The organism is Gordonia bronchialis DSM 43247, from assembly GCF_000024785.1.
GTDB lineage: Bacteria > Actinomycetota > Actinomycetes > Mycobacteriales > Mycobacteriaceae > Gordonia > Gordonia bronchialis.
On record NC_013441.1, the window covers coordinates 3,493,775 to 3,550,153 of the forward strand.

General features: G+C 67.5%; 57 protein-coding genes (2 of these 57 only partly in view). 23 read left to right on the plus strand and 34 right to left on the minus strand.

Annotated features, from left to right (window positions below):
- Positions 1–701: the 5' portion of an acyltransferase gene (locus GBRO_RS16240; RefSeq protein ID WP_012834985.1), read on the minus strand. It extends 49 nt beyond the left edge of the window; only the first 701 of its 750 coding nucleotides appear in the window; the start codon lies at positions 699–701; its stop codon lies beyond the left edge, outside the window.
- A gap of 132 nt (positions 702–833) precedes the next feature.
- Between GBRO_RS16240 and GBRO_RS16245 the strand changes: the two genes are divergently transcribed.
- Entirely contained in the window at positions 834–2,177 is a 1,344-nt protein-coding gene (locus GBRO_RS16245; protein WP_012834986.1) for an outer membrane protein assembly factor BamB family protein, read from the plus strand.
- Positions 2,178–2,181: 4 nt separating this feature from the next.
- Here the strand turns inward: GBRO_RS16245 and GBRO_RS16250 are convergent, their stop codons facing one another.
- Positions 2,182–3,381: a class I SAM-dependent methyltransferase gene (locus tag GBRO_RS16250; protein WP_012834987.1), complete on the minus strand. Its 1,200-nt coding sequence runs from the start codon at positions 3,379–3,381 to the stop codon at positions 2,182–2,184.
- 546 nt (positions 3,382–3,927) lie between these two features.
- Here GBRO_RS16250 and GBRO_RS16260 point away from each other — a divergent pair.
- From GBRO_RS16260 to GBRO_RS16270, 3 genes are all read left to right on the plus strand, one after another.
- Positions 3,928–4,233 (plus strand): hypothetical protein, encoded by a 306-nt coding sequence (locus tag GBRO_RS16260; protein ID WP_012834988.1) that lies wholly within the window; start codon positions 3,928–3,930, stop codon positions 4,231–4,233.
- Positions 4,226–4,480, plus strand: a complete 255-nt coding sequence (locus tag GBRO_RS16265) for a ribbon-helix-helix domain-containing protein (RefSeq protein ID WP_012834989.1) — start codon at positions 4,226–4,228, stop codon at positions 4,478–4,480. The genes GBRO_RS16260 and GBRO_RS16265 overlap by 8 nt, the downstream gene beginning before the upstream one ends.
- Before the next feature lie 180 nt (positions 4,481–4,660).
- Complete coding sequence (locus tag GBRO_RS16270; RefSeq protein ID WP_041919943.1) at positions 4,661–4,918, plus strand: site-specific integrase; 258 nt, start codon at positions 4,661–4,663, stop codon at positions 4,916–4,918.
- On the opposite strand, the gene GBRO_RS16275 is transcribed toward GBRO_RS16270, so the two are convergent.
- A complete protein-coding gene (locus GBRO_RS16275; RefSeq protein ID WP_012834990.1) occupies positions 4,915–5,889 on the minus strand; it encodes a class I SAM-dependent methyltransferase in 975 nt (324 codons plus the stop codon). The genes GBRO_RS16270 and GBRO_RS16275 overlap by 4 nt on opposite strands.
- A 28-nt stretch (positions 5,890–5,917) precedes the next feature.
- A complete protein-coding gene (locus tag GBRO_RS16280) occupies positions 5,918–6,706 on the minus strand; it encodes an enoyl-CoA hydratase/isomerase family protein (RefSeq protein ID WP_012834991.1) in 789 nt (262 codons plus the stop codon).
- Between the two features lie 187 nt (positions 6,707–6,893).
- Here GBRO_RS16280 and ligD point away from each other — a divergent pair, with 187 nt between their 5' ends.
- Positions 6,894–7,880 carry a non-homologous end-joining DNA ligase gene (ligD, locus tag GBRO_RS16285; protein WP_012834992.1) on the plus strand — a complete coding sequence of 329 codons (987 nt, stop codon included), beginning with the start codon at positions 6,894–6,896 and terminating at the stop codon, positions 7,878–7,880.
- Here ligD and GBRO_RS16290 read toward each other — a convergent pair.
- A complete protein-coding gene (locus GBRO_RS16290; RefSeq protein ID WP_012834993.1) occupies positions 7,877–8,518 on the minus strand; it encodes a TetR/AcrR family transcriptional regulator C-terminal domain-containing protein in 642 nt (213 codons plus the stop codon). The genes ligD and GBRO_RS16290 overlap by 4 nt on opposite strands.
- 77 nt (positions 8,519–8,595) lie before the next feature.
- Between GBRO_RS16290 and GBRO_RS16295 the strand changes: the two genes are divergently transcribed.
- Complete coding sequence (locus GBRO_RS16295; RefSeq protein ID WP_041919944.1) at positions 8,596–9,546, plus strand: quinone oxidoreductase family protein; 951 nt, start codon at positions 8,596–8,598, stop codon at positions 9,544–9,546.
- Here GBRO_RS16295 and GBRO_RS16300 read toward each other — a convergent pair.
- The gene (locus GBRO_RS16300; protein ID WP_012834995.1) at positions 9,536–10,360 is read right to left on the minus strand and encodes an NUDIX hydrolase; all 825 of its coding nucleotides are present in this window, start codon (positions 10,358–10,360) and stop codon (positions 9,536–9,538) included. The genes GBRO_RS16295 and GBRO_RS16300 overlap by 11 nt on opposite strands.
- 108 nt (positions 10,361–10,468) lie before the next feature.
- Positions 10,469–11,302 carry an ABC transporter ATP-binding protein gene (locus tag GBRO_RS16305; protein WP_012834996.1) on the minus strand — a complete coding sequence of 278 codons (834 nt, stop codon included), beginning with the start codon at positions 11,300–11,302 and terminating at the stop codon, positions 10,469–10,471.
- Between the two features lie 114 nt (positions 11,303–11,416).
- On the opposite strand from GBRO_RS16305, the gene GBRO_RS16310 reads away from it, so the two are divergent.
- A complete protein-coding gene (locus tag GBRO_RS16310; RefSeq protein ID WP_012834997.1) occupies positions 11,417–12,439 on the plus strand; it encodes an LLM class flavin-dependent oxidoreductase in 1,023 nt (340 codons plus the stop codon).
- 127 nt (positions 12,440–12,566) lie between these two features.
- On the opposite strand, the gene GBRO_RS16315 is transcribed toward GBRO_RS16310, so the two are convergent.
- From GBRO_RS16315 to ctaD, 4 genes are read right to left on the minus strand one after another with little or no spacing between them, the layout of a single operon-like run.
- A complete protein-coding gene (locus tag GBRO_RS16315; protein WP_012834998.1) occupies positions 12,567–13,016 on the minus strand; it encodes a cupin domain-containing protein in 450 nt (149 codons plus the stop codon).
- Positions 13,013–13,759, minus strand: coding sequence for a peptidyl-tRNA hydrolase (locus GBRO_RS16320; protein WP_012834999.1), 747 nt, complete (start codon positions 13,757–13,759; stop codon positions 13,013–13,015). The genes GBRO_RS16315 and GBRO_RS16320 overlap by 4 nt, the downstream gene beginning before the upstream one ends.
- Position 13,760: 1 nt before the next feature.
- The gene (gene serB / locus GBRO_RS16325; protein ID WP_012835000.1) at positions 13,761–15,005 is read right to left on the minus strand and encodes a phosphoserine phosphatase SerB; all 1,245 of its coding nucleotides are present in this window, start codon (positions 15,003–15,005) and stop codon (positions 13,761–13,763) included.
- A 4-nt stretch (positions 15,006–15,009) separates the two neighbouring features.
- Positions 15,010–16,791 carry an aa3-type cytochrome oxidase subunit I gene (gene ctaD / locus GBRO_RS16330; protein ID WP_012835001.1) on the minus strand — a complete coding sequence of 594 codons (1,782 nt, stop codon included), beginning with the start codon at positions 16,789–16,791 and terminating at the stop codon, positions 15,010–15,012.
- Positions 16,792–17,129: 338 nt separating this feature from the next.
- Here ctaD and GBRO_RS16335 point away from each other — a divergent pair, with 338 nt between their 5' ends.
- The 6 genes from GBRO_RS16335 (at position 17,130) to GBRO_RS16360 (ending at position 23,647) form a co-directional block, all read left to right on the plus strand.
- Positions 17,130–18,119: an ABC transporter substrate-binding protein gene (locus GBRO_RS16335; protein WP_012835002.1), complete on the plus strand. Its 990-nt coding sequence runs from the start codon at positions 17,130–17,132 to the stop codon at positions 18,117–18,119.
- On the plus strand, positions 18,097–18,864 hold the full coding sequence (locus tag GBRO_RS16340; RefSeq protein ID WP_012835003.1) for an isocitrate lyase/PEP mutase family protein: 768 nt from the start codon (positions 18,097–18,099) through the stop codon (positions 18,862–18,864). Before GBRO_RS16335 ends, GBRO_RS16340 begins: the two co-directional genes overlap by 23 nt.
- 103 nt (positions 18,865–18,967) lie before the next feature.
- The gene (locus GBRO_RS16345; protein ID WP_012835004.1) at positions 18,968–19,459 is read left to right on the plus strand and encodes a beta-class carbonic anhydrase; all 492 of its coding nucleotides are present in this window, start codon (positions 18,968–18,970) and stop codon (positions 19,457–19,459) included.
- Positions 19,460–19,540: 81 nt separating this feature from the next.
- A complete protein-coding gene (locus GBRO_RS16350) occupies positions 19,541–19,933 on the plus strand; it encodes a PPOX class F420-dependent oxidoreductase (protein WP_012835005.1) in 393 nt (130 codons plus the stop codon).
- Positions 19,908–22,874 (plus strand): DEAD/DEAH box helicase, encoded by a 2,967-nt coding sequence (locus GBRO_RS16355; protein WP_012835006.1) that lies wholly within the window; start codon positions 19,908–19,910, stop codon positions 22,872–22,874. The genes GBRO_RS16350 and GBRO_RS16355 overlap by 26 nt, the downstream gene beginning before the upstream one ends.
- A complete protein-coding gene (locus GBRO_RS16360; protein ID WP_012835007.1) occupies positions 22,871–23,647 on the plus strand; it encodes an SWIM zinc finger family protein in 777 nt (258 codons plus the stop codon). Before GBRO_RS16355 ends, GBRO_RS16360 begins: the two co-directional genes overlap by 4 nt.
- 221 nt (positions 23,648–23,868) lie before the next feature.
- On the opposite strand, the gene nrdF is transcribed toward GBRO_RS16360, so the two are convergent.
- The 5 genes from nrdF to GBRO_RS16390 all read right to left on the minus strand — a co-directional run bounded on the left by nrdF (position 23,869) and on the right by GBRO_RS16390 (position 29,119).
- Positions 23,869–24,873: a class 1b ribonucleoside-diphosphate reductase subunit beta gene (nrdF, locus tag GBRO_RS16365; protein ID WP_012835008.1), complete on the minus strand. Its 1,005-nt coding sequence runs from the start codon at positions 24,871–24,873 to the stop codon at positions 23,869–23,871.
- Positions 24,874–24,928: 55 nt separating this feature from the next.
- Complete coding sequence (gene nrdE, locus GBRO_RS16370; protein WP_370452955.1) at positions 24,929–27,079, minus strand: class 1b ribonucleoside-diphosphate reductase subunit alpha; 2,151 nt, start codon at positions 27,077–27,079, stop codon at positions 24,929–24,931.
- A gap of 105 nt (positions 27,080–27,184) precedes the next feature.
- Positions 27,185–27,655, minus strand: a complete 471-nt coding sequence (gene nrdI / locus GBRO_RS16375; protein ID WP_012835010.1) for a class Ib ribonucleoside-diphosphate reductase assembly flavoprotein NrdI — start codon at positions 27,653–27,655, stop codon at positions 27,185–27,187.
- Positions 27,656–27,847: 192 nt separating this feature from the next.
- On the minus strand, positions 27,848–28,081 hold the full coding sequence (locus GBRO_RS16380) for a redoxin NrdH (RefSeq protein ID WP_012835011.1): 234 nt from the start codon (positions 28,079–28,081) through the stop codon (positions 27,848–27,850).
- Positions 28,082–28,552: 471 nt separating this feature from the next.
- The gene (locus tag GBRO_RS16390) at positions 28,553–29,119 is read right to left on the minus strand and encodes an NAD(P)H-dependent oxidoreductase (RefSeq protein WP_012835012.1); all 567 of its coding nucleotides are present in this window, start codon (positions 29,117–29,119) and stop codon (positions 28,553–28,555) included.
- Positions 29,120–29,234: 115 nt separating this feature from the next.
- On the opposite strand from GBRO_RS16390, the gene GBRO_RS16395 reads away from it, so the two are divergent.
- Complete coding sequence (locus GBRO_RS16395; RefSeq protein ID WP_012835013.1) at positions 29,235–29,861, plus strand: TetR/AcrR family transcriptional regulator; 627 nt, start codon at positions 29,235–29,237, stop codon at positions 29,859–29,861.
- Between the two features lie 104 nt (positions 29,862–29,965).
- Positions 29,966–31,123: an FAD-dependent urate hydroxylase HpxO gene (hpxO, locus tag GBRO_RS16400; RefSeq protein WP_041919946.1), complete on the plus strand. Its 1,158-nt coding sequence runs from the start codon at positions 29,966–29,968 to the stop codon at positions 31,121–31,123.
- 9 nt (positions 31,124–31,132) lie between these two features.
- On the opposite strand, the gene eccB is transcribed toward hpxO, so the two are convergent.
- Positions 31,133–32,623 carry a type VII secretion protein EccB gene (eccB, locus tag GBRO_RS16405; protein ID WP_012835015.1) on the minus strand — a complete coding sequence of 497 codons (1,491 nt, stop codon included), beginning with the start codon at positions 32,621–32,623 and terminating at the stop codon, positions 31,133–31,135.
- 213 nt (positions 32,624–32,836) lie between these two features.
- On the opposite strand from eccB, the gene eccE reads away from it, so the two are divergent.
- Positions 32,837–34,597, plus strand: coding sequence for a type VII secretion protein EccE (eccE, locus tag GBRO_RS16410; protein ID WP_012835016.1), 1,761 nt, complete (start codon positions 32,837–32,839; stop codon positions 34,595–34,597).
- A gap of 9 nt (positions 34,598–34,606) precedes the next feature.
- Here eccE and manA read toward each other — a convergent pair whose 3' ends face one another.
- The 3 genes from manA to GBRO_RS16425 all read right to left on the minus strand — a co-directional run bounded on the left by manA (position 34,607) and on the right by GBRO_RS16425 (position 37,611).
- Complete coding sequence (manA, locus tag GBRO_RS16415; RefSeq protein ID WP_012835017.1) at positions 34,607–35,857, minus strand: mannose-6-phosphate isomerase, class I; 1,251 nt, start codon at positions 35,855–35,857, stop codon at positions 34,607–34,609.
- On the minus strand, positions 35,857–36,993 hold the full coding sequence (locus tag GBRO_RS16420; protein WP_012835018.1) for a hypothetical protein: 1,137 nt from the start codon (positions 36,991–36,993) through the stop codon (positions 35,857–35,859). Before GBRO_RS16420 ends, manA begins: the two co-directional genes overlap by 1 nt.
- Before the next feature lie 108 nt (positions 36,994–37,101).
- Complete coding sequence (locus GBRO_RS16425; protein WP_083775613.1) at positions 37,102–37,611, minus strand: DUF3499 domain-containing protein; 510 nt, start codon at positions 37,609–37,611, stop codon at positions 37,102–37,104.
- A gap of 84 nt (positions 37,612–37,695) precedes the next feature.
- On the opposite strand from GBRO_RS16425, the gene GBRO_RS16430 reads away from it, so the two are divergent.
- Entirely contained in the window at positions 37,696–38,211 is a 516-nt protein-coding gene (locus tag GBRO_RS16430) for a metallopeptidase family protein (RefSeq protein WP_041919947.1), read from the plus strand.
- Between the two features lie 55 nt (positions 38,212–38,266).
- On the opposite strand, the gene GBRO_RS16435 is transcribed toward GBRO_RS16430, so the two are convergent.
- A complete protein-coding gene (locus GBRO_RS16435) occupies positions 38,267–38,524 on the minus strand; it encodes a WhiB family transcriptional regulator (protein WP_223375339.1) in 258 nt (85 codons plus the stop codon).
- Positions 38,525–39,129: 605 nt separating this feature from the next.
- Here GBRO_RS16435 and GBRO_RS27090 point away from each other — a divergent pair.
- The 3 genes from GBRO_RS27090 to GBRO_RS16450 are packed head-to-tail and all read left to right on the plus strand — an operon-like array spanning position 39,130 to position 42,151.
- Positions 39,130–40,218, plus strand: a complete 1,089-nt coding sequence (locus GBRO_RS27090) for a 2-phospho-L-lactate transferase CofD family protein (RefSeq protein ID WP_012835022.1) — start codon at positions 39,130–39,132, stop codon at positions 40,216–40,218.
- On the plus strand, positions 40,215–41,591 hold the full coding sequence (locus tag GBRO_RS16445) for a coenzyme F420-0:L-glutamate ligase (RefSeq protein ID WP_012835023.1): 1,377 nt from the start codon (positions 40,215–40,217) through the stop codon (positions 41,589–41,591). The genes GBRO_RS27090 and GBRO_RS16445 overlap by 4 nt, the downstream gene beginning before the upstream one ends.
- Positions 41,588–42,151, plus strand: a complete 564-nt coding sequence (locus GBRO_RS16450) for an NUDIX hydrolase (protein WP_012835024.1) — start codon at positions 41,588–41,590, stop codon at positions 42,149–42,151. Before GBRO_RS16445 ends, GBRO_RS16450 begins: the two co-directional genes overlap by 4 nt.
- A 48-nt stretch (positions 42,152–42,199) precedes the next feature.
- Here the strand turns inward: GBRO_RS16450 and glgC are convergent, their stop codons facing one another.
- Entirely contained in the window at positions 42,200–43,414 is a 1,215-nt protein-coding gene (gene glgC, locus GBRO_RS16455) for a glucose-1-phosphate adenylyltransferase (protein ID WP_012835025.1), read from the minus strand.
- A 121-nt stretch (positions 43,415–43,535) separates the two neighbouring features.
- Between glgC and glgA the strand changes: the two genes are divergently transcribed.
- Positions 43,536–44,702, plus strand: a complete 1,167-nt coding sequence (gene glgA / locus GBRO_RS16460; protein ID WP_196775874.1) for a glycogen synthase — start codon at positions 43,536–43,538, stop codon at positions 44,700–44,702.
- A gap of 41 nt (positions 44,703–44,743) precedes the next feature.
- On the opposite strand, the gene GBRO_RS16465 is transcribed toward glgA, so the two are convergent.
- The 10 genes from GBRO_RS16465 to GBRO_RS16505 all read right to left on the minus strand — a co-directional run bounded on the left by GBRO_RS16465 (position 44,744) and on the right by GBRO_RS16505 (position 53,375).
- Positions 44,744–45,646 carry a putative RNA methyltransferase gene (locus tag GBRO_RS16465; protein WP_012835027.1) on the minus strand — a complete coding sequence of 301 codons (903 nt, stop codon included), beginning with the start codon at positions 45,644–45,646 and terminating at the stop codon, positions 44,744–44,746.
- Between the two features lie 39 nt (positions 45,647–45,685).
- A complete protein-coding gene (locus GBRO_RS25380; RefSeq protein ID WP_004019232.1) occupies positions 45,686–45,853 on the minus strand; it encodes a DUF3117 domain-containing protein in 168 nt (55 codons plus the stop codon).
- 64 nt (positions 45,854–45,917) lie between these two features.
- Complete coding sequence (locus GBRO_RS25385) at positions 45,918–46,364, minus strand: DivIVA domain-containing protein (protein WP_012835028.1); 447 nt, start codon at positions 46,362–46,364, stop codon at positions 45,918–45,920.
- A 54-nt stretch (positions 46,365–46,418) separates the two neighbouring features.
- Positions 46,419–47,498, minus strand: coding sequence for a glucosyl-3-phosphoglycerate synthase (locus GBRO_RS16475; protein ID WP_012835029.1), 1,080 nt, complete (start codon positions 47,496–47,498; stop codon positions 46,419–46,421).
- Entirely contained in the window at positions 47,495–48,376 is an 882-nt protein-coding gene (folP, locus tag GBRO_RS16480; RefSeq protein WP_012835030.1) for a dihydropteroate synthase, read from the minus strand. The genes GBRO_RS16475 and folP overlap by 4 nt, the downstream gene beginning before the upstream one ends.
- Positions 48,377–48,413: 37 nt before the next feature.
- Positions 48,414–50,192 carry a long-chain-acyl-CoA synthetase gene (locus GBRO_RS16485; protein ID WP_012835031.1) on the minus strand — a complete coding sequence of 593 codons (1,779 nt, stop codon included), beginning with the start codon at positions 50,190–50,192 and terminating at the stop codon, positions 48,414–48,416.
- Positions 50,193–50,252: 60 nt separating this feature from the next.
- Complete coding sequence (locus GBRO_RS16490; RefSeq protein ID WP_012835032.1) at positions 50,253–50,816, minus strand: LOG family protein; 564 nt, start codon at positions 50,814–50,816, stop codon at positions 50,253–50,255.
- The gene (locus GBRO_RS16495) at positions 50,813–51,625 is read right to left on the minus strand and encodes an LOG family protein (protein WP_012835033.1); all 813 of its coding nucleotides are present in this window, start codon (positions 51,623–51,625) and stop codon (positions 50,813–50,815) included. Before GBRO_RS16495 ends, GBRO_RS16490 begins: the two co-directional genes overlap by 4 nt.
- Before the next feature lie 85 nt (positions 51,626–51,710).
- Positions 51,711–52,805, minus strand: coding sequence for a succinyl-diaminopimelate desuccinylase (dapE, locus tag GBRO_RS16500; RefSeq protein ID WP_012835034.1), 1,095 nt, complete (start codon positions 52,803–52,805; stop codon positions 51,711–51,713).
- A 57-nt stretch (positions 52,806–52,862) separates the two neighbouring features.
- Positions 52,863–53,375 carry a DM13 domain-containing protein gene (locus GBRO_RS16505; RefSeq protein ID WP_041920612.1) on the minus strand — a complete coding sequence of 171 codons (513 nt, stop codon included), beginning with the start codon at positions 53,373–53,375 and terminating at the stop codon, positions 52,863–52,865.
- A 193-nt stretch (positions 53,376–53,568) separates the two neighbouring features.
- Between GBRO_RS16505 and GBRO_RS16510 the strand changes: the two genes are divergently transcribed.
- Complete coding sequence (locus GBRO_RS16510) at positions 53,569–53,982, plus strand: VOC family protein (protein ID WP_012835036.1); 414 nt, start codon at positions 53,569–53,571, stop codon at positions 53,980–53,982.
- Here GBRO_RS16510 and GBRO_RS16515 read toward each other — a convergent pair.
- Complete coding sequence (locus GBRO_RS16515) at positions 53,969–54,688, minus strand: helix-turn-helix domain-containing protein (protein WP_012835037.1); 720 nt, start codon at positions 54,686–54,688, stop codon at positions 53,969–53,971. The two genes, GBRO_RS16510 and GBRO_RS16515, sit on opposite strands and share 14 nt — an antisense overlap.
- Before the next feature lie 36 nt (positions 54,689–54,724).
- Between GBRO_RS16515 and dapD the strand changes: the two genes are divergently transcribed.
- A complete protein-coding gene (gene dapD / locus GBRO_RS16520) occupies positions 54,725–55,693 on the plus strand; it encodes a 2,3,4,5-tetrahydropyridine-2,6-dicarboxylate N-succinyltransferase (RefSeq protein ID WP_012835038.1) in 969 nt (322 codons plus the stop codon).
- Between the two features lie 80 nt (positions 55,694–55,773).
- On the opposite strand, the gene dapC is transcribed toward dapD, so the two are convergent.
- Positions 55,774–56,379 carry the 3' portion of a succinyldiaminopimelate transaminase gene (gene dapC / locus GBRO_RS16525; protein WP_012835039.1) on the minus strand. Its footprint extends 525 nt past the window's final position, so the window shows 606 of its 1,131 coding nt (coding positions 526–1,131); its start codon lies off the right edge, out of view — the gene reads right to left on this strand; its stop codon occupies positions 55,774–55,776.

Below are 56,379 nucleotides of genomic sequence, written 5' to 3' on the forward strand. Positions count from 1 at the left end.
GCGCGTTCGAGCTCAGCGCGTTCCTCGGCGTTGCGCGCCCAGTCGTCCATCCGGTTCTTCACCACGCGCGCCGGAGCGCCGACGGCGATCGAGTAATCCGGGATGATCCCTCTGACCACCGCATGCGATCCGAGGACACATCCGCGTCCGACGATCGTGTTGCGCAACACCGACACCTTGGCCGCCACCCAGGTGTCCGGGCCGATCCGTACCGGGCCCTTGACGATGCCCTGATCCTTGATGGGCAGCGTGATGTCGTCCATCCTGTGGTCGAAGTCGCAGATGTAACACCAGTCCGCGATGAGCGTGGACCCGCCGACCTCGAGGTCCAGATACGAGTTGACGACGTTGTTGCAGCCGAAGACGGTCTTGTCGCCGATCTTGAGGCTGCCCTCGTGGCATCGAATGGAGTTTCCGTCACCAATGTGGACCCAGCGCCCGATCTCCATCCGAGACAGCTCCGGCGTGGCGTGCAGCTCGACGTTGCGCCCGAGGAACACCATCCCGCGCAGCACCACATGCGGATTGGCCAACCGAAAGCGCGCGAGCCGGAAGTAGCGGACCAGGTACCACGGCGTGTAGGCCCGGTTACGCAGCACCCAGCGCAGCGAGTCCAGGGTGAGGAAACGCGCCTGCGCAGGGTCGCGGCGGCGTCCGGCCCGCCATCGGCTCCGGTAGGAGGCATTCCACATCGTCGTCATGACGACAAACCCTAATCGACGCGATTTCGGCGCACGATAGGCTCTGAGGCTGGTGCGTTCGCCGGCCGGAACCGGCGGACGCTCGCTGTGATCGTCCCGACCCCGGGGCCAGGCGTTATGACAGGAGCACCGATGGCGGAGCAGAACCGGCACAGGCAATCATCGTCGCCACGTTCCGGGTCCGCCCGCTTGCTCATGATCGTGGTGGCGGTCTGTGCGGTCGTCCTGTCGGCCTGCTCCGACGGTCACATCGACGTCCGGTCGCTACCCGGTCTCGGCTGGCCGAGCTACGGCGGCGACGCGAACAACGCCAACTTCACCACCGCGACGGTCCCCGATGATCTGGCGCTGTCCTGGAGCCGGCCGACCGGCGGACCGATCACCGCGCCGCTCACCGTCTCGACGCGTTCCAATGTCGCGGTGACCTCGCGAACCGAGAACGGCTGCAACACATTCGTCTTCGACCCGACCTCGGGGCGCAAGAACTTCTGCAAGCGGATGCGTGAGGGCGTCGAGGTGTCCGCTCTGCTCATCGACCAGTACGACCAGCCCTACATCGGCGAGCAGACCACCTTCCTCGCGTTCAATGCCGGCGGTGCCATTCGTTGGCGGGCACCGGTTCTGGGTGTTCCGCTGTCGGCGAAGTTCGCCGCCCCCAACATCGCGCTGGTCGTGACGACCCAGGGTCAGATCCAGTTGTTCGACACCCAGACCGCGGCACTCGTTGCGCCGGAACTGCTTCTGCGCCCCGACGCCGATCCCGCCGATCCGCTGTTCGGTTTCGGCGAATGCGTGGACAACGGTCCACGGTGTGTGGTGCCCGCTCCCCCCGCAGTCGATGCGGCGCATGAACGGTTCTTCCTCAACGTGTGGCCGCCCGGTGCGATCGCCTCGCAGGTGCGCGCTTTTACCTATCACCAGGTCGACGGGAAACGCACCGTCGCCGAGGCCTGGCACGCCGACGTCCCCGGCGGTGTCGTGGGGCCGGCGACCGTGTCGGCCGATGGGGCCACGGTGTACGCTTTCTCGCGGCTCGGACAGATCGTCGCGCTCGACGCGGCGACCGGGAAAACCCGGTGGACCTTCGACAACGGCGGCTATGGGTTTGCCACGATGGCGGTCTCGCCGGACGGGCTGATCATGCCGACGGGTGTCCCCGGCGCACCACTCACGCTGCTGCGCGACAAGGGTGACCGGGCCGAACTGGTGTGGAAGCGGGACGATCTCGCGTCGGTGAGCCTCTCGACGCTGACATCGTCGGGCACAGCGTGGACCGTTGTGCGCGATCCGGGTGCCCAGACGCTGTCGCTGGTGGAGGTGTCCACCGCCGACGGTGCGCCCAAACGCACTCTACCGCTTCCGGAGTCGGTCGGTTTCGCCACCGGCGTCGCCGTCTCGCCCAGCGGACAGATAGCCGTCGCCACGCATATCGGCGAGGTCTACTTCTTCGACTCCAAGAGCAACATCGAGGGCTGAGGGGTCAGAACCGGATTCCCGGCTCACAGAGGAATCCGACGCCCTTGCGACCCAGGCGCGTCAGAATGAGCGTCAGCGGCCGTGAACCCTTGAGTTTCAACCGCTTCCGCAACTGATCGGGGTCGACGTCGAGTCCGCGCACCAGGATCTCCAGCGTTCCGCAGTCCTGTGCGCCGAGCGCCTTGCGTAACGCCTTCTCGGCCACGCCGACCTGCTCGATGATCCGGAATCCACGCTCCCCCAAGGGAACGGAATCGCCGGTGAGGTAGGCGATGCGCGGATCGAGTAGCCCCAACCCATGCCGGTGCGCGTAGTTGCGGACCAGCCCGGCCCGCACGATCGCGCCGTCGGGATCGATGATCCACTCGCCGAGTTCACCGATCGGGACGTCGTCGGGTTCGGCGTCGGTCAACTCGGTGCGTTCGACGGTTCCATCCGGTCCGGTACGCAGAACGGTGGCCCGTCGGAACGGAATGGCGTGCGGACCTGTCCAGAGCACCGCCTCGCGAACCCCGCCGTCCAACGAGGTGATCTGCACTTCGCCGTCGAACCCGAATCGGTTGCGCAGCATCGAATAGTCCAGTCCGGGAGCGCATTTCACAATGAGGGACCGCCCCGCGTAGGTGGTCATCAGATTCAGCAGGGGCGGGGTGAGCTGATCGAGCCGGAAGACCCGCCCGGCGCCGGAGCGTCGCGCCGGGTCGGCCAGGATCACGTCGGCGGTGGATGTCGGCGTCAGGGCATCCGCCCGCAGCAGCGTCGCCGACGGCACGTTGTGGCGCGCCATAGCGAGCCGAACCGGGTCGATGTCGCTACCGATGACGCCGGCGACGCCCGAGGAGTGTGTCAGTTCGGCGAGTTCGGCACCGACAGAGCAGGTGACATCGTGGATCACCGCGCCGGGCACGCGGTCGGCGATGTCGGCGGCTCGCTGCTGCGCGACAACGCTGTTGGTGGCCTGTTGCAGCGCCTCGTCGGACAGCAGGAGATCATCGGCGCCACGCAGCTTCCCACGCGCACGGCGACGGCAGGTGACCGTCTCGATCAGGGCAGCGTCGTGCCCGTCGTATCGTGCGCGGAGCTCGGCGATGTCGGCGATCATCGACGGTGCCGTCAGCGCCAGCGACGACGCCGTCTCGAGTGCTTTGATCCCGTGCCGCGAACGGAGGAACGCGACATCCCCGACCGAAAACGTGTAGCTCATCACCGACAACTGTAAGTGGTGGCCGCGAGTGTCCGGTTTGACCGATTAGGTAACCACCCACAACCTGTGCATCCAGACCCGGTACGGCAGCTCCATGGACGAAAAATCCGCAGAATACCGCGTGGTGGCAATTCGCTCATCGGACCCAACGGGACGCCGCTGACGCTCGTCGACACGCACAGTGGCGGCTACGCCGACATCCCGCCGCTGAGCCGTATCACCTTCATCAAGACGGCCGGGGGCTAACAAGGCCATCAACTCCGTCGTCGGCATCTTGGCGGCGACGGCCACGTTCAATCCGGTGTCGAACTGACCTCACAACGTGGCTCTGCGCGTGGCCTTGGCCGGGTCGATACAGAGGTCGGTGTGGACGCCCGCGTCCCACGTCGCCTTATCCGACTATCTCTGCGACTGACACCGCCACAGTGATGGATCGGGCCGACGAAAGCGCCCTGTCCTCGGGGTGAGGACGGGGCGCCAGGGCGTGTAGGACGGTCCGCCAGAAACAGTATTGCACTTTCACGGAAAGTGCAATACACTTTTGGTATGCGGGTCGAGATCAAGCCAAGCGCCCTCAAGTGGGGGGTCAGCGAAAGCGAGATCGCGGCCGTCGTCGCCTATCCGATGCTGCGAGTGACCCTCGCAGCACGCATGGCCGGTGCGCTGCCCGTCCTGCACATCGGACCGGCCAGCGAGAATGAGCCGTATCTGGAAGTCATCGTCGACCTCGCCCCCACTGTTCCGGTCGCATTCCACGCGATGGTTCTGCGTCGGCGCCTTGCTACCAGCCTCGGCCTCGACCAACTGATCGACATCAACTACGGACCACAGAAAGGTGCCCACAATGCCTGACTACGACGCAATGGCTGACGACTACGCCGAGCATCCACCCACTGCTGATGAGGTGCTTGCGGTGGAGGTGAGCCCGTCTGCTTTGAAGACTGGCCGTCCACGCAAGGGTGCAGCGAAGGGGCGCACGCCCACCATGTCAGTGCGTCTGCCCGCCCCGTTGCGCGCCAAAGTTGCCCGTGTGGCCAAGCGTGAACACATCGCCGAGTCGGAGGTCATCCGGCGGGCGGTCGAGCAGTTCACAGATTGACCGATCGTGACATGCACCGCGATGACGGTGGCGGGGTAGTTCGTTCGACCGACTCACGAAATCGGCGATCCAGGGTCTAGGGCTTCGCGTACCTATCTTTCTCTCAGAAGGGCAACGCCGCCCAGGTCCACGCCCAACCCCGACCCGTACCAACCGCCGCCCCTGGGCCAAACCCCATTCGTGCCGCCGAAGAAGAAGCGGAAGAAGTGGCCATGGGTCCTGGGAGCGATCGCCGTCCTGGTCATCGTCATCGCGGCCGGCTGTGACGTCGTGACGGTGCAGCGGGCGATGGGCCACAAGGGCGCCACCACCACCACGCTGAACACGTACTCGCATCTGTGGCCGAAGGCCGAGGACCGGACCCGCGCGGCGGTGGCGAAGCTGCTGACTGAGCAGCTGCGGGCGGACAGTAGCGACAGCGGCTCTGACCTGGACTAACTGGGCTTGAAACCGCTGACCACCACGTTGTAGAAGAACTTCGGCGGCACCACCTTGCGCAGCACGTTCTCGTCGAGCCAGGTCATCCGCTTCCAGCCACCGAAGGCGAATCCGGCCCAGCCCCAACCGAGTTTGTCGGCGGGGACCGCAGCTTCGAAGGTACGCACCGGCCAACCGAGCATCGCGGCGGCAAGCTCTTCGGTGGCGGTCTGCACGCGTTGCGCACCAGCGGATTTCGCGATGCCGGCCAGCTCATCGGGGTCGAAGGTGTGGATGTCGACGACGGCCTCGAGCGCGGCGGCCCGGGAAGACTCGTCGAGCTCTTCCTGTGGTCGCCGCCAGCCCTTGAGCGGACCGAACTTGGTGATATTGGTTGTCGCCCACCACGTTGCGCGGCTCATCCAGCGTGCGTAGAAGTCACCGATGGTCGACGGCTCGCCCGCGAAGATGAAACGCCCACCGGGCTTGAGCACGCGGAGCACTTCGCGCAGCGCCTGTTCCACATCCGGGATGTGGTGCAGCACAGCATGTCCGACGACGAGGTCGAAGGTGTTGTCGTCGTAGGGGATCTTCTCCGCGTCGGCCACCCGGCCGTCGACGTCGAGGCCCAGGTTCTGCGCGTTGCGCAGCGCCACCTTCACCATGCCGGGTGAGAGGTCGGTGACCGACCCCTTCTCGGCGACGCCGGACTGCATCAGGTTGAGCAGGAAAAATCCGGTGCCACAACCGAGTTCCATGGCCCGCCCGTAGGGCAGCGCGTCGTCGGAGGCGACGGCGTCGAAGCGTCCGCGCGCGTAGTCGATGCACCGCTCGTCGAAGCTGATCGACCACTTCTCGTCGTAGGTCTCGGCCTCCCAGTCGTGGTAGAGCACCTGGGCGAGCTTGGTGTCCGCGAGCGCGGCCTTGACCTGCTCTTCGGTGGCGTGCGGATTGGGTTCCGGATCGGTTTCCGGGGTCACATTGGTCGTCATCGCGTCGTCCCTCCCTTGATGTCGCGAATCACTTTCCGAGGAATTTCGCCTTGCCGGGTCCGTTCTCCACGAAGGATTTCATCCCGATGGCGCGGTCTTCGGTGGCGAACAGCGCGGCGAAGAGCTGTTCCTCGATCTTCAGTCCGGTGGCAAGGTCCACACCGAGGCCCTGATCGACGGCCTTCTTGCCGGCCGCGATCGCCACCGACGCGGCATTGCGGAACTGCCCAGCCCACTTCAGCGCGGCGTTGTAGACCTCGTCGGGCGCGACGACCTCGTCGACCAGCCCGATGGCCAGCGCTTCTCCGGCGCCGACGAAGCGTCCGGTGAAGATCATGTCCTTGGCCTTCGCCGGTCCCACGAGCCGGGCGAGCCGCTGCGTGCCACCACCGCCGGGAATGACCCCGAGCAGCACCTCCGGCACCCCGAGTTTGGCGTTGTCCCCGGCGATGCGACGGTCGGCGCCGAGCGCCACCTCGAGTCCACCGCCGAGGGCGTAACCGGTGATCGCCGCGACCGTCGGCTTGGGGATCTCCGAGATCGACCCCAGCGCATCCTGCAGCCGTCCGGCGATCTTGCTCATCTCCGCATAGGTGAGATCGTTCATCTCTTTGATGTCGGCGCCTGCCGCCAGAACCTTGGGGCCGCCGTAGATGACGACGGCCTTGATGTCGTCACGCAGCGTCGCCTCGTCGGCCGCCGCCGCCAGTTCGCTCTGTACCTGGCGGTTCAGTGCGTTCATCGGCGGGCGGTTGAGCAGGATGGTGCCCACGCCGGGGTGTTCTTCGGATGTCTCGAGGGTGACGAACTCAGCCATGGTCGAAGGCTACCGGGTGGGTCTGTACCACCGCGCCGCTGCCCCGATCATCGAGACCGGGTGGGCAACGACGTTCCCGACGACCGGACACCGACCCCGGTCCCGATCCGTATGACGTTTGGACCGGATTCCGGACCGAACGTCATACACATCCCCGGCCCGCCCTCACCAGCCTAGTCTTGAGATCATGAGCCCGGATGCGTCCGCAGGCGAACCCGTCGTCCTGACCGTGGGTGATCGGCCGGTACGGATCTCGAGCCCCGATCGCGTGTACTTTCCCGAGCGCGGTGAGACCAAGATGGACCTGGTCGAGTACTACCTGTCGGTAGGTGACGGCATCGTCCGGGCACTGCGCGAGCGGCCATGCATGCTGCACCGCTTCCCCAAGGGCGTGACCGGGAAGAAGGTTCATCAGAAGCGGGTGCCGGCCGGGGCACCCGACTGGCTGGAGACCACCGAGATCTATTTCCCGCGCTACGGACGCACCGCCGACGAACTGTGCGTCACCGAGTTGGCGTCGGTGATCTGGGCGGTACAGATGTCGACCGTCGAGTTCCATCCGTGGAACTCACGGCGCGCCGACCCGGAATCTCCCGACGAGTGGCGCATCGACCTCGACCCGATGCCCGACTGCCCGTTCTCCCGCATCCAGCGGGTCGCCGGGGTGGTCCACGAAGTGCTCGACGAACTCGGAATGCGGGGCTTCCCCAAGACGTCCGGCGGTCGGGGCCTGCACATCTACGTCCGCATCGAACCCGACTGGGGGTTCCCCGACGTCCGGCGGGCCGCGCTGGCATTCGCGCGTGAGGTCGAGTGGCGCGCGCCCGACGACGTGACCACCACGTGGTGGCGCAAGGACCGTGATCCGGCGGCGGTCTTCGTCGACTACAACCAGAACACCCGCGATCACACGATGGCGTCGGCCTACTCGGTCCGCGGCAATCCGCGCGCGACCGTATCCGCGCCCGTGACGTGGTCGGAGATCGATGACATCGAACCCGACGACTTCACCATCGCCACCATGCCGGCCCGCTTCGCCGATCTCGGCGATCTCCATGCCGAGATCGACGACGTCGCCCACCGCATCGACACCTTGCTGGCGTGGGCCGAACGCGACGAACTCGACGGCGACACCTCGGACGGCCCCGAGAGCGTGGATCTCGACGGCTCCTAAATCCCCAGCCGCACACCGACTCCGGCGATCAGCGTCTCCAGACCCCAATCGAAGGTCTCAACCGGCAGCATGGCGACCTCCTCGCTCAGCGCGTACTGCAGCGGCTGTTCGACGGGATCGAGTCGCGCCCGCCGCTGCTGGGGCGTGATGCGGTTCTCGCCGGGTACCGGGTGCCGGTGCTGCTCCTCGATGACGTAACCGGTGACATACGCGTTGAGCACCATCAGGGTGCGTTGAGCATCGATCGGGGTGAGCCCGGCGTCGACGAGCACACGCACAGGTTCTTCGAGGCGGCGTAGGGCGTCGTCGTCGAGCAGCGTGGTACCGGAAACCAGCTTGGCGCCGTCCCGGAAGGACAGCAGTGTGTCCCGGATCCGGTGACCGCTGGTTCGCAACAGCAGCCGCCAGTCGGCTGCGAGTTCCTCGGTGACGGGCTCGTCGAGGAGCCGGCGCAGAATGCGCGAGGCCATCTCGTCCTGTAGGTCGGTCATGTCACGCACGTGGTAGTAGAGCGCGCCGGCGCGCACACCGAGCCGCGCGGCGAGGGCACGGGCGGTGATGCCGTCGAGACCTGTTTCGGCGAGTTGCTCAAACGCGGCATCGACGATGGCGCCGCGTGTCAGACGACCGCTGGGCATGACCCTCCCTTGACATTTGAACGTTGTTCAGCAGCGCTAGCAGACAGGCATTTGAACACTGTTCAAAGGAGTTGATCATGAAAGCAGCAGTCGTCACCGAGATCGGCCGCCCACCCCACCATGCGGATTTCCGCGAACCCGTCGCCACCGACAACCTTGTCGAGGTGGAGATGCTGGCAGCCGGTGTCCACCAGATCGTCCGGTCCGTTGCCGCCGGCGCCCACTACTCCTCCGGCCACGAACTCCCCTTTGTCGTCGGCGTCGACGGCATCGGGGTCATCGACGGCCGTCGCGTCTACACCGGCGGATGCCCCGACCCGTTCGGCACCCTCGCCGAACGGACCGTGGTCCCCCGCGGTTTTGCGGTCCCCCTACCCGATGCGCTTCCCACCGAAGTGGCCGCGGCAATCGTGAACCCCGCCTTGTCGTCGTGGATGCCGCTGGTCAAGAGCGGTGTCCCCCAAGGCGGTACGGTCGCGGTCCTCGGCGCGACCGGAGTGTCCGGTTCGCTCGCCGTGCGCATCGCACTGCACCTCGGTGCGGGCCGGGTGATCGCGGTCGGGCGCAACGCGGACGTTCTCGACCGCCTCGCCGGCGACCCGCGGGTGACCACCGTGTCGCTGCTCGAGGACACACCCGGCGAGCGGCTCGCCGCGCTCTTCGACGACGGTATCGACGTGGTGCTCGACTACCTGTGGGGACCGGTCGCCGCAATCGCGCTCGACGCCCTGCGTGCACACGGTCTGCAGGCACGCCACCAGCGCGTCGACTACGTGCAGATCGGCACTCTCGCGGGCCGCTCGGTGGATCTCGACGCCGCCATCCTGCGGGCCCGGCCGATCTCGATCTGGGGATCGGGCGGCGGCTCGATCGATCCGGCACTGCTGTTCGCCGAACTCCCCGCCATCCTTGCCCTCGCGGCCTCCGGGGACCTACCGATCGACATCCGCACCGCCGCACTCGCCGACGTCGAGGACGCGTGGACGTCGGCTCGGCCCGGCCGGCTCGTGGTGACTCTCAGAGCGTGATCTCGGGCGGCAGTTGCTCGCCGAGTCCGGCGAAATAGTCGTCGGATCTCTGAAAAGCCAAGCCCGCCAAGCCTTTTCCGGCACTCACCGACGGTTCGATCGCCTCGATCGTGCGCTGGGCGGCCAACAACTCGTCCACCGTCGCGAAGCGCGCGACCTCGGTCAGTTGCGCCCACGTCGGTGGTAGGAGGAAATGCTTGCCCGCCGACCATGCGTCGAGCGCTCCCTGCGCGCCGGCCCACCGCGCGACCTCGGCCTCGCTGGTCGAATCGTCGGGTTCCTGTCCGGCGGGCACCGCGGCAAGGAAGAAGCGGGTGTCGTAGCGGCGTTTCTCGTTCACCGGTGTGATCCAGTGCGCGAGCGGGCGCAGCAGATCCGCGCGCAACGTCAACTGACGGGCACGCAGGAAATCCGCGAAGGAGATCGACTTGTCGACGAGCGCGTCACGATCGGCGCGCAACGACGACGGATCCGGGAAGTCCTCACCCGCCGATGCGAGCAACACCCCGCATTCCTCGAACGTCTCGCGGACCGCGGCGCACACGAGTGCCTGCGCGAGTTCGACGCTCGTGGAGAACTGGTGCGCCCACCACGACGGCTCCGGGCCGGTCCAGGCGAGATCGGCGTCGCTGTCGCGCGGGTCCACCCCACCGCCGGGGAACACGGTCATCCCGCCGGCGAAGGCCATCTGCTTCACCCGGCGCTGCAGGAACACCTCGATGCCGTCGTCGCTGTCGCGGGCGAGCACCACCGTCGCCGCGTCGCGCAGCGGTGCCGCCTGGGTGTCGGCGGACCGGGGATCGGCAGATGCCATGTTCTCAAACCTCCAGCGCGGGTCATCGGCCCCGATCACGGGACCTCCGCTCGACACTATGGCATGCGCCGGCGGTGGCTCACGGAGGTAAGCGGTCGGGGGTCAGGGTCAGCCGGCCGACCGTCGGCGATGACCGCCCGCACGCCGCTTGCGACGCGCGAAGTACCGGCCGTCCACCTTGTCCAGCGCGATCTGCTGATGGAATGCCAGCGACAGATTCTTCTCGTTGAGGACGTCGTCAAGCAGTCCTTGCTCGACGACGCCGCCCTCAGACAGCAGCATCGCGTGCGTGAAGCCCTCCGGGATCTCCTCGACGTGATGGGTGATGAGCACGATCGCCGGAGAGTCGGGGTCGGCCGCGAGCTGAGACAACCGGGCGACGAGTTCTTCGCGGCCGCCGAGGTCGAGACCGGCAGCCGGCTCGTCGAGCAGCAGCAGCTCCGGGTCCGTCATCAGGGCCCGCGCGATCAGGACACGTTTGCGTTCCCCCTCGGACAGGGTGCCGAAGGTCCGGTCGGCGAGATGCTCGGCACCCATCGACTCGAGCGACTCCACGGCCTGTGCCCGGTCGGTGTCGTCATAGGCCTCCCGCCACCGCCCGAGCACCGCATAGCCGGCCGAGACCACCACGTCGCTCACCACCTCGTCGGCCGGGATGCGGTCGGCGAGGCCGGGGCCGGTGGCGCCGATACGAGTCGACAGCTCACGCACCTCGACCCGGCCGAGTTCCTCGTTGAGGATGAACGCGGTGCCCGACGACGGGTGGAGTTCGGCACCCGCGAGACGCAGCAGCGACGTCTTGCCCGCCCCGTTGGGGCCGATGATCACCCACCGTTCGTCGAGCTCCACCTGCCAGGAGATGGGGCCGACGAGGGTATTGCCGCCACGCACCAGGGTGACGTCGCGAAAGTCGATCAACAGGTCGGGATCGGATTCGGTCACTCCCCCATCCTGCCCCACAACGGGGCGCGGAATCGACGCGAAACGCGACTTCGGGTGGCCGTGTCGGAGCGGTCCGAGGGAATAGACACGGGTCGTTCCGCCTTGTTCTTGAGCGTGACGTCCCCATCTGTACCGCTCTCCATACTCGACCTCGCACACATCGGCTCCGGCGAGACCGCCGCGCAAAGCTTTGCTGCCAGTGTGGATCTCGCGCAGCGCGCGGAGACCTGGGGGTACCACCGCATCTGGTATGCCGAACACCACAACATGTCGAGCATCGCCTCGGCGGCCCCTGCCGTTCTCATCGCGCACATCGCGGCACACACGTCGACCATCCGTCTCGGTGCGGGCGGTGTGATGCTGCCGAATCACTCACCGCTCGCCATCGCCGAGCAGTTCGGCACCCTCGCCGAACTCCACCCCGGCCGTATCGATCTCGGTCTGGGCCGCGCACCGGGCGGCGACCAGAAGACTTTCGGTGCGCTGCGCCGCACCATGGCCGACGCCGACCGCTTCCCCCGTGACGTCCTCGAACTCCAGGGTTACCTCGGCGATCAGTCCCGCGTCGAAGGTGTTCGTGCGACTCCCGGCGCCGGCACCCACATCCCGCTGTACATTCTGGGTTCCTCTTTGTTCGGTGCCCAACTCGCCGCAGCACTCGGACTGCCGTATGCCTTCGCGTCGCATTTCGCGCCGCAGGCCCTGACCGAGGCCGTTGCCCTCTATCGACGCGAGTTCCAGCCGTCGGCAGAGCTGTCGCAGCCCTATGTGATCGCCGGCGTGTGCGTCATCGCCGACGACGACGCCGACCGCGCCCGCGAACAACTGCAGGCCGCACGGCGCCAACGGGTCAGCACACTCTTCGGACGTGGCCGCACGTTCACCGACGAGGAGGCCGACGCCATCCTCTCCACGGGACACGGCCGTCAGATCGACGAGATGCTCCGCTATGCGGGTGTCGGCACACCGGCCGAGGTGCGTGACTACCTCACCTGGTTCGCCGGCCATGCCGACGCCGACGAACTCATCGTCGCCTCGCTGGCCCCCGACCGTGAGATCTGGCTGAACACCTTGGCGCACCTGGCACCTGCAACCGAGGGCACACCCGCGAGTCCGGTTCCGGCCGACGCCGGTTGAGCCCCGCCCATTCGCCGATCGAGTCCACTCCAGCGTCCTGATCGGGCCCCACTCGAACGCGCTGGTTGAGCCGCCGCGTGTCGAAACCATCCGTGACACAACAACATCCGCAACCACCGCGGCCGGATCAAGCGAGCCAGAAATCCTCGAAGTCGAAGCCGGGCACCACAATACAGCTCACCAACGCCGGTTCGTCGGCGGCCGGACGCGCACGCTGCCACCGACCGGGTGGCACCACCACCTGCGGTTGGTGACCGGCCGACAGGTCAGGACCGACGAGGATCGTCGTCGGGTCACCGGGGACATCGCCATCACCACCGAGATCGAGTGCCACCGGTGAACCCCGGTGATACAACCAGATCTCGGCGCTGCGGACCGTGTGCCATCCCGACTGTTCACCCGCCAACAACAGGAAGTAGATGGCGGTCCCGGCCGATCGGTTTCCCGAATACACCTCGGGTAGAACACTGTTCGGGATCGTCAGCGTGCTCCGCCAGGTCTCGGCAAACCAGCCACCTTCGGGATGGGGCTGCAGACCGAGGCCGGTAGCCCAGTCGGGCAAACCTGATGCGCTCATGTCCGGACCTCCGCGATCACCGTGACCGAGCCCGGGGCGATCTCGGTGAAACCGGCGTCGCGCACCGCGATCGCGCGACCGGCCGCATCGGCGGCGAGCAGCTCGGTCCACCGGCCGGGTTCGGCCTGGCACACGCTCAACGGACAATCCGCCGCCCGCCACGAGGCGGACTGTTCCAGCGTCAGAAGCTTCACCGCGAGCATGGCGCCGTGTCCGACCTGCGCGGCCAGTTTGCCGACGGTCATCTCCAGACCCGGGTTGGTCCACAGCACCACGCCGGGTCCGTCTGCGTGCGTGGGCAACTCACCGTCCACCTCGGTTCCGCCGATCTGCAGACGCGCGATGCGACGGTCCACGTCACCCACCCGCCCGGGCACCAGGGCACGTGCCTGCACCGTCCCCGCACCGACCGTGACACCCCAGACCTCCTGTGCGGCAGCCCATTGTCCACCGCGGGCACGTCGCGCGATCTTGCGAATGCGGGCATCGCACCAGGCGTCCATGGGTGCCGCCCACGGTCCGTCGCCGCCGGCGCGGTCGTCGAGACACAGCAGGGCGACCGCGCGGGCCGCCGCCACCAGCAATGCGGCACGGTCGGGCGGGTCGGTCTTCTCGATACGCAGCACCATCTGCACGCCCAGTACGTCGGCCGGGTCCTCGGGATCGTCGTGGCCACCGACGTAGTCGACCAGCCGACGGTAATCGTCGGTCAGCGCAGCCGTATCCGGCTCCGGACCGGACACGTCACTGCAGCGGCACACGCCGCAGGACACCGTCTGCCGCGTCGGCCGCCTCGATCTCGTCACGGGTGACACCGAGGATGAAAAGGACGGCGTCGAGGAACGGGTGGCTCAGCGCGGCGTCGGCCACCTCGCGCAGCGCCGGTTTGGCGTTGAACGCGATACCCAGTCCGGCCACCGAGAGCATGTCGATGTCGTTGGCACCGTCGCCGACGGCAACCGTCTGCTCCATCGGCACGCCCACCTGGTCGGCGAAGGTGCGCAGTGCGCGCGCCTTGCCCGCCCGGTCCACCACCTCACCGATCACCCGGCCGGTGAGATGACCGTCGACGATCTCCAGCGTGTTGGCGCGCACGAAGTCGAGTTCGAGTTCGTGGGCAAGTCCGTCGATGACCTGCCGGAAGCCACCGGACACGAGTCCACAGTGATAGCCGAGCCGGTGCAGGGTCCGGATGGTGGTCCGCGCCCCCGGGGTGAGTTCCAGCGACGCCGCGACCTCGTCGACGACGGCGGCATCGAGTCCGGCCAGCGCCGCCACCCGCTCGTGCAATGACTGGGTGAAGTCGAGTTCACCGCGCATGGCTCGTTCGGTCACCGCCGCGACCTCGGCCTCACGGCCGGCGTGGGCGGCGAGCATCTCGATGACCTCACCCTGGATGAGCGTCGAATCCACGTCGAAGACGATGAGCCGCTTGGCCCGTCGGGCCAGGCCGCCGCGCTCCACCGCGATGTCCACCGAATGGCGCGAGGCGACCGCGGCGAGGCCCTTGCGCAGCGCGGCGTCGGCCGCCACATCGGCACGACCCTGCACGCTCACCATGAGTTCGAGGCCGGTGAGCGGATAGTCGGCGATGCCGCGGATCGAGTCGATGTTGCCCCCCTGCCCGGCGAGTTCGGCCGCGACCGCACTGAACGCGCGCGGGGTCACCGGACTCCCGAGAAGCACCACGGCGTGGCTGGACGGGGCCTGCCCGGCCGTAGCGGCGCCGACCTCCACGGCCACGTCGATGCCGACCGAGGCCATGGCCTGTTCGACAACGTCCTGCACGTCTTCGGGATCACTGGTCACCGAGACCAGCACACCCAGCGTCAGACGACCGCGGATGACCACCTGCTCCACATCGAGCAGACTGACATCCTGCCCGGACAGGGCCGCCATCAGCGCCTTGGTGACACCCGGTTTGTCCGGACCGGTGACGGTGATGAGAACGGTGGTTGCGTCGAGAGATGTCCCCGAATGGTTCGCCACCGGCTCAGCTCGGGTCGCGATCCCCGGATGCCTCGTGGCCACCGGTGGTCAACGGGTCACGCCGCTTGTCCTCGACGACCTTGCTGTCGTGCCCGTGGCCGGGGCCGACGTGTGCCTCGGCACGCATCCGCTCGACCATGTGCGGGTAGTGCAGCTCGAACGCCGGTCGCTCCGAACGGATGCGGGGCAGCTCGGTGAAGTTGTGCCGCGGCGGCGGGCAGCTGGTGGCCCACTCGAGCGAGTTGCCGAAGCCCCACGGGTCGTCGGTGGTGACGACCTCGCCGTAGCGGTAGCTGCGGAAGACGTTCCACAGGAACGGCAGGGTCGACAGGCCGAGGATGAACGCGCCCAGCGTCGACACCATGTTGAGCGTGGTGAACCCGTCCGACGGCAGGTAGTCGGCGTACCGACGCGGCATGCCCTCGTTACCCAGCCAGTGCTGCACCAGGAACGTGGTGTGGAAGCCGATGAAGGTCAGCCAGAAGTGCCACTTGCCCAGTCCCTCGTCGAGCATGCGCCCGGTCATCTTGGGGAACCAGAAGTAGATGCCGGCGTAGGTGGCGAACACGATCGTGCCGAAGAGCACGTAGTGGAAGTGCGCGACCACGAAGTAGCTGTCGGACAGATGGAAGTCCAGCGGCGGGCTCGCAAGCAGCACACCGGTCAGGCCACCGAAGAGGAACGTCACGATGAAGCCGACGGAGAACAGCATCGGCGATTCGAAGGTTATGTGCCCTCGCCACATCGTGCCTATCCAGTTGAAGAACTTCACACCGGTCGGTACGGCGATCAAGAACGTCATGAAGGAGAAGAACGGCAGCAGCACCGCGCCGGTCACGTACATGTGGTGAGCCCACACCGCCACCGACAGCGCGGCGATCGCGAGCGTTGCATAGACCAGGCCGGAGTACCCGAAGATCGGCTTACGGCTGAACACCGGGAACACCTCGGACACGATGCCGAAGAACGGCAGTGCGATGACGTATACCTCGGGGTGACCGAAGAACCAGAACAGGTGCTGCCACAGGATCACGCCACCGTTGGCGGGGTCGTAGAGGTGGGCGCCGAACTGCCGGTCGACCTCCAGACCCAGCAGCGCAGCGGTCAGCAGCGGGAAGATCAGGAGAATCAGGACGCTGGTCACCAGGATGTTCCAGGTGAAGATCGGCATCCGGAACATCGTCATACCCGGGCAGCGCAGACAGACCACGGTGGTGACCATGTTGACCGCACCGAGGATGGTGCCCAGACCCGAGACACCGAGGCCCATGATCCACAGGTCGGCGCCGACGCCGGGCGAGTGCACCGCGTCGGTCAGCGGGGTGTAGGCGGTCCAGCCGAAGTCGGCGGCACCACCGGGGGTGATGAATCCACCGACGGCGACGGTCGAGCCGAAGACGAACAACCAGAACCCCATCGCGTTGAGGCGGGGGAAGGCCACGTCGGGCGAACCGATCTGCAGCGGCAGGACGAAGTTGGCGAAGCCGATCACGATGGGTGTCGCGTACATCAGCAGCATCACGGTGCCGTGCATCGTGAACAGCTGGTTGAACTGTTCCGTCGACAGGAACTGCATGCCGGGGTGTGCCAGCTCGCCACGCATCAGCAGGGCCATGAGGCCGCCGATGAGGAAGAACGCGAAGCAGGCGGTGATGTACATCATGCCGATCAACTTGTGATCGGTTGTGGTGATCAGCTTGTAGAAGAACGACCCCTTGGGCTGATAGCGCTCCGGAAACGGACGCACTGGAGCCACTTGGGTGGTGGGCTGGTCTACCGCGGTCACAGATCCTCCTCTTGCCCGACGTCTCCCGGAGCCGCACAACGACTCCCGAGACCATCGGCACATGAACAAACCGAGCGCTGGTAACTGATCCTAAACCCTCCGGGCCGCCCGAGCCGAGCGGGTCCTACGATCTGTCGTAATTGATTGTCGCACCACCACATCAGCGCTGATCAAAGGCCATTTGGACGCGGCGCGCACGGCGTGTGAACCGCCCCCTGCACGCGGCCGGCACCGAGCGGGCGAGGGCCGGGGGTGCGCGATGCTAATTTGGGCGGGTGCAGCGCAGCGGTGTGAACAGTGGAGACGGCGATCGGCCTGTCGGCGATCGAGGCCGGATCATGCGGTTCCGGAGAGCCGTCGCGGTCGTCGCACTGATCGTCGCGGCCACGATGCTGGCCGCGTGCGCCGAGGACGACACCCTGCGCACCCCGGACGGCCGGCCGATCTCGACGTCGACCACCCGGATCGCCGAGGTCAACCTGGTGACCCCGGAACGCGACTTCTCCAAGACCTGTCTGCAACCGACCGCCCCCGACGCCGGGCAACCCGACGTCAGTCGGATCGTGGTGACCGATCCCGCCCTGCTCGACGCCGTGTGTGCGCTGGGCATCGGACCCAAGGTCGTCGCGGTCACCGCCGCGCCCGGCAGCGTGATGACCTACCTGGGACCTCAGCTGACCTCGGTGCCCGCCATCGGCACCACCCCGGACGCCGCGGCGGTGGCCGACGCGAAACCCGACGTGATCCTGACCAGCCCGGCGACCGCGTCGTCGGCCACCGCGTTCGCGGGGGTGCGGACGGTCAGCGTCGCGCCGGGCACCTGGCAGGAACAGTTCCAGGCGGTCGCCGACGGGCTGGGCCGCAGTGAATCGGGTGTTCGGCTGCTCAAGCAGTTCACCACCCGGGCGACCAATGCGGGGCGCTGGGCGGATGCCGCGCACACCTGGGTCTCGCTGGTGCGGTTCACCGACGACGAGATGGAACAGATCGCCGGGAACAGCACCTTCGCCGGCCAGATCCTCGCCATGATGGGCGCCCAGCGGCCACCGTCGCAGCGCGGCGCCGAGTCGTTCACCGTGACCGACAAGAATTTCCGGGACGCCGACGGCGACCTCATCTACGTTAGTTTCCAAGGGCCCAAGGGCCTCGACCACGGCAAGCAGGTATTACTCAGCGACCGCTGGCTCGATCTCGGTGCGCCCACCTGGAAGCGCGTGCTCGCCGTCGACGACGACGTCTGGTACGGCACCTCGGGACTCGCCGCGGCCTGGCTGGTGCTCTACGACGTGAGAGGTTCACTGGCAGATGGGTCCTCGGCAAACTACTGATCTCATCACGCAGGCCACGGCGCTGCGCGAACTCCACCGGCCCGGCGACCCCGGGGTGTTCCCCACCGTGTGGGACGCCTGGTCGGCCGCGCTGGCCCAGTCCGCTGGGTTCGCCGCACTCACCGTGGGCAGCCACCCGGTGGCCGACTCGATCGGGCGCTCCGACAACGAGGGCATGACCTTCGACGAGTTGCTCACCCGGGTGGCGCAGATCGCCGACGCCGTCAGCCTCCCCTTGTCGGTCGACATCGAATCCGGATATGGGGAGTCGCCCGATCGCCTCATCGACGGACTCCTCGGTGTCGGGGCCGTCGGACTCAACATCGAGGACACCGTCCACTCCGAGGGCGGACGCCTGCGCGAAGCGGCCGAGCACGCCGACCTCGTGGGCGCACTGCGTGCCGCCGCCGACTCCGCCGGCGTGCCTGTCGTCATCAACGCCCGCACCGACCTGTTCATCAAACAGGTCGGTGACGAGGCCGACCGTGTGGACCGCGCCATCGAACGTCTCCGGCTGTGCGCCGATGCCGGTGCCAGATCCCTCTACCCCGTCGGCCGGCACTCCGACGACGTGCAGCGGCGCCTGACGTCCGAATTGCCGTTGCCGGTGAACGCCATCGCCGTACCCGCACTCGATTCGCTCGCCCACTTCGCCGAGCTCGGCGTCGGCCGCATCAGTTTCGGTCCGCTGTGGCAGGCCGATCTCGCCGAGCGCAGCAAGGAACTTCTCGGGCGCTGGCGGTGACGTTCTCGGTCAGGACGTCCGCCGGGTGACAACGGCCGGGTGACATTCGCTCACGCTGGGTCCAACCCTCCCCGCCGACCACCCGATCCATAAGTGTGGACGCATGTCTGTCACCGACGAGTACCTGGCCAACAACGCCGAATTCGCCAAGACCTTCTCCGGCCCGCTCCCGCTGCCGCCGAGCCGGCACGTCGCCGTGGTCGCCTGCATGGACGCGCGTCTCGATGTGTACCGCATCCTCGGCCTCGACGACGGCGAAGCGCACGTCATCCGCAACGCGGGCGGTGTCATCACCGACGACGAGATCCGTTCACTCGCGATCAGCCAGCGACTGCTGGGCACCACCGAGATCATCCTGATCCACCACACCGACTGCGGGATGCTCACCTTCACCGACGACGAGTTCAAGCGCGAGATCCAGAACGAGATCGGCCAGAAGCCGAACTGGGCCGCCGAGTCGTTCACCGACCTCGACGAGGATGTCCGCCAGTCCCTCAACCGGATTCGCAACAGCCCGTTCATCACCAAGACCAGCTCGCTGCGCGGATTCGTCTTCGACGTGGCGACCGGAAAGCTCAACGAGGTCGCGGCCTGACAGACCACACTGATGGTCGCACCGCCGGGGCGCCGTCGGTGCTGGACGCATGATGTCGGTGCGGGGACATAAGGTGGGGGCATGGCCACAACAGTTCCCGAAGGATATGGTGACCTGCTCGAGCGCCCGGTCGTCGGCGTACTCAGCACGGTCGGAGCCGATGGTGTCCCCAACGCGACACCCATGTGGTTCCAATGGGATGGAACGTATCTGCGCTTCACCCACACCAAGGCACGCAAGAAGATCCGCAATCTGCAGGGCAATCCGAACTACTCGTTCGTGATCACCGACCCGGACAACCCGTACCGTTATCTCGAGGTCCGCGGCACACTGGAATCGGTGGAGGACGACCCGACCGGATCGTTCTACGTGGTGCTCGGTAAGCGGTACGGCAACCCCGACCAGGAGGCACCACCGGATGCCGCCGACCGCGTGATCCTGTCGCTGAATGCAGACTATTTCGGCAAGAAGTAAGCACCCGGCGACCGCGTCGGCCGACGCCCCCGCCACACTGCATCTGTTGTGGCGCACCGGCGTCGGTATGGCCGCATGGGTCGACGACGGTGAGGTCACCGAACTTGCCGAACCGCTGGCCGACGCCCTGCACGGGCGTCGCTTCCGCCGGGAGATCGCGATCGTCGACGCAGCCGGTGGGCGTCGGTTCGTCGCCGCGGCCACCCTCGGGCTGACGTCGGCAGTTGCCGTACTGGATGCGTCGCGCTCGGCGGCCGTCGCCGGCGACGTGCGCTGGTACCGCTACCTCCTCGACGGCGTCCGCGCAGTCATCGGTGCCGGCGCGGTGGCCCCGACCGTCGCCCACATCGCCGGTGAATGGGTCGTGCGGTGGCAGGCGATCGGCACACCTACGTGGCGCAGCTGGACGGCCATCGTCACCGGTGGCGCACCCGCCGCACTGATCGACAATGGCGGCAACGACGCCCTCCTGGACTTCCTCGCCGAGTTGGTCGACCACGAAACACGGTGTGCCATAGGCGCTTCTGTCCCGCGCCACGGCGCACCGGCGCCGCGATCCCCGATCGTGCGGGCGCTGCTGCCCGAGGCCGCGGCAACCGCACCCTGCGCGCCGGAACGACTCGCCGCGGCGGCCTCGGCCTGGGATCGCTGGAACTCGGGCACCCAGCGCGACGACCACACGCTGCTGTTCCGCCTCCACGAACCCGAGTCCGACGAGCCCGACGACTGGACCGGCGATGATTGGGGTGACGAGCCCGACCCGGTTTTTGCCGACCCGGCCGACACCGCCCGCTGGCGCCTGCAGGTGTGCCGACGCAGTGTCGGCGGGCACGTCGAACCCGTTGCGCCGCATCGCCTCGATGCCCACGAACTCGACGAGGTCACCACTGCACTCGCGGCAGCGGTGCGGTCCTTCCCGGAGCTGTCCGGCGCCGACCCCGATCGCGCCAGCCTCGACTTCCTGCTGCCGACGCCCATCACCGAGGCACTGTTCGCGACCGGGGCGGCCGCCCTCGGCAAGGCCGGATTCCCGGTGCTGCTGCCACGCACGATCGCCGAGGTACGACCCACCCTCGGACTGCGCGCGACACCGGTGCCCGGTGGCGGAGCCCCGGCCGCGATGGTCGGCCTGCGCGAGATCCGCAAGTTCGAATGGCGGCTCGCCCTGGGGGATTCACCCGCCGCCATCACCCTCACCGACGCGGATCTAGACGAATTGTCCCGCCAGAAAGGCGATCTCGTCCGAGTGCGTGGTGTCTGGATGCACGCCGAAGGTGCCGCTTTGTCCCGCGCGGCGGCCTTCGTGGTCACCCAGCGCGCCCTCGCCCGCGACCAGGCGCCCGCCGACATGGGCGAATTGTTCGGCATGCTCACCGGCGCAACAGATCACCTGCCGGTACCGGTCACCCGCGTCGAAGGGCTGTCCTGGCTCGACGACATCGCAACCCGCGGCGCCCTGACCCCTCGGCCACTACCGTCCCCGCCCGGATTCCACGCGCAATTGCGGCCCTATCAGCAACGAGGCGTCGAATGGCTGGCGCACCTCGCCGCGATCGGTATTGGAGCAGTCCTCGCCGACGACATGGGTTTGGGCAAGACCGTTCAGGTGATCGCCGTCGAATGCCATGACCGGGCCACAACCGGCCTGCCGCCGACGTTGATCGTGTGCCCGATGTCCGTCGTCGGGAACTGGGCACGCGAACTGGAGCGGTTTGCCCCTGCCCTGCGCGTCTGGGTCCACCATGGACCGAACCGATTGTCCGGCAACGCCTTCGACGCCGAGTTCGACGACGTGGACGTGGTTCTCACCACGTTCTCCATCGCGAGCCGCGACCGGGAGATGCTCGCCGCGCACCACTGGCACCGCGTCGTCGTCGACGAGGCCCAGCATCTCAAGAATGTGCGGACGATCGCGGCGAAGGCGGTGCGGGCGGTGCCGAGCGCACATCGCATCGCACTGACCGGGACGCCGGTGGAGAACCGGCTGGAGGATCTGCGGGCCGTCATCGATCTGGTCAATCCCGGATTGCTCGGCTCGGCATCGGTGTTCCGGTCCCGATTCGCCGAACCCATCGAGCGTGACCGCGACCCGGCGGCGTTGCAACGGCTGTCGGCCCTCACCCGGCCGTTCATCCTGCGCCGCGAGAAACTCGACCCCGACATCGCCGCCGAGTTGCCGGAGAAGGTCGACATCACGGTGCGCGCCAACCTCACCGTCGAGCAGGCCGGGCTCTACCGGGCGGTGATCGACGAACTCATGGAGGCGCTGCGTGACAAACAGCAGCGCGCATTGCGTCGCCGAAACGTGCTCGCGGCCCTCACGCGGCTCAAACAGATCTGCAATCACCCCGCGCACTACCTCGCCGACGGCACCGCGATGGCGCCGCGGGGCCGGCATCGTTCCGGCAAGGTCGAACTGCTCGCCGACACGTTGACGACCCTCATCGACGAGGGTGACCGCGCTCTGGTCTTCACCCAGTTCGCCGCCTTCGGCGAGATGCTCTCGGGCTGGCTGACCGATACTCTCGGGACCGAGATACCGCTGCTGCACGGCGGGCTCGGGCGATCCGAACGCGACCGGATGGTCGCCGGGTTCCAGGGTGACGACGGACCGCCGGTCATGCTCGCGACACTCAAGGCCGGCGGCACAGGCTTGAATCTGACCGCCGCCAATCATGTTGTGCACGTGGACCGGTGGTGGAATCCGGCGGTGGAGGACCAGGCCACCGACCGTGCGTACCGCATCGGCCAGGATCAGCGCGTCGACGTCCACCGGTTCATCTGCGTCGGCACCATCGAGGAACGCATCGACGACATGATCACCCGTAAGCGCGAACTCTCGCAGCTGACCGTCGCAGCCGGCGAGAACTGGGTGTCCGAACTCGACGATGCCGAGCTGTTCGAACTGTTCCGGCTGCGCGACGAGGCGGTGAGCGAATGAGCCGACGAACCGGTCGCGGTTCCATCGCCGTGCGCGGCTACGCCCTGACGCCCTGGTCGCGCGCCTTTGTCGACGTTGTCGAGGGCCGAACCGGTGGTGGCGCGCCCCAGTCAGCAGATTCGCGCCATATCACCAAGGCGCGCAGGTATTTCGGGGATCGTCACGTGCACCGGCTGGCCATCGATCCGGGTCGGGTCACCGCGTCGGTCGAGGGAAGCCAGCTCGATCCGTTCGACGTGATTCTCTCGCTACGAGAGGTGGACACCGCGACGGTGGCGCGGCTGCTGCGCGACCGCAGTGCCGTCGATGAGCTGATGTCACTGACGCGCGGCGAGCAGCCCCGGGTGCTCGGCGAGCTGTTGGTGCCGACGGAATCTGCCGATGTGGCGTCGGACTGCACCTGCCCCGACGAGGCGGTGCGCTGCATCCACGCGCTGGCCGTCGCCTACGAGGTGGCCGCCGAGATCGACCGGTCCCCGCTGACGCTACTGACGCTGATGGGGACCGACCTGCGTGGGCTGCTCGATGCCGTCGGCGATGCCCCGTCGCGAACCGTCGTCGACGATGGCGAGGCAACTCTGCCCGAGCCGGACTATTTCGGCACGGGCGCTCCCCTACCGTCGCTACCGACGCCGCCGCGGATGAATCCGCTCACTGACCTCGACAGCACCGACCTGCGTCAGGCGCTGCGCGCCACCGGCGTGACCCCCACCGACATGGCGGAGGCCATCGACGAACTCGGGGATCTCTACGACCGGATCGTCGAACCCTGACCAGACGCGGCCGCCGGTCGTCGACGAAATTTGTACGCTCGGGCGTCCGTATCCGCGCTATCCACTCGACGGCCCATCCGGTACAGATTCCAGCACAGCCGACCACCGGCCCCACACCACATCTGTACTCCCCACCGGCTCCGGCCGCACTATCCACGTACACGTCTTGCGGGAGTACAGATCTCAGCGGGGACGGCTCGACGCCGGGCGGCGTCGGCCTCCTAGAAGTCCCAGTCCTCGTCTTCGGTGTTGACGGCCTTACCGATGACGTAGCTGCTTCCCGAGCCGGAGAAGAAGTCGTGGTTCTCGTCGGCGTTGGGTGAGAGTGCCGACAGAATCGCCGGGTTCACGTCGGTCTCGTCCTTGGGGAACATCGCCTCGTAGCCGAGGTTCATCAGCGCCTTGTTCGCGTTGTAGCGCAAGAACTTCTTGACGTCCTCGGTGAGCCCGACCTCGTCGTAGAGGGCTTCGGTGTAGTCGGACTCGTTGTCGTACAGCTCGAAGAGCAACTCGAAGGTGTAGTCCTTGAGTTCCTGACGACGCTCGGCGGTCTGCACCTCGAGTCCGCGCTGGTACTTGTAGCCGATGTAGTAACCGTGCACCGCCTCGTCGCGGATGATCAGGCGGATCAGGTCGGCGGTGTTGGTGAGCTTGGCGCGCGACGACCAGTACATCGGCAGGTAGAAGCCGGAGTAGAACAGGAACGACTCGAGCAGCGTGGAGGCGACCTTACGCTTGAGCGGATCGTCGCCACGGTAGTAGTCCATGACGATCTGCGCCTTGCGCTGCAGCTGGTCGTTCTCCTCTGACCAGCGGAACGCCTCGTCGATCTCCTTGGTGGAGCACAGCGTCGAGAAGATCGAGCTGTAGGACTTGGCGTGCACCGACTCCATGAACGCGATGTTGGTCAGCACCGCCTCTTCGTGCGGCGTGGTGGCGTCCGGGATCAACGACACCGCACCGACGGTGCCCTGGATGGTGTCGAGCAGCGTCAGACCGGTGAACACCCGCATGGTGAGTTGCTTCTCGTACTCGGTCAACGTGTTCCACGACGGGATGTCGTTGGACACCGGCACCTTCTCCGGCAGCCAGAAGTTGCCGGTGAGGCGATCCCACACCTCGGCGTCCTTCTCGTCGGGTACCCGGTTCCAGTTGATCGCCGAGACCCGGCTCACCAGCTTGATGGGTGCGCCGTCGGCGGGGCTGTGGCTTTCCGTGGAGGTCATCGCTCTTCCCTTGTCGTGGGCTTGCTGTATCTGAAAGTTACTGGGCCACAGTGGATCACAACATGCAGCTGACGCAGCCCTCCACCTCGGTCCCCTCCAGCGCCATCTGCCGCAGCCGGATGTAGTACAGCGTCTTGATGCCCTTGCGCCATGCGTAGATCTGCGCCCGGTTGACGTCACGGGTGGTGGCGGTGTCCTTGAAGAACAGCGTGAGGCTCAACCCCTGGTCCACGTGCTGCGTCGCCGCGGCGTAGGTGTCGATGATCTTCTCGTAGCCGATCTCGTAGGCGTCCTGGTAGTACTCCAGGTTGTCGTTGTCCATGAACGGCGCCGGGTAGTAGACGCGCCCGATCTTGCCTTCCTTGCGGATCTCGATCTTCGACGCCACCGGGTGGATCGAGCTGGTGGAGTGATTGATGTAGGAGATCGAGCCGGTCGGCGGCACCGCCTGCAGGTTCTGGTTGTAGATGCCGTCGCGGGCCACCGCGGCCTTCAGTTCCCGCCAGTCGTCCTGCGTCGGGATGTGAATCCCGGCCTGGCCGAACAGATCCCGAACCTTCTGCGTCTCCGGCTCCCAGACCTTCTCGGTGTATTTGTCGAAGAACTCACCCGACGCGTACTTGGACTTCTCGAAGCCGGCGAAGGAGTGGCCGCGCTCGCGGGCGATCTTGTTCGACGCGCGCAGTGCGTGATAGAGCACCGTGTAGAAGTAGATGTTGGTGAAGTCGATGCCCTCGTCGCTGCCGTAGAAGATCCGCTCCCGGGCGAGGTAGCCGTGCAGGTTCATCTGCCCGAGCCCGATGGCGTGAGAGTCGTTGTTGCCCTTCTCGATCGACGGCACCGAGGTGATGGCGGTCTGATCGCTCACCGCGGTGAGACCACGGATCGCGGTCTCGATGGTCTGGCCGAGATCCGGCGAGTCCATCGCCTTCGCGATGTTCAGCGATCCCAGGTTGCACGAGATGTCTTTGCCCACATGGGAATAGGACAGGTCGTCGTTGAACGTCGACGGCGTCGAGACCTGCAGGATCTCCGAGCACAGGTTGGAGTGGGTGATCTTGCCGTCGATCGGGTTGGCCCGGTTCACCGTGTCCTCGAACATGATGTAGGGGTACCCCGACTCGAACTGCAACTCGGCGAGTGTCTGGAAGAACTCGCGCGCCTTGATCTTGGTCTTGCGAATCCGCTTGTCCTCCACCATCTCGTGATACTTGTCGGTCACGTTGATGTCGGCGAAGGGCACCCCGTAGACGCGCTCCACGTCATACGGGCTGAACAGGTACATGTCGTCGTTGGCCTTGGCGAGCTGGAAGGTGATGTCCGGGATCACCACGCCCAGGCTCAGCGTCTTGATGCGAATCTTCTCGTCGGCGTTCTCCCGCTTGGTGTCGAGGAACCGGTAGATGTCGGGGTGATGGGCATGCAGGTACACCGCACCCGCCCCCTGTCGGGCGCCGAGCTGATTGGCGTAGGAGAACGAATCCTCGAGCAGCTTCATGATCGGGATGACGCCCGACGACTGGTTCTCGATCTTCTTGATCGGCGCGCCGTGCTCGCGGATGTTGCTCAGCAACAGAGCGACGCCGCCACCGCGCTTGGACAGCTGCAGCGCCGAATTGATGGAGCGCCCGATGGACTCCATATTATCTTCGATGCGAAGGAGGAAACATGAAACCGGCTCTCCCCGTTGCTTTTTCCCGGAGTTGAGGAACGTCGGGGTGGCCGGCTGAAAGCGGCCGTCGATGATCTCGTCGACGAGGTTGCGGGCCAGCGCGGTGTCGCCGTCGGCCAGGGTCAGCGCAACCATGCAGACCCGGTCCTCGAAGCGCTCGAGGTAGCGCTTGCCGTCGAAGGTCTTCAGCGTGTAGCTCGTGTAGTACTTGAACGCGCCGAGGAAGGTCGGGAACCGGAACTTCTTGGCGTAGGCGTGCCCGAAGAGCGACTTGACGAACTCACGGTCGTAACGTGCGAGCACCTCGGGTTCGTAGTAGTTCTCCTCGACGAGGTAGTCGAGCTTCTCGTCGAGATCGTGGAAGAACACCGTGTTCTGATTGACGTGCTGCAGGAAGTACTGCCGCGCCGCTTCCCGGTCCTTCTCGAACTGAATCCGCCCATCGGCGTCGTACAGATTCAGCATCGCATTGAGCGCGTGGTAGTCGAGTTCGCCCGGCTCGTGCCCGGAGGGCCCGGCGTGCACACCCGACATGCTGGCTGAGGCGGTGTCCGAGACGGCGGCTGCGGTTGGCGACACGAAAGACTCCTGTGAGCTGGTGGTGGCTTGTGATGAAAGGGTAGGGATCGGGTCTGACAGTCAGGCCGGCATGCCGGCCAACTGCACACTGGCCGGATCGGCGAAGGCCGCGGACGCGGCGAACTCGGCCAATCCGGCACGGACACGGTCGACGTCATCGACGGTGCCCATCAATTCGAAGCGATAGAGGTAGGGCACCTCGCACTTGCGCGAGATGATGTCGCCGGCGTGACAGAACTCGGCACCGAAGTTGGTGTTGCCGGCCGCGATCACCCCGCGGATGAGTGACCTGTTGTGTGTGTTGTTCAGGAATCTGATGACCTGTTTGGGCACGAACCCACTGGGCTTGCCGGTGGCCTTGTGCCCCCCGTAGGTGGGGCAGATCAGGACATAGGGCTCGTCGACGGTGAACCCATCGGACCGATCGGTCAGCGGGATACGCACAGCAGCCGATCCGAGCTTCTCGACGAAGCGATGGGTGTTCTCCGAGACCGACGAGAAATAGACGATCAGCGGTGGCGTGGCTGACATGGTCTACCTCGCCCCCTTCCGGCTCGTCGTTCACTGTCTGAACTGCTGTGCACGTTTTCGAATCTGCACGTTTTCGAATCTGCGCCGACACGGCATGCGCGACGCTGACATGTTCCAACAATCGCGGGCGGCTCCGGCTTCCCCTTCGGGGCCGACCCGTGGGCACGCGCGGCGTGCCGGCGTTGGCGAACCTCAGGCGACCTGCGCGGCGAGAGCCTTGATGCGATCCGGACGGAAGCCCGACCAGTGCTCATCACCGACGACCACGACCGGCGCCTGCAGATATCCGAGAGCCATCACGTAGTCGCGCGCCTCGGCGTCCTCGCTGATGTCGACGACCTCATAGGACAGACCCAGCTTGTCGAGAGCCTTGTAGGTCGCATTGCACTGGACGCAGGCGGGTTTGGTGTAGACGGTGATGGCCATGCGGAGCTTCTCCCTCAGTATCGATGGTCGCGTAGTCGGTGGTCGCGTTGTCCGGTGGGTAAAACTGCCAGTGACGTGTGGTTTTCCAGAGTGAAGATAGTGATCTGGCTCACTGTCTTCGTGGTGGTTTCGGAGCAACACTCGGGCTTCTCGTCTTCCGCCTGCCTGGTGTCCAAAACACTACACCTAGTGGCTGACATTTCTACCAACCACAATAACTTGTGAATAACATTCGTGAAAGTCGCAGGTCGCAGCATGTGCAGGATCGTGAAGTCGGGCGTGTCCGGCGTGTCGTCCACAAAGCTGTCCCCCGGCAGTCCACAGCAGCGCACCGACACTCCACAGATCGGGGCGAATCCATCCACAGACCGTGCCGGGTGACACAAAAAGATCGCGCCGCGGAAGGCTGGCTTTGCTTCCGCGGCGCGATCGGCACCCCTACCGGGGCGTGATAAATCTGGCGCTCTGGTCTCAGGCGCTGACGGTGACCTCATCGACCAGACGGTTCACGGCGGCGACGAGCTGCTCCACCAGAGCCGGGTCCTCGATGCCGGCGTCACCGAGCGCCGAGGTCTGGATGCCGAACTCGACATCCTCGATGACCCGGCCGGCGATGCCGACGGACTTGCGGGTGTCCTCGCGTGACCACGTGCCGGCGTAGCGGCCCAGAGCGGCACCGATGACGCCGACCGGCTTGCCCTGGAGAGCGCCGGTCCCGTACGGCCGCGACAGCCAGTCGATCGCGTTCTTGAGAGCTGCCGGGATGGTGCCGTTGTACTCGGGGGTGACGATCAACACACCGCCGGCCCCGCCGACGACACCGCGCAACTGCGCCACACCGGAGTTCAGTTCGGCGTCGGCGGCGGTGGACGGGTCGTCGTCCTCGCTGTAGAAGGGCAGCGTCCCCAGGGTGTCCACGACGGTCACATGCACGCCCTCCGGCGCCTTTTCGGCTGCCAGCTGCGCCAACCGTCGATTGATCGACGCCTCTCGTAGGCTGCCCACCAGTGCGATGAGTTCGATAACCCGATCAGTCATGTTCTTTCTCCTCTTTCGGTACGCGTGCATCAACCGGACTGCATCAACCGGACTGCATCAACCGGACTAGGGTCCGATTAATTTCCCCCTGGCGGTCAAGAGTTAGGCTCGTCATGTGTCGAACAGCCGCGACCACTCGCCTATCCCGATCCGCCTCGCCGGCGGCGAGACCGAGCGTGCCGATGCCGCCCGGAACCGGCGGCTGCTGCTCGCCGCTGCCAAGAACCTGATCGACAACCACGGCGCATCCGCCGTCACGATGGATGCGGTCGCCCGCGAGGCCGGTGTCGGCAAGGGTACGGTCTTCCGCCGGTTCGGCAGCCGGACCGGCCTGATGCTCGCCCTGCTCGACCACTCCGAGTCGGAGATCCAACAGGCTTTTCTCTCCGGTCCCGAACCGCTGGGGCCCGGCGCCCCGCCACTGGACCGGCTGCTGGCCTACGGCCGTGCACGGCTCAAACTGACCGCCGATCACCTCGACATCCTGCTCGAGGCAGGTGCCGCCAGCGACGATTTCATGAGTCACCCGGTCTGGCGCGCCTCCACCCAGCACGTGCAGCTCCTGTTGCGGCAGCTCGGTTTGGGCGACCAGCTCGACGTGGTCTCGGTGGCCGTGCAGGCGCCGCTGTCGGCCAGCGCGGTCAAGCATCTGCTGCACGACGTCGGTCTCGACACCGACACCATCACGGCGCAATGGCAGCGCATGGTGGTGACGCTGGTCAACCGCGTCATCCCCTCCTGACCGTCGGCAATCCTCCTCCGGCTCGCGCTCGCCGAGCGGACCGTCACCACTGCCCCTAGCCTGGTCGCAGTGAGTTATGGGTGTGGGCGAAGGGATTGACAGACGTGAAGGCAGTGATCATCGGCGCCGGCATGGGTGGCCTCAGTGCGGCAATCGCTCTCAAACAGCTGGGCATCGACGTCGCCGTCTACGAGCAGGTCACCGAGAACAAGCCGGTGGGCGCGGCGATCTCGGTGTGGTCCAACGGCGTCAAGTGTCTCAACCACCTCGGGCTCGAGGCGCAGACCGCGGCCATCGGCGGCATCGTCGACTCCATGAGTTATGTCGATGCGTTCACCGGTGGGACGATGTGCCGGTTTGGCATGCAGCCACTCATCGACGAGGTCGGCCAGCGCCCCTATCCCGTCGCCCGGGCCGAACTACAGCTGATGCTGATGAATGCCTTCGGCTACGACGACATCCAATTCGGCAAGAAGATGGTGTCAGTCAGCGACGGACCCGACGCCGCGACCGTCGAGTTCGACGACGGCACAACTGATTGCGCCGACTTCGTGATCGGCGCCGACGGCGCGCGGTCACTCACCCGAGACTACGTCCTCGGCCACGAGGTCACCCGACGATACGCCGGCTACGTCAACTTCAACGGCCTCGTCGACGTCGACGAGGAGATCGGCCCGGCCACCGAATGGACGACCTACGTCGGCGATCACAAACGCGTGTCGGTGATGCCGATCGCCGGAAACCGCTTCTACTTCTTCTTCGACGTGCCGATGCTGCAGGGCAAACCCTACGAGCGCGGTACCGCCCGCGAGGTCCTCGCGAAAGAGTTCGCCGACTGGGCACCCGGCGTCCACAAGCTCATCGCCGCGCTCGACCCGGCCACCACCAACCGCGTCGAGATCCTCGACCTCGACCCCTTCGACACCTGGGTCGCAGGTCGCGTCGCCCTGCTCGGCGACGCCGCCCACAACACCACCCCCGACATCGGGCAGGGCGGTTGCTCGGCGATGGAAGATGCAGTGGCCCTGCAGTTCTCGCTCCGCGACCACCCCGACGACGTCCATGCGGCGCTGGCCGCCTATCAGGCCGCACGCACCGAACGTGCCCGCGAGCTCGTGCTCCGCGCACGAAAGCGGTGTGACGTCACCCATGGCAAGGACCCCGAGAAGACTGCGGCCTGGTACGACGAACTGCGCACCGAAGACGGCACCAACATCATCCGCGGGATCGTGAGCAACATCGTCGGTGGACCACTGACCTGACGCCGAGCATCACTGCGGCGGGGAGAAGGCCCCGGCTGCGGGGTCGGGCGCGATCCCGTCATGCGACACCAGCGCGGCCGGTCGCGACAGCGTCGGCCCCGGCGTCAGCAACGACACCACCGACCACGGCGCCGGGTGCGGCGTGTCCCCGAGACCGAGGACTGCGGCGGTCGCGGCGTCCGGCACACCGAACCGAACTCCGGAATCGCTGATGTAGAACAATGATTCGGCTCGAACGCTGGCGGTCTCGTTTCCGGTGACCTGAAGCAACTCGCCGGTACCGGGACGGAGATAGACGTTGTCGACGCCGGGCCCGGCGCCGTCGGCGGTGGTCAGCCGCACCGGCCGTGCACCGTCGGGAAGCGGGAGCGCGCGGCCGGTGAGCAGCGCCGTCGTGGCCTGTGGGTCGTCAAGGTCGCGGCTCCACGACCGGCACAGGGTGGGGTCGGCGTCGACGCCGAGCAGAGTGGGTGTCCGGTGCGGGAAACTCGTCACGGCAAGCGCCTGTGACGGCGGAAGATTCGTCAACTGTCCAGGTGACATCGTGACGACAGTTCCCGAGCCGCTGCGGTCGGCGAGGCGGAGGATCTCGGCGGTCGCCTCGGTGATCTCCTGGATGCCGTCACTCAACAGCACATGGTAGGTCGCCTGGTCGTCGAGCCCGACGGACTTGATCACCGAACCAACCGGCACTCCGCTCACCGGAGCCATGCCGGGACGCCCGCCACCCGGGATCTGCGGCACCGCAAGCGGTTCCACGAGCGGGAAGGCGTTCAACAGTCCCGCGCTCATTCGCCGCGGCAGGGCGCCTTCGAGGCCCAGTGCGCGCATCACCGGCACACTGTCGGTGTCGACCTCGGCGCGTACCGGCATCCACCGGCCGTCGCGCTCGACCTGGTACACCAGATAGGTCGTACCGTCCGAGATCACCAGTGCGGCATCGTCGGTGGCGGCCGCCGCGATCGGATCACCGAGTTCGGGCCGGGCGCCGATGACCGTCAGCTCCACCGTCTCCCCCACCGCGGACTTCGACGGCGTGGACCGGTCGCACACCGTCCACACCGACCGTTGGCGGTCGGCCGGTCCGGGGAGCGCACCCGGTGCGCCCGGGATGCCCAGCAGCGGGCCCCGCGGGTAGTCGGTGAGTTTGTTGTCGCCGACGGACACCGGTGACGCGTCGGACCCGGTGATCAGCCGGGCCGACGCCAGATTCAGCACCGGATGCAGGGTGTCCTCGACGATCACGTACATGCTGCCTGTGCTCTTGCTGATGACGATCTTGGCGTCGCCGACCGAGCCCTGTGGACGGATGAGCCCCCAGATTCCGCAGCCACCCAGCACCAGCAGCCCGAGGACCGTGCCGACGATGAGTGCCTGCAGCTGGGAACGCATCGGGTCGTGCAACATCCGGACGTCGCGCCTCACCAGTGCATGCTCGAGGCGTTTGAGCAGGAAGCGATACCCATTGACCTGGGCCTTCGTCGTCAGCTGACGCGCCATCGCACTTCCCCGCCCTCCCCGTCCGACCTCGAGGTCGCCGCACCCGGCGCCGGCGTCTCCCGCTGTCGCGAGGGGTTGTGATAGCAAAGCCCCCACCTCGTCGGCGCGGTAGTAGCCTAACCGAAGATCGGCCGCACGCCCTGCGGTATTCCACCGGTGGGCGTCCGCAGTCAGCAGGGCGATCCACCAGGGGCATCGAAGGGGGCGAGCACGATGTTCGCACAGCAGACGACCGCCGGATCGCCACGTTCCGGCCACCGCCGTGGGGCCGGATCGCGACCGCGGATGACCCTGGCGTCGGTGGTGCTCATCGAGATGATCCTGGCGAGCGGCATCGTCGTCTGGACGATCATCGGAACCACTTGGGGCGCTTCGGTCATGGCGGTCGCCGCGGTGGTGTCGATGTCCATCGTGCCGGTGGGCGACGGCGGGTCGGTGGCCGCGCGCGCGGGACGCCGGCTCTCGTACCGGTGGACCCGCCTGCGACGCCGGGCCGCCGAGACCGCACCCGCCCCGTTCGACATCCCGATAGCCACCCGCGACCGCGCCCGCTTCACCGGCCGGCCGGCCGAGACGATTGGCGCACGCTGGGATGGCCGGACCCTGGTGACGGTGCTGCGCGTCGACCCGGGCGAGGAGGTCCCCACCTTCCTCACGCCCGCCGGGGCGCAACCGGCCGTCGCTGCGGGCCAGTCGGTACCCATCGACGTTCTCGCCGAATGCATCAGCCCCTATGACATCCGGCTGAGCTCGGTCGAGATCATCAGTCACGGGCTTCGCACACGGGGGTACGGCCCGGTCACCGCGACCTATCAGCGCACGCTCGGACCGCTGCCGGCCACGGCGCAGCGCTCGGTGTTCGTGGTGATCCGCCTCGACCCGCTGGACTGTCCCGACGCGGTCGCGCGCCGCGGCGGCGGGGCCACCGGAGCCCTGCGCACCGCGACCATCGCCACCCGCCGCGTCGCCAAACGCCTCACCGAACACGGGCTGCGCGTCGCCATCCTGGCGGCCGCCGACATCACCGCCGTCGACACCTTTCTCCTCGACGGGGCGAGTGTCGGCACCGCCGCCGAACAGTGGGACTCGGTGAGGGTCGGTGGTCTGCGGATGCGATCGGCGGCCATCGATCCCGGTGCCCTCGCCACGGCCCTCGACACTGTCTGGTCGCACCCGTCCGCCTCCACGACGGTGACGATCCGGTTGCGGCGCAACGACAACGACGACCTCGAGATCAGTGGCCTGGTGCGCTTCACCGACGTCGACGGACGGACACCCCCGCCGTCCTGGCCGCCGGCGCTACGACCCCTCGACGGCCGGCAGTTCGATGCGCTCACGCGCAGCCTGCCGGTCGCGACGTCACCGCGGGTGGACCGGACGATCGGTTCGCTCACCGGTTCCCGGGCCACGACCGCGGCGGGGTCGCTGTGCGTTCCGGCGGCGGGGTGCGGTCAGCTCATCGGTGCCGACCGCACGGGACGCGCCGTCGCCCTGCGACTCGCGGGGCCCGGTGTGCCGTCGGTGATGGTGGCCGCCGACCTCCCCCTGCTCATCCAGGTGGTCCTGCGTTCGGTGGCTGTGGGCATCTCGGTGGTCATCCACACCGACCGGCCCAACCGATGGGCGTCGACGATCTCGGTCGTCGGCGACCCCGGTGCACTCGCGCTGTCGACGGATCGCGCACGCCCGCGCGGGCCGGTGATCATGGCTGTCGTGGACGGGTCGCCCCGTCCGCCCGCCACACCGGGGGTGACCGTACTGACCGCCGTCGCCCCGGGTACCGGACCCGACCGGCTCACCGGCGACGCGGTCCTGCTTCTCCGTCAGAATCCACGTGCGCCCCAAGACATCTCCGTGATGACCACGACCGCGGAGTACGGCGTGACGATGGTCGCCACGCCGGACGAGTGGCGGCTCATCGCGCCCGCCGAACGGTCCGTCACCGACAACGTCACCGCGCCGATCCGGCTGTGACGTGGGACACTAGTGTTCGACCGCGGCCGGAACGAGGGCCCGGAAGAACACCGCGCGTGACGATGCGGCGCGCACGACCACGTCGTGGTCGCTGTCGGCGATCCACGCCGCCTGACCGGCCGTCACACTCATCACGGTGCCCGACGGTGAGCGCACCTCGACCGCACCACTGAGCACGGCGAGGATCTGCGGGCCCGGCATGTCGAAGCAGATGGACGACGCGTACAGCAGCCCGGTGCCGTCCAATTCGACTCGCGACAACCGGAATTCAGGGGCCGGCGTCAGGTAGATGCGCTCTGCGCCGATCGTGCGGATCGGGACGACGAGCTCATCCGGCTCCACCGGAGTGAAGTCGAGGACACGCAGGAGCTCGGGGACGTCGATGTGCTTGGGCGTGAGTCCACCGCGTAACACGTTGTCGGAGTTGGCCATGATCTCCACACCGGTACCGCTGAGGTAGGCGTGCAAATTTCCGGCGGGAAGATAGATGCCCTCGCCGGGTTCGAGATGCAGCCGATTCAGCAGCAGGGACGCGAGCACACCCGGGTCCAGCGGGTAGGCCTCACCGAGTTCCAGCACCGTCCGCAGCTCCGCCGCGAAGTCCGATGACCGGGTCCCGAGTTGTTCGACAGCACCGGCCAGCACCGCGGGCACCAGCAGCTTGATCGCCGACTCGGGGAGCGTCAGCCAGGTGGTGAACAGCGCCCGCAACCCCTCCGAATCAGGTTGTCCGACAAGCATTCCCAGGTATGGGTCGAGTTCACTGACCTGCAGCTCGCGCAACAACCGAACAGTCTCGTGCGGATTGCGGAAACCGGCGAGCGCGTCGAAGGGCGTGATCGCGACGATCAGCTCGGGTTTGTGCCACGGATCGCGATAGTTGCGGTCCCGGGCGTCGAGCGCGAGGCCCTGCGCGTTCTCCCGCTCGAAGCCCTCGCGGGCCTGCGCCGACGACGGGTGGGCCTGCAGCGACAACGGTTCGTCAGCGGCCAGCACCTTGAGGAGGAAGGGCAGCCGGTTGCCGAACGCGGACACACTCGACGATCCCAGCGCGTCAACGGGATCCGCGTCGATCGCGGTCAACAGATCGGTGTGCGGGGCACCGTCGGCACCGACACACCGCGCCGGTCCCGCTGGATGCGAGCCGAACCACAGTTCGGCCTCGGGGTGGGCCGACGGAACCGGTCGGCCCTGCATCGCGGCGATGGCCACCCGTGACCCCCAGGCGTACGGACGTACCACACCTTCCAGTCTCTTCATCACTCCGCGTTCCCCACGAGGCGGAGATAGACAGCCGCCAGTTCGACCCGTAACACCGTGACCAGATGAGCCGGCAGATCACCGGGACTGTCCGCGACATCCTCACCGGCCATCGGCCGCGCCGGACCCTCGCGATCGGCCGGGGCCGCGGGCGAGTCGGCGTCGGCGCCGATGACGAGGTCCACATCACCGAGGCCGGCGACTCGCTGCCTCGTGTACCACTCGCGCGTCGCCGTCGTGATGACCATGCTGCGCGGGGGCGCCTGCGCCGCGGGACCGTCGATCTCGGGATCGTAGAAGATGGAGTCCGCGGCCGAGCCCCCGGGTGTTCGGGCCGCGACGACCGCGGCCATGCGCGCCGCATCCGCGAGATCGGCTGCGGCGCAGACGATGCCGGCCAGACTCAGGAAGGTCGACGAGGCGTGCCCGGCAAGCACCACCCCCGCCGGGGTGTCCCCGGTCCACACCGTCGGGCGGTCCTGTACCCGCAGGGCGAGCATCTTGGCCCGATTGTGAAAACTCTCCCGGTCCGGGTGCCCCGACGACGCCTCCTCATCCAGCGCGTCGGCGATTTCGTCGAGTACCGGTGGCACGCCGCCGAAGCGGACCCCGGAGAGCGCGGTGAACACCGCGAGTATCGCCGCGACGAACCCCACGAAGCGCAACCGCGGCTCTACGTCGACGCGCGGTGACAGATCGATCCCGTTGCCGCCGAGAGCGTCTCGTAGTGGTCCGGCGATGGGCGCGGCCACCACCACCTCCGCCCGCCGACGCGTGGCCCGTGCCGCGGCATCGGACAGGGCCATGTCCCCGGCATCGTCGCCGGCGACGATCACCACGTCGAGCGGACCGATCCACCCGGGCAGTGCGGGGACCGTGACGACCGGGACGTCGATCCGCGCGGACACCGTCGCCACGATGAGCGCAGCCGCCCGGGCGGCGACTCCACCGCCGCTGTACACGATCACCACGCTGCGCGGCCGCAGATCCTGCAGCGGTGCCAGCACCCCCTCGCGCGCCGCCTCGGCGATCGAGCGGACCTGCGCGCCGGCCAGCGCGACACCGCGCAGCAGACCTTCGACGTCTGCGGAGAGCAACTGCTCGGCATCGTCGAGATCGGGCGTACCGGTGCGCATGAGACCAGCGTAGCCAGCCGTCGATCGTGGCGCGCACGGACCGCGCATCGCATTCCGATCCGATCGCGCCGTACCCGTCGAGGCGAGCCCGCTTCCTCGGCCGACCACTCAGTCGACGGGATCGGGTAGCACCCGGAGGTGTCCGCGTCGACCCGGTCGTGGTGTCCGGGTCCGCGCACCGCTGTGCGACGACTCGTCGACCGGGCCGGTGGCCCGGTGCCGGCCGGGGCGTGCGTCCTCGAAGCCGTCGAACTGTTCGGATCGCCGCCGGGGATAGCCCGCCTGATCGATGTATCCGCGATCGGGGTAGCCCTGTTCGACATACCCGGGCCGGCGTCCACCGGCAGCGACGCCGACCTCCCGGACGGCCTCGGCCAGGGCGGTCAGTTCGTGATCTTCGGGAAGCGGAGCCGAGAACCCGCTCTCACTGCGGAGCATCTCCCACCCGCGCGGCACCGTGATGCGGCGCGCATGCTCGTCACACAGATCCCACGAATGCGGCTCGTCGGCGGTGGACAGCGGCCCGATCACCGCGGTCGACTCCGCATACACGAAGGTCAGAGTCGCCACCGCGGACTTGGCGCAGCCAGGCCTGCAGCACTGTCGGGGAAGCTTCACGTGTCGAGATTATCCCGGCACCACGCCGAAGGGTGTGGCGACACGCGGCCACCTATTCCTGAGACGGACCACTAGACTCACGGCATGCGATTCGAGCCGTCACCCACACCCCGGGGCCGTGCCGGTTCGGCCCGGAGTGCGCGCCGTCGGCCGCCGAGCCATCGGGATCGGCGGGGTCGCGGATTGCGGGCCCCCCTGCTGCCGCCGTCCGTCCCGGCCTGGAACAGCAGATCCGACGAATTCGACGCCGTGGCGCTCGAGGCGTTCGCGGACATCGACGCGCGTTGGCACGATCAGATCGCGGGTCTCGACATCGCGGTCGACGAGATCCCCCGGCTGCTCCCCCGCGATCCGGAGACCGTCCAGTGGCCAGACGAGGTCACCGCGGACGGGGCGGTACCGCTCGCGCGGCTCATGCCGGCCGGGATCGATGTCCACGGGGCGCCGACCCGTGCGCAGATCATCCTGTTCCGTCGGCCGCTCGAGAGTCGCGCCAAGCGCGGCGCGGATCTCCTCGAACTCGTCCACGAGGTTCTCGTGCAACAGGTGGCGACCCATCTCGGTGTCGACGAGGACACCATCGATCGCGGACCCGAGTAGCCGACGAGCCGATACCGTTGCGGCGCCGGGATTCCCGGTGTCGGATCAGATGGTGTCAGATGATGCCGCGCTTGAGGCGACGGCGTTCCCGCTCGGACAGTCCGCCCCAGATACCGAACCGCTCGTCGTTGTGCAGCGCGTACTCCAGGCATTCGGCCTTCACCTCGCATCCCTGGCAGATGCGCTTGGCCTCGCGGGTCGAGCCACCCTTCTCCGGGAAGAACGCCTCCGGGTCGGTCTGCGCACACAGCGCGCGTTCCTGCCACTGTTCCTCGACCTCGTCGAAGAGATCGTCGAACTCGTTGGGCACCAACGAGAGATGACGCCGATGCGATGATTCGCAGGAGTCGTCGACGACCGGCGTGGACCGCACCGCGGTACCACCGATCATCGAATCATCCACCGGCCCAAGGGTGTTGAACATATTGTCCGCTTCGGCGATGACAGCCGGGTCTGGGCCGGATGCCGAAGGGTCGTGGGATGTAAGGGGATTGCCGATCGGGTTTTCCAAAGCCATCGTCGGCGCCTCCTGGTTCTGGGAAGTCGTAGTCTGTCTTGTTGTTCGTCGTCGCGGCACCATGGCCCCCGTCATGTCAGCGCCGCACTCATCACACCTGCCACACCAATGTCGATCTTCACCACGTGCCACGGGACTCCGCTCGCGGCCCACGGTACGCCGAGCGCGAAGGCGCCTGCCGAATTCGAACACTCGAGCGATAAACCGTTGCCCGTCAGCGGTTCTCGATAGCAAACCCGGAATGACACTGATGTGATTACACACGCCCGGGGCGGTCTCGGTCAAGCCGAAGGAGAAAAATTCCTTAATACCACCAGAATCCGTCATCCGCGGGATCGACACGACGAGCGCGTCGGTGAACCGAGAACATCACACGCATGGGCCCTCAGTAGAGTAGCCGTGTGAAGGTGACCGTTCTTGTCGGCGGCGTCGGCGGTGCCCGATTCCTCGCCGGCGTCCGTGCATTGCTGGGCCCCACCCACTTTCCCGCCGGTGACGATCCCGGTGCCGCCGGTGCACACGAGATCACCGCGATCGTCAACGTCGGCGACGACGCGTGGATGCACGGTGTCCGGATCTGCCCCGATCTCGACACCTGCATGTACACCCTGGGCGGCGGCATCGACCCGGAACGCGGATGGGGCCGGGTTGGCGAGACCTGGCACGCCAAGGAGGAACTGGCCGCCTACGGCGCCGACCCGGACTGGTTCGGCCTCGGTGACCGTGACCTCGCCACCCATCTGCTGCGCACCCAGATGCTCGACGCCGGCTACCGGTTGTCCGACGTCACCGCCGCGCTCTGCCGACGCTGGCAACCCGGGGTGCGACTGTTACCGGCCACCGACGACCGGCACGAGACCCACGTCATCGTCACCAAACCCGACACCGTCACCAAAGCCGATGGCGGGGACCAGAACACGCCGCCCGACGCCGCGGCACCGGCGGACGCCGGCGATGAGGCGGCCCGCATCGCGATCCACTTCCAGGAGTGGTGGGTACGTTATCGCGCGCAGATCCCCACCTTCGGTTTCGCGCAGGTCGGTTCCGACGACACCACCGCGGCACCCGGCGTCACCGAAGCGATCGCCGAGGCCGACGTGGTGCTCATCGCGCCCAGCAATCCCGTGGTGAGCATCGGTGCCATCGTCAGCGTGCCCGGTCTGCGCGCGGCGCTGCGGACCACACCGGCACCCGTCGTCGGTGTCTCTCCCGTGATCGACAACCGTCCGTTGCGCGGCATGGCCGACGAGTGCCTGTCGGTTCTCGGCGTCGAGTCATCCGCGGAGGGCATCGCGGGCCACTACGGTCCGCGCAGCGGGAACGGGATCCTCGACGGGTGGCTGATCGCCGAGGGCGATCACGCCCGGGTGGACGGGATCGCGGTCGGCGCCGCACCTCTGCTGATGACCGATCCGGCCGCGACGGCACAGATGGTTCGCGCCGCCTGCGCCCTCGTCGGCGTACCGACTCCCGAGACGGATGCGCTGTGAACGCAACCGATCCCGCGCCGGCGAACGGGCTGCGCACCGATCACCGGGCGCCGGGGAGCATCGAGATCCGGCCGGTGACCGGCCTGCCGGAGTTCACCGTCGACACCGACCTCGCCGACGAGATCGCCACCGCCGCACCATGGCTCGACTCGGGCGACGTGCTGGTGGTGACGAGCAAGATCATCTCCAAGGTGGAGGGCCGCATGGTCGCCGCCCCGAGCGACCCCGAACAGCGCGACGCGCTGCGCCGGCGACTCGTCGACGACGAGTCGGTACGCGTACTGGCCCGCAAGAACCGCACGCTCATCACCGAGAACCGCATCGGACTCGTCCAGGCCGCGGCCGGGGTGGACGGCTCCAACGTGCCGGCCGACCAACTGGCCCTGCTGCCCGTCGACCCCGACGGTAGTGCCGCGCGTCTGCGCGCCGCACTGGCCGAGCGCCTCGGCGTCGAGGTCGCGGTGATCATCACCGACACGATGGGACGGGCCTGGCGCAACGGCCAGACCGACGTGGCGATCGGGGCCGCCGGCATCGCCGTCTCCCATCCCTACGCCGGCGGCGTCGACGAACACGGGAATCCGTTGCTGGTCACCGACATCGCCGTCGCCGACGAGGCCTCGGCTGCCGCCGACCTGGTCAAGGGAAAACTCGCCGGCGTGCCGATCGCGGTGGTCCGCGGACTCGATCCGGTCGACAACGGCACCACGGCAGCCGATCTCATCCGTCCCGCCGACGAAGACCTGTTCCGTCTGGGTACCGCCGAGGCCATCGCGCAGGGCCGACGGGAGGCGGTGCTCGCCCGCCGCTCGGTTCGCGAGTTCGACCCGTCGCCGGTGCCGGCCGACGACATCCGCGCGGCACTCGGCGAGGCACTGACCGCGCCCGCCCCGCACCACACGCATCCGGTGCGTTTCGTCTGGCTGCGATCGGCCGATCGGCGACGACGCCTGCTGGACGCGATGGCCCGCCAGTGGCGCGAAGACCTCGAATCCGACGGCAAGACAACCGATTCCGTCGAGCGCAGGCTACGTCGTGGTCAGATCCTCTACGACGCACCGGAGGTGGTGATCCCCTTCCTGGTCGCCGACGGCGCACACGACTATCCGGACGCGCGGCGCACCGCCGCCGAGCACACGATGTTCACCGTCGCGGCGGGAGGCGCGGTGGCCAGCTTGCTGATCGCGTCGGCCGCGCGCGGGATCGGGAGCTGCTGGATCGGCTCGACCATCTTCGCCGCGTCCACCGTGCGGTCCGAACTCGGCCTGGCCGAGGACTGGGAACCGTTGGGCGCCATCGCACTCGGCTACCCGGCAGCCGAACCCGAACTGCGAGTCGCGGCACCGACCGACGAGTGGGTGGTGGAGCTGTGAGCCGGGAGTCGCTGCACGCCTCGACCGTCGACGCACTCGTGTCCTGGTCGGCCCCGGACCCCGAGCAGGACGCCCTGCGACATGCCTACCTGGCTTTCCTGGCGGCTACCGACGACGCGTGTCTGCGCCGCTGCGAGGCCGGACACATCACCGCGTCGACGATCGTCGTCGACGCGTCCAGAGAGCATGTCCTGCTCACCCTGCACCCCCGGGTCGGCGCGTGGATTCAACTCGGCGGGCATTGCGAGCCGTCGGACGCCACCATCGCCGACGCCGCACTGCGCGAGGCCCGTGAGGAATCCGGAATCGCCGACCTCGAGCTGTCCGGGCCGATAGTGCACCTGCACACCCACCCGATCACGTGCTCGCTGGGCGTGCCCACCCGCCATCTCGACATCCGTTTCCGGGCCGTCACGCCGCCCACTGTCCACGGAGAACTGCCGGCCATCATGCGTAGCGACGAGTCCGTCGACCTGCGCTGGTGGCCGGTGGATGCGCTACCGGAATCGGCACGCTCCGGTGACATGGCGTCGCTGATCGCACGCGGCGTCGGGGCGTGAGAGCTCTCTGACACCGATCACCGGACACATCAGTTCAGACGCATCAGTTCAGACGCGGATACCCTTGCCGACCGTGACCACACCGCCGGCCGAGACGGAGAACCGTTCGCGATCGTGAGCGGCGTCGACGCCGAGGTGTTCGCCCTCCCCGACCACGACGTTCTTGTCGAGGATCGCGTGACGGACCACCGCACCCTTGCACACGCGCGCGCCCGGCATCAGGACACTGCCCTCCACGATGGCGCCGTCCTCGATCAGGACATTGGACGACAGCACCGAATCCCGGACGGTCGCAGCGGAAACGATGCACCCGGCACCCACCACCGAATCCTGCGCGATACCGCCCTGGACGAACTTGGCGGGCGGCAGATTGTGCGTCTCACCGCGAATCGGCCAGCGCAGGTTGTAGAGGTTGAAGATCGGGTGCACCGACACGAGATCCATGTGTGCGTCGTAGAAAGCGTCGAGCGTACCGACGTCGCGCCAGTACCCCTTGTCGCGCTCGGTGGCCCCGGGTACCTCGTTGTCCTTGAAGTCGTAGACGTAGGCCGCGTTGCGCTCCACGAAGGCAGGGATGATGTCTCCGCCCATGTCGTTATCGGAGTCGGGATTGGTGGCGTCGGCGCGGATCGCGTCCACGAGTGCCTCGGTGGTGAACACGTAGTTGCCCATGGACGCGAATGTCGCGTCCGGGTCGTCCGGGGTGCCGGGCGGGTCGGCCGGCTTCTCCAGGAACCGGGTGATCAACCCGGACTCGTCGGAGTCGATGCACCCGAACGCGAAGGCCTCCGACCGGGGCACCCGGATGCCGGCCACGGTGACGTCGGCGCCGGAGTCGATGTGCGCCTGCACCATCTGCGAGGGATCCATCCGGTAGACGTGGTCGGCGCCGAAGACCACGATGTATTCCGGCTGCTCGTCGCTGATGAGGTTCATCGACTGGAAGATCGCGTCGGCACTGCCGGTGTACCAGCGCGGACCGAGCCGCTGCTGCGCGGGAACCGGGGTGATGTACTCGCCGTGAAATCCCGATGTCCACCAGGTCTGCGAGATGTGGCGGTCCAGTGAGTGCGACTTGTACTGCGTCAGCACGCAAATCCGCTCGTAGCCCGCGTTCACCAGATTCGACAGGACGAAGTCGATCAGGCGGTAGGTACCGCCGAACGGCACGGCCGGCTTGGCACGGTCCATCGTCAACGGGTATAGGCGTTTACCCTCGCCGCCTGCGAGAACGATTCCGAGCACGTGCGGCTGTGATCTCACACCGTCAAACTTAACCGCGATCGATGCCCGAGGCCAGACGAATCGGTAGGCACGTCACGAGTGCCGACATGTTTTGTGACACCGATGGCGAACCGGCGTCGGGGGCACTAGCGTCGTGGGCATGAGGGTGGCCATGATGACACGCGAATACCCACCCGAGGTGTACGGCGGTGCCGGGGTCCACGTGACCGAATTGGTACGCCACCTCAGAGACCTCGCGACCGTGGACGTGCACTGCATGGGCGCACCGCGCGACACCGCGTTTGTCTATGAACCCGATCCGGGCCTGGCCGGCGCCAATGCGGCCATCACCACGCTGTCCACCGATCTCCGGATGGCCGTCGGCGCCGCGGGAGCCGACGTGGTGCACTCCCACACCTGGTACGCCGGACTGGCCGGACACCTCGCCGGCGAACTCCACGGCGTCCCGCACGTCCTCACCGCGCACTCGCTGGAACCGATGCGCCCGTGGAAAGCCGAGCAACTCGGTGGCGGATACCGGGTGTCGAGCTGGGTGGAGCGCAATGCCGTGGAATACGCGGACGCGGTGATCGCGGTCAGCGCGGGGATGCGCAACGACGTCTGCCAGACCTACCCGCGGCTCGACCCGGAGCGTGTTCACGTGGTGCGCAACGGAATCGACACGACAGCCTGGTATCGCGTCGACGATCCGTACGGCCCGGAATCGGCGCTCGTCTCGCTGGGCATCGACCCGACGCGACCGATCGTCGCCTTCGTCGGACGCATCACCCGGCAGAAGGGCGTCGCCCATCTCGTGGCCGCCGCCCACCACTTCGACCCGGCCATCCAGCTCGTCTTGTGCGCGGGCGCACCGGACACCCCGGAGATCGGTGCGGAGGTGGAGGCGGCTGTCGCCGCGCTGTCGGCCACGCGGCCCGGCGTGTTCTGGGTCAGAGAGATGCTGCAGTTGCCACGCATTCGCGAAATACTCTCGGCAGCAACTGTTTTCGTCTGTCCATCGGTCTACGAACCGCTGGGTATCGTGAACCTGGAGGCAATGGCCTGTAGTACCGCGGTCGTTGCGTCGGAGGTCGGCGGTATCCCGGAAGTGGTCCGCGACAACGTGACCGGCCGGCTGGTCCGCTACGACCCGGTGGACCCGGAGGGCTTCGAGCGCGGGCTCGCCGAGGCCGTCAACGACGTCGTCGCCGATCCGCAGACGGCCGCGGCGATGGGGATCGCCGGCCGGGAACGCGCCGAGAGCGAGTTCTCCTGGGCGGCCATCGCCGCGCAGACCCTCGAGGTCTACGAATCCGTGTTGCGCTGACCCTCGGTGGTCTCTACCGGTTGGGGTACCGACCAGCGAGGTCAGGCAACGGTGGGTCGGCACACGGTCACCGCGACCGAGACCGTCACATTCACCGCACCGTCGCCGGCGAACTCGGCGGCCAGGTCGGCGAAGTCGCTCTGCCGGAGGTGGAAGGCCGACGGGCCCATCCCGGCGAGATCGGCGATCGTCGACGCGGGAATGGTCACCTGGTGGGTGAGTTCATGCTCGTCGATGATCTGCACGTGATCGGCCAGCGCGGCGTGCACGCGGGTGGATTTCGCGTCGTCGACCGACAGCATGCGCATCGGACCGACGATCTCTCCGAGGTGAGCGGGCAACGGGCGGACCAGGATCAGGACTCCGTCGGGGCGGAGCACGCGGACGAACTCGGCGACGTTGCGCGGCGAGAAGACCGACAACACCACTGATGCACTGCCGTCGGCCACCGGCAGACCGCGCCAGATGTCGGCGACGACGGCGGTGAGCGGGACCGGACCGCGGGCGAGCGCGCGAGCGCTCTGCCGGGACAGGTCGACACCCAGACCACGAGGTGTGACACCACGATCGGCCGCGGCGGTCAGAGCGGCACGTAGATAATGCCCGCCGCCGGCCCCGGCGTCGACGATCAGCGGTCGCCGTTCCGAGTTCGCGGAAACGAGAGCATCAGCGGCCAGCGTCGCGGTCGTCTCGACCACCTTCGCGAGAACACCGGCGCGGTGGACCCGATCGCGCGCGGCCACCATTTCGGCGGTGTCGGCCCGCAACGTCCCCGACCGACCGTCGAGCAACGACACATAACCCTGGCGCGCGACGTCGAAAGTGTGTGCCGCCGAACAGCGTAGCGATCCGCCGACGATCTCCAAGGAACCCGCACACACGGGGCAACGCAGTACGTCGATCACCGCGGCGATGGCCGCCACCCGACCCGGCGTCTCAGTCATCGGCGTGCCAGCAGGTCGGGCTGCCTACGTGCAGCGAGGTCAGCCGGTGACCCCGCGCAGTTCCTCCCCGAGTGCGGCGGCCTCGTCGGCGGTCAGCTCCACGACCAACCGTCCGCCGCCTTCGATCGGAATCCGGACAACGATCCCACGTCCTTCCTTGGCCGCTTCGAGGGGCCCGTCCCCAGTACGTGGCTTCATTGCCGCCATTCTCAAGCTCCCTTCAACGACGTCCCTGCCAGGAACATGATACGTGCCCAGCACCTTCGACCCGTCAGGAGTGCGACGAGTCGGCGCCTCCGACCTGCTCCGAGCCGTCGGGCCGCGACGCCGAGACCGCCCCGGGGCCGGGCGGCGCGTGGTGGCCGGGGGGCGCCGTGCTGGTCGGATCGCTGTCGCCGATGGACGTCTCACCGGCCGGCCAGGCCCGCTCGTGCCGGTTATGCAGATCGGTGAGAACCCCACGCAGATCATCGATCTCGGCGGCCAGCCGGGCCAACGCCCAATCCACTTCGGCCGCCTTGTATCCGCGAAAGGTCTGGGCGAAACGCAGTGCGCGGACGTCATTGCCGGTGACCGCCGACGACGGCAGCGTCGTCAGCGTGGCGTCGGGCTCGAGTGGCGGAAGTTCCTCACCGCGACCGAAAACAAACCACACGACGGCGAACACCACCGCGACGACGACCGCCATGATCAGCAAATACAGCAAGATCGTCTGCATGCGTCAATCTTGGCAGACGGCCCCGGACGCGACGGTGCGCCCCGGCCGCAGCTGTCAGGAAGCCATCTCCGTGTCGTCGAGTTCGGCGGGCCGGATGGTGTTCATCGGCGGTCGGTCCTCTAGATAGACCTCGGTGGTGTGCGGGGTGAACGAGCCGTCGGGCTCCGCGGTGAACTGGGTCAGGCCCACACCGGAATCGTCGAGTCCGCACCGGCGCATGAGGGTGCCCACGATCTGCCTGCTCATCACGCCGAGCTCGATCAGCGGCCGGTTGCGATGGGTGCGCACACCGAGATTCACCTGTCCGATGCCGCCGAGTCCGTACCGGTCGTAGGTGTCGATCAGCAGGCCGATCTCGACGCCGTAGCCGGGTGCGAACGGCACCGACGACAGCAGTTCGCGGGTGCCCGCATATTCGCCGCCGAGTGGCTGCAGCACGGCGGTCAGATCCGGCTTCTGCGAGGCCAGCAGCGGACGTGCGACGAGTTCGGTGACCCGACCGCCGCCGTTGGCGTCCTGGGTGCCCCCGGTGCGCAGGGGACGGCGGTAGTAACCCTTCACCAACTGGATCTCCGGGTTGATGAGCAGCGGGCCGAGCATCTTTGGCACGAACATCGGATCCGGATCGATCAGATCCGAGTCCACGAAAGCGATGATGTCGCCGGTGGTGACGGCGATGGACCGCCACAGGACCTCGCCCTTGCCCTTGACCGGGGTCAGTTCCGGGACGGCCTCCTCCCGAGAGATCACCTCGGCACCGGCCGCGTGGGCCAGCTCGGCGGTCGCGTCGGTCGATCCGGAGTCGAGCACCAGCAGTTCGTCGACAAGGGTGCCGACCAGCGGCCGGATGGTCGCGATGACGTCGGCGACGGTCTCCTCCTCGTTCAGTGCGGGCAACACCACCGAGACGGTGCGCCCGTTCTTGGCGGCGACGAGTTCGGCGATGGTCCAGTCGGGTTGTTCCCAGGTGTGCGTGCATGACCAGCTCTGCTTGCTGGTTGCGGTCTGCGCCGGGGTCGGCCAGATGGCCGTCCGGTCGCGATTGTTGGCGGCGGTGGCCGTTCGGGTGGTGGCCGGTCGGGCGGCCTTGCCTGCTGGACGGTTCTGTCGGGTTCGACGTGCCTGTTCGGTCATGCGAGTCCCCTCACGGTTCGGGCGGGAGGTCTGATCCCGGCGATGGCAGCAACCATGTCGACCACGCGACGGGTGGCGGCGACCTCGTGGACGCGAAAGATCCGGGCGCCGTGGGCGGCGCTCAGAGCGGTCGCGGCGAGGGTCCCCTCCAGCCGTTGATCGAGATCCACACCCAGAGTCTCCCCCACAAAGTCCTTGTTGCTCAGCGCCATCAGCACCGGCCAGCCGGTATTAACAAGAACTTTCACGTCGCGTAACAAGGCCAGCCCGTGGTGGGTGTTCTTGCCGAAGTCGTGTGTCGGATCGATGACGATCGAGTCCCGGGCCACCCCGGCTTCGGCGGCCCGTTCGGCCGCCCCACCCAGTTCGGCGACGACCTCGCCGACGATGTCGGCGTATCCGACGCGATGCGGACGGGTGCGGACGGTGGCGCCGCCGGTGTGCGAGCACACGATGCCCGCGCCGCGCGCGGCGGCCACCGAGACCAGGCCGGGGTCGGCGCCCGCCCAGGTGTCGTTGATGAGGTCCGCCCCGGCGGCGCAGGCCGCGTCGGCGACCTCGGCGCGCCAGGTGTCCACGCTGATGATCAGGTCCGGGTAGGACTCTCGAATCCACCCGATCATCGGGACGACGCGCGCCGCTTCGGTCTCGGCGTCGACCTCCTCCCCCGGACCGGCCTTGACCCCACCGATGTCGACGATGTCGGCGCCCTCGGCGACGACCTGGGCGATGCGGGCCTGCGCCGCGTCGTCGGCGAAGCTGGCCCCCCGGTCGTAGAAGGAATCCGGTGTCCGGTTGACGATCGCCATCACCAGGGCGCGGTCGGTCGCCACCGGACGTCCGCACAGGGTGGGGCTCACGGAGTCGGCCTCGAGCATGCGACCAGGGTACGGACGCTGCGGACCCGTCCGGTCCTCAGCCCTTGGGCACTTTGGCCGCGGCCACGTCGTCGGCGTAGGAATCGTAGTAGTCGACGTAGCCCTTCGAATGTCCGCACAGCACCAGCAGTGGGTCGTCGCCGGTGTCGGAGTAGCCCTGTTCCCGCAGCTCCACCTTGCGGCTCTTGAACGTCGAGGTCTGCTCGAGCTCTTCGACGACCCGGATGAACAGCGGGACCGCGTAGTCCGGCAACACGTCGTAGAGGTGTTCGGCGAGCTCTTTACCGTCGAGATCGGCGCCGTCGCGCACGGTGACCGCGGCCATCCCCGCCTTGCCGTCGGTGCCGGGGATCTCGACACCGAAGACCACCGACTGGCTGATGTCGGCGATGCCGTCGAGGCCCGCCTCCACCTCGGTGGTCGCGACGTTCTCCCCTTTCCAGCGGAACGTGTCGCCGAGCCGATCGACGAACGCGATGTGGGAGAAGCCCTGATCACGGACCAGGTCACCGGAGTTGAACCACTCGTCGCCGTCCTTGAAGGCGTCCCGGATGATCTTCTTCTCGGTCTCCTCCGGATCGGTGTAACCGTCCACCGGCACCCGGTCGTTGACCCCGGAGATGAGCAGGCCCGTGCCGCCCCGGCCGACCTTGGTGAGGCGGCCGTCGGCGTTGCGTTTGGGTTCGCCGTCCTCGTCGTATTCGACGATCGCGTACGGCAGCGGGCAGAAACCGGCGGTCCGGCTGGCACTGAAGGCGTTGACGAACACCAGGTTGAGTTCACTGGCCCCGTAGAACTCGACGATGCGGTCGATGCCGAATCGTTCCTGGAATTCGTCCCAGATATCGGGCCGCATCCCGTTGCCCACGCACAGCCGCACCGAGTGTGTGCGGTCGGTGGGCTTCTCGGGCTGGGCCAGCAGGTAGCGGCACAGTTCGCCGATGTAGCAGAACGCGGTCGCCCGGTTGAGGATGACGTCGTCCCAGAACTTCGACGCCGAGAAGTGCTTGCCGATGGCGATGCAGGCACCGGCGGCCAGCACCGACGACAACGACACCGACAGCGCATTGTTGTGATAGAGCGGCAGCGGGACGTACATGGTGTCGCTCTGCCGCAACCGGACGGCGAGGCCGCCGATCCCCGACAGGCTGGCCAGCCAGCGATTGTGGCTCATCACCGACGCCTTCGGCAGGCCGGTGGTGCCCGAGGTGAAGATGTAGAAGGCCTTGGTGGCCGCCGGTAGGGTCTCGGTGACCGCCGGATCGGTCTCCGGTTTGCCCTCGGCGGCGGCGTCGAACTCCGCGAAGTCGAAGACGTGCTCGGGCAGTGCCTCCGACGGGATCGACTCGAAGGCCTCCGCGCAGTCCGGGTCGTGGACGAGCACCCGGGCGCCGAGCAGCTTCATGCTGTGTTCGATGACGTTGCCGCGCTGGTTGTAGTTCAGCATTCCGGCGATCGCACCGAGTTTGACGGTGGCGAGCATCAGGAACAGGTCGGTCGGGCAGTTCTTGGACAGGATCGCGACCACGTCGCCCTTGCCGACCCCGTTGTCGGCGAGCACCGCCGCGTAGCGGTTGACCGTCCGGTTGGCCTCGCCGTAGGTGGTGGTCTTGCCCTCGAAACGCACGAACGGCCGGTCCGGATGCGACGCCGCGTGTTGCTGGAAGATCCGCCCGATGGTGCGCTTGGCGTCGGCCGGCCGCCGGATGAGTCCCGGCGCGTGGCGGATCATCTGATGGGCCTGCGGCGCCATCTTGACCACGCCTTTGACCAGGTCTGTGAGGCCGACGACCGCCTTGGTGTCGTGAGAGGGCATTGCGAGTCTCGCTCTCCGAGGTTGGGTTACAACGCGCGTTGTTCTCTGGTGACGCTCACCTTACCGGTCAGTAGCAAGCGGTCCGGACGGCGTGTCGGCGATGAGTTCGAGGGCGCCCGCCACCGATTCGGTGATGAGCAATCTCGATAGCGCCCGTGCCCCCACGAAACCCTGCCCCTGCAAGTCTCGCAGCCACGTGAGCAGCGGCGCATAGAAATCGAAGGGATCGAGCAGGACCACCGGCTTGGCATGCATTCCGAGGTAACCGGCGGTCCAGGTCTCGAACAGTTCCTCGAGGGTGCCGATGCCGCCCGGCAGGGTGATGAAGGCGTCGGCGCGCTCGTCCATCAGTCGTTTGCGCTCGCGCATCGTCTCGGTGATGACGAGTTCGTCGGCATCGAGGTCGGCGACCTCACGGTCCATCAGGGCACGCGGGATGATCCCGACGGTCCTGCCCCCGGCGGCCCGTGCGGCCTCGGCCAGCGCCCCCATCATCGAGATGTTGCCGCCGCCGGACACCGTGACATGTCCGGCACGCGCGAGTGCGGTCCCGACGTCGGCGGCCAGTGCCAAAAAACGCCCGTCCACCGGGCCCGACGCGCAGTAGACACAGACCGCACTCACGGTTTGACCGTCCCACTGCTGTCGCGTCCCTCGCGGGTGGCGTCGATGACCTCGACCACCTCGGCCGGGTCGTCGACGATGCTCAGCAGGTCGAGATCCTCGGGCGAGATCATCCGCTTGGTCAGCAGGACCTCGCGCATCCAGTCGACGAGCGGCCCCCAGTGGTCGCGCCCGACGAGCACGATGGGGAAACGCACGACCTTTTTCGTCTGGACGAGGGTGAGCGCCTCGAACATCTCGTCCAGGGTGCCGAGTCCGCCCGGCAGACAGACGAAGGCCTGCGCGTACTTGACGAACATCGTCTTGCGTACGAAGAAGTAGCGGAAGTTCATCCCGAGATCGACCCATGGATTCAGATGCTGTTCGAACGGCAGCTCGATGTTGAGGCCGATCGACTGCGCACCCGCGCGCCGCGCGCCCTCGTTGGCGGCCTGCATCGCGCCGGGGCCGCCGCCGGTGATCACGGCATAACCGGCCTCCCCCAGAGCCCGCCCCACCTCGACGCCGAGCCGGTACTCGTCGGAGTCGGGCGCGGTGCGGGCCGAGCCGAAGACCGTGACCGCCTCGGCGACGTCGCTCAGCGCGTCGAAGCCGGCAACGAACTCGGACTGGATGCGCAGGACCCGCCACGAGTCCCGCATCGTGCGTTCGGCCCGCAGCGTCGAATCGCGGGGATCCACCCATTCCAGCAGCCGCCGGTCGGTGGTCTTGCCGCGCTGACCGCGCCGGACCCGGATCGGCCCGACGTAGCAGGTCTCATCGTCTTCGGGGAGTTCGGTCTCGGGCTGTTCGGGATCAGTGAGGGACATGGCGCACACGTTATCGCCCACCCATCCGCCGGGCGTCGCGATCCATCGACCGTGCTGCCGGACGCGTTCACCGACGGATTGCGGCTCAGCTCAGATAGTCGCGCAGGATGCTGGTCACGTCGCGGATCTGGTCGACGGGCACCCGCTCGTCGACGCGATGGGCCAGGTTGGGATCGCCGGGCCCGAGGTTGACCGCCGGGATGCCCCGCGCGGAGAACCGTGCGACGTCGGTCCAGCCGTACTTGGCACGGAATCGACCGTCGGCCGCCGCCACCAGCGCCGCCGCGGCCGGATGGCCGAGCCCGGGCAGAGCGCCGGCCGCCGAGTCGGTGACCTCGAGCGTCACCCCGTCCGAGAGCTGCTCGGCGAAGACCTCCCGCACATGGGCCACCGCCTGCTCCTCGGAACGATCGGGCGCGAACCGGAAGTTGACGTCGACGTGGGCGGCGTCGGGGATCACGTTGCCGGCCACCCCGCCGCCGAGGCCGACGGCCGAGAGTCCCTCGCGGTATTCACATCCGTCGATGTCGACCCGACGCGGGGTGTAGGCGGCCAGCGTGGTGAGAACGGCACCGAGTTTGTGGATCGCGTTGTCGCCCATCCACGATCGTGCCGAATGGGCCCGCGTACCCGCGGTCGACAACCGGACCCGCAGCGTCCCCTGACAGCCCGCCTCGATCTGGCCGGCCGTCGGCTCGCCGAGGATTGCCACGTCGCCGACGAGCCAGTCCGGCAACTCGCGTTCGATGAACCCGAGCCCGTTGTACTGCGCGGCGATCTCCTCGCAGTCGTAGAAGATCAGTGTGAGGTCCGGCCCCGGGTCGGTGAGCGTCGCGGCCAGGTGCAGGAAAACGGCATCACCGGACTTCATGTCGACGGTGCCGCATCCGTGCAGGACGTCACCTTCGGCGTCGTCGGATGTGCGACGGTGCGGGAGGTTACCCGCCACCGGCACGGTGTCGAGATGCCCGGCCAGGATCACCCGGCGGTCCCGGCCCCGATCGGTGCGCGCCAGCACCTGGTTGCCGTGCCGGATCACCTCGAAGCCGGATGTCTGTGCCCGCAAAGCGGATTCGACGGCGTCGGCGATCGGTCCCTCGTTGCGCGATTCGCTCTCGATGTCGACGAGCGCCGCGGTCAGATCAACGGGATCGGCGGTGAGGTCGAGGACTGCTGCCATACGTTCACCGTAGCCGCCGGTCGTCACCGTGATCACCGTGGTCGGCCGGCACCCGTCTCACGCGGTGGGGGTCAGCGTGGCCGCGCCGAAGGACACGCTGAACCGCACACACCACAGGAACACCGCCGGATATCGTGCGAGGTCGACGTGTGCCGGGATCTCGTAGACCTGATTCCCCTTGTTGCCCTTGATGGGTCCGAGGTCGACGTTGTCGGCATTCGCAGCTGTTCGCCAGCCACCGACTCCCTCCTTGACCTCTCCGTCCGACAACCAGACGTGCACGTCGGGACCAGTCGTCGTATCGAGCTCCCGGATCGCCAGAATCCTTGTGCCATCCGGCTTCTCGATCACCGAGACCTCACCGGAGGTGGAGTGCTCGTGACTGATCAGCGACCCCGATGACAGCTGGACCGGGCCCGCCGGTGGAGTCTGACCCGGCGTCACGGGTGCGGTGGCGGCCACCGGGATCTCGTCGTCGACCTCGTTGTCGACGAAGATGAGCCACGGCTGGAAGAGAACCGCGCCCACCGCGAGCGCGATGACGAGCGCGGCGCCGAGTCCGCCGACGATCCACGGCCAGCGTCGTCGTCGGCGCGGCGTGGCCTGGTGCGTGGATTGAGACGAATCGGACATACGCCGAGATTAGGGTCCACCGGCCGCACTGACCAGCCGATTGGCCCGAACGCATGACATGACGACCGCAGGCAGATCTGTCCGAAACGTTCATGCGGCGGCACCGAACGGCCGACTAACGTCAGCGCCCATGAACACCACGCCGCAGCCTCGCCTCAATGCCCTGTCCATCGTCGTCGCCGACATGGGTGCCGCCCTCGACTTCTACCGGCGCTGCGGACTCACCTTCGCCGACGACGCCGACGCCGCACCCCACGCCGAGACCGTCGTCGCCGGCGACTTCCGCATCATGTTCGACACCGTCGCGAGTATCGAAGCGTTCATGCCCGGGTCGACGCCCCCGAAGGGTGGGCACTCGACGATGGCGCTCGCCTTCGAATGCGCCACGCCGGCAGCCGTCGACGACGTGCACAACGCCCTCGTCGACGCCGGACACCCGTCGAGTCTCGCGCCCTTCGACGCGGTCTGGGGTCAGCGCTATGCCGCGGTCACCGATCCCGACGGTCACGTCGTCGACTTCTACTGCTCTCTCACCGATTCATGAATTCCGTTGGTGCACAGCCGGTCAGATCCCGAAACTCTCGGTACATGTGGGCGTAGTCGGCGTAACCGCACGTCGCCGCGATCGCACTCAATCCGCCCTCGTCGCGTTCCTGCGGAGAACGATCGATGCGGTCGAGGGCCGCGCGCATCCGCAGAATCCGGGCAAGCGTCTTGGGCCCGTACCCGAAGTACTCGTGCGCCCGCCGATGCAGCGTTCGCTCCGACATCGCGACCTGCCGCGCGACCGCGGTCACCGACGCTCCCTCGCGCAACGACTCGACGACCCCACCGACCCAGGCGGGGGTGGACTCGCGTTGCCGTCGGCGACACCAGGCCAGGAGTTCGGTCCCGGGTGCAGTCGACTCGTGCAGTGAGTCGGTGAGCCGCCGCACGTCGCCGGCCGGCCAGACCTCGGCAACCGGGATCCGCAGGTCGCGGCACTCCGCAGCGCGGACACCGAGGATCGTGGGCCCCTGCCCCGGATCGAACCGGACCGCCGTCATCGTCGAGACGGTCTCGACGTGTGTCGTGTTGGGTGCGACGTCGGGACCGGCGATGATCAGATCGTGGCCGGTCCAGATCAGATCCATGCACCCATCGGGCAGCACGCTGGTCACGCCGGCCGGCCGCGATGCCGTCCATGCCACACCGGGCAGTCCGGCGCAGCGGCGTTCCCGGTAGGGGACCCCGGGTTGCGCTGCCGTCACCGGTCCCAGTATTCCCCACCGGTAGACTCACCACCCGTGACTACAACAGGCGCCATCGCAACCGGTATCGCGACCGTGACCAACGGCGGCTCCGCCGACACCGGAGTCGTCCTCGACACCTGGTTCCCGGCACCGGAACTCGACACCGTCGCATCGGCGGAAACCGTTGTCCTCGACGAGGATTCGACTCCGGCACATCTGCGTGACCTGGTCGGAGTCGACGAGGCCCGCGGCGTGCGGACCGTCGCGGTTCGCACCACCATCAGCGACCTGTCCGCCGCCCCGCTCGACGCCTACGACGTCTACCTCCGCCTGCATCTGCTCTCCCATCGGCTGGTGAAGCCGCACGGCGTCAGCCTCGAAGGCCAGTTCGGTCTGCTGGCGAATGTGGTGTGGACCAATCACGGCCCGTGCGCGGTGGACGGTTTCGAGTCGGTGCGGGCCAAGCTGCGCGCCCGCGGGGCGGTCACCGTGTACTCGGTCGACAAGTTCCCGCGCATGGTCGACTACGTGCTGCCCGGTGGGGTGCGGATCGGCGACGCCGACCGTGTCCGCCTCGGCGCCCACCTCGCCGCCGGCACCACGGTGATGCACGAGGGATTCGTCAACTTCAACGCCGGCACGCTCGGGTCGTCGATGGTCGAGGGCCGCATCTCGGCGGGCGTCGTCGTCGGGGACGGCTCGGACGTCGGTGGCGGCGCGTCGACGATGGGCACCCTCTCCGGCGGCGGCAAGGAGATCATCGCACTCGGCAAGCGGTGTCTGCTCGGCGCCAACTCGGGCTGCGGCATCCCCCTCGGCGACGACTGCGTCATAGAGGCAGGCCTCTACCTGACCGCGGGCACCAAGGTCACCGGTCCCGACGGCACGGCGATCAAGGCCCGCGAACTCGCCGGCCAGTCCAATCTGCTGTTCCGCCGCAACAGTCTCACCGGCGCGGTCGAGGTGGTGCCGTGGAAGGGCGACGGCATCGCGTTGAACGAGATGCTGCACAAGCACAACTGATCTCGTCGGTTGCCCGTTGCCTCGCTTGCCGGGTCAGCGGGCACCTGGTTCGACGGCAACCGCGTTCTCCCGCCGGCCGCTCAGGCCGACAGGCGGTCTCGCGCCGCGGCGATCCGTTCGTCGGTCGCGGTGAGCGCCATCCGGACGTGCCGCACCCCGGCCGGCCCGTAGAAGTCGCCGGGTGCGGCCAGGATGCCGCGTTCGGCGAGCCAGGCCACGGTGTCCCGGCAGGGTTCGTCGCGGGTTGCCCACAGATAGAGCCCCGCTTCGGAATCGTCGACGCGGAATCCGGCAGCCGTGACAGCGCCCAGCAGGATCTCCCGCCGAGCGCGGTACCGCTCACGTTGCTCGTCGACATGCGCATCGTCGTCGAGTGCGGCGGTCATCGCGGTCTGCACCGGGAACGGGACCATCAGCCCGGCGTGTTTGCGCACCGCCAGCAGTTCACCGATGAGCTCGGGGTCGCCGGCCAGGAAACCAGCGCGGTAGGACGCGAGGTTGGAGATCTTCGACAACGAGTGCACGGCCAGCAGGCCCGTGTGGTCCCCATCGCACACTCGCGGATCGAGGATGGAGAGCGCCTCGTCGTCCCAGCACAGACCCAGGTAGCACTCATCGGATACCAGCACGGTGCCGCGTTCGCGCGCCCAGCCGACGACCTTGCGCAGATGGTCGACGCCTAGCAC

What these genes read in the sequence shown, in the direction of transcription:
- GBRO_RS16245 (WP_012834986.1), top strand. Translation starts at nt 834, where the DNA reads ATGGCGGAGCAGAACCGGCACAGGCAATCATCGTCGCCACGTTCCGGG.
- GBRO_RS16250 (WP_012834987.1), bottom strand. Translation starts at nt 3,381, where the DNA reads ATGAGCTACACGTTTTCGGTCGGGGATGTCGCGTTCCTCCGTTCGCGG.
- GBRO_RS16260 (WP_012834988.1), top strand. Translation starts at nt 3,928, where the DNA reads ATGCGGGTCGAGATCAAGCCAAGCGCCCTCAAGTGGGGGGTCAGCGAA.
- GBRO_RS16265 (WP_012834989.1), top strand. Translation starts at nt 4,226, where the DNA reads ATGCCTGACTACGACGCAATGGCTGACGACTACGCCGAGCATCCACCC.
- GBRO_RS16275 (WP_012834990.1), bottom strand. Translation starts at nt 5,889, where the DNA reads ATGACGACCAATGTGACCCCGGAAACCGATCCGGAACCCAATCCGCAC.
- GBRO_RS16280 (WP_012834991.1), bottom strand. Translation starts at nt 6,706, where the DNA reads ATGGCTGAGTTCGTCACCCTCGAGACATCCGAAGAACACCCCGGCGTG.
- ligD (WP_012834992.1), top strand. Translation starts at nt 6,894, where the DNA reads ATGAGCCCGGATGCGTCCGCAGGCGAACCCGTCGTCCTGACCGTGGGT.
- GBRO_RS16290 (WP_012834993.1), bottom strand. Translation starts at nt 8,518, where the DNA reads ATGCCCAGCGGTCGTCTGACACGCGGCGCCATCGTCGATGCCGCGTTT.
- GBRO_RS16295 (WP_041919944.1), top strand. Translation starts at nt 8,596, where the DNA reads ATGAAAGCAGCAGTCGTCACCGAGATCGGCCGCCCACCCCACCATGCG.
- GBRO_RS16300 (WP_012834995.1), bottom strand. Translation starts at nt 10,360, where the DNA reads ATGGCATCTGCCGATCCCCGGTCCGCCGACACCCAGGCGGCACCGCTG.
- GBRO_RS16315 (WP_012834998.1), bottom strand. Translation starts at nt 13,016, where the DNA reads ATGAGCGCATCAGGTTTGCCCGACTGGGCTACCGGCCTCGGTCTGCAG.
- GBRO_RS16335 (WP_012835002.1), top strand. Translation starts at nt 17,130, where the DNA reads ATGCGGTTCCGGAGAGCCGTCGCGGTCGTCGCACTGATCGTCGCGGCC.
- GBRO_RS16340 (WP_012835003.1), top strand. Translation starts at nt 18,097, where the DNA reads ATGGGTCCTCGGCAAACTACTGATCTCATCACGCAGGCCACGGCGCTG.
- GBRO_RS16345 (WP_012835004.1), top strand. Translation starts at nt 18,968, where the DNA reads ATGTCTGTCACCGACGAGTACCTGGCCAACAACGCCGAATTCGCCAAG.
- GBRO_RS16350 (WP_012835005.1), top strand. Translation starts at nt 19,541, where the DNA reads ATGGCCACAACAGTTCCCGAAGGATATGGTGACCTGCTCGAGCGCCCG.
- GBRO_RS16355 (WP_012835006.1), top strand. Translation starts at nt 19,908, where the DNA reads ATGCAGACTATTTCGGCAAGAAGTAAGCACCCGGCGACCGCGTCGGCC.
- GBRO_RS16360 (WP_012835007.1), top strand. Translation starts at nt 22,871, where the DNA reads ATGAGCCGACGAACCGGTCGCGGTTCCATCGCCGTGCGCGGCTACGCC.
- nrdF (WP_012835008.1), bottom strand. Translation starts at nt 24,873, where the DNA reads ATGACCTCCACGGAAAGCCACAGCCCCGCCGACGGCGCACCCATCAAG.
- nrdE (WP_370452955.1), bottom strand. Translation starts at nt 27,079, where the DNA reads ATGTCGGGTGTGCACGCCGGGCCCTCCGGGCACGAGCCGGGCGAACTC.
- nrdI (WP_012835010.1), bottom strand. Translation starts at nt 27,655, where the DNA reads ATGTCAGCCACGCCACCGCTGATCGTCTATTTCTCGTCGGTCTCGGAG.
- GBRO_RS16380 (WP_012835011.1), bottom strand. Translation starts at nt 28,081, where the DNA reads ATGGCCATCACCGTCTACACCAAACCCGCCTGCGTCCAGTGCAATGCG.
- GBRO_RS16390 (WP_012835012.1), bottom strand. Translation starts at nt 29,119, where the DNA reads ATGACTGATCGGGTTATCGAACTCATCGCACTGGTGGGCAGCCTACGA.
- eccB (WP_012835015.1), bottom strand. Translation starts at nt 32,623, where the DNA reads ATGGCGCGTCAGCTGACGACGAAGGCCCAGGTCAATGGGTATCGCTTC.
- eccE (WP_012835016.1), top strand. Translation starts at nt 32,837, where the DNA reads ATGTTCGCACAGCAGACGACCGCCGGATCGCCACGTTCCGGCCACCGC.
- manA (WP_012835017.1), bottom strand. Translation starts at nt 35,857, where the DNA reads ATGAAGAGACTGGAAGGTGTGGTACGTCCGTACGCCTGGGGGTCACGG.
- GBRO_RS16420 (WP_012835018.1), bottom strand. Translation starts at nt 36,993, where the DNA reads ATGCGCACCGGTACGCCCGATCTCGACGATGCCGAGCAGTTGCTCTCC.
- GBRO_RS16430 (WP_041919947.1), top strand. Translation starts at nt 37,696, where the DNA reads ATGCGATTCGAGCCGTCACCCACACCCCGGGGCCGTGCCGGTTCGGCC.
- glgA (WP_196775874.1), top strand. Translation starts at nt 43,536, where the DNA reads ATGAGGGTGGCCATGATGACACGCGAATACCCACCCGAGGTGTACGGC.
- GBRO_RS16465 (WP_012835027.1), bottom strand. Translation starts at nt 45,646, where the DNA reads ATGACTGAGACGCCGGGTCGGGTGGCGGCCATCGCCGCGGTGATCGAC.
- GBRO_RS25380 (WP_004019232.1), bottom strand. Translation starts at nt 45,853, where the DNA reads ATGGCGGCAATGAAGCCACGTACTGGGGACGGGCCCCTCGAAGCGGCC.
- GBRO_RS25385 (WP_012835028.1), bottom strand. Translation starts at nt 46,364, where the DNA reads ATGCAGACGATCTTGCTGTATTTGCTGATCATGGCGGTCGTCGTCGCG.
- GBRO_RS16475 (WP_012835029.1), bottom strand. Translation starts at nt 47,498, where the DNA reads ATGACCGAACAGGCACGTCGAACCCGACAGAACCGTCCAGCAGGCAAG.
- folP (WP_012835030.1), bottom strand. Translation starts at nt 48,376, where the DNA reads ATGCTCGAGGCCGACTCCGTGAGCCCCACCCTGTGCGGACGTCCGGTG.
- GBRO_RS16485 (WP_012835031.1), bottom strand. Translation starts at nt 50,192, where the DNA reads ATGCCCTCTCACGACACCAAGGCGGTCGTCGGCCTCACAGACCTGGTC.
- GBRO_RS16495 (WP_012835033.1), bottom strand. Translation starts at nt 51,625, where the DNA reads ATGTCCCTCACTGATCCCGAACAGCCCGAGACCGAACTCCCCGAAGAC.
- dapE (WP_012835034.1), bottom strand. Translation starts at nt 52,805, where the DNA reads ATGGCAGCAGTCCTCGACCTCACCGCCGATCCCGTTGATCTGACCGCG.
- GBRO_RS16510 (WP_012835036.1), top strand. Translation starts at nt 53,569, where the DNA reads ATGAACACCACGCCGCAGCCTCGCCTCAATGCCCTGTCCATCGTCGTC.